34 protein-coding genes and 1 tRNA gene (1 of these 35 cut by a window edge) are annotated in these 49,098 nt (G+C 73.1%); 23 read left to right on the forward strand and 12 right to left on the reverse strand.

The features are described from left to right. The 3 genes from ACVWWH_RS07290 to ACVWWH_RS07300 all read left to right on the forward strand — a co-directional run. Positions 1–1,520 carry the 3' portion of an MMPL family transporter gene (locus ACVWWH_RS07290; RefSeq protein WP_457316110.1) on the forward strand. Its footprint begins 1,096 nt before the window's first position, so 1,520 of the gene's 2,616 nt are visible here — the last part of the coding sequence; its start codon lies off the left edge, out of view; its stop codon occupies positions 1,518–1,520. 101 nt (positions 1,521–1,621) lie between these two features. Continuing rightward, positions 1,622–2,317, forward strand: coding sequence for a Maf family protein (locus ACVWWH_RS07295; RefSeq protein WP_066497056.1), 696 nt, complete (start codon positions 1,622–1,624; stop codon positions 2,315–2,317). A gap of 111 nt (positions 2,318–2,428) precedes the next feature. Beyond that, on the forward strand, positions 2,429–4,216 hold the full coding sequence (locus ACVWWH_RS07300; RefSeq protein WP_457316111.1) for an acetyl/propionyl/methylcrotonyl-CoA carboxylase subunit alpha: 1,788 nt from the start codon (positions 2,429–2,431) through the stop codon (positions 4,214–4,216). A 121-nt stretch (positions 4,217–4,337) separates the two neighbouring features. Here ACVWWH_RS07300 and ACVWWH_RS07305 read toward each other — a convergent pair whose 3' ends face one another. Then, positions 4,338–5,744, reverse strand: a complete 1,407-nt coding sequence (locus ACVWWH_RS07305) for an MFS transporter (protein WP_066497052.1) — start codon at positions 5,742–5,744, stop codon at positions 4,338–4,340. Between the two features lie 291 nt (positions 5,745–6,035). On the opposite strand from ACVWWH_RS07305, the gene ACVWWH_RS07310 reads away from it, so the two are divergent. Genes ACVWWH_RS07310 through ACVWWH_RS07320 form a run of 3 tightly spaced genes read left to right on the forward strand, consistent with a single transcriptional unit; the run spans position 6,036 to position 11,403 of the window. Further along, positions 6,036–7,493 carry an MFS transporter gene (locus tag ACVWWH_RS07310; protein ID WP_447421614.1) on the forward strand — a complete coding sequence of 486 codons (1,458 nt, stop codon included), beginning with the start codon at positions 6,036–6,038 and terminating at the stop codon, positions 7,491–7,493. Then, entirely contained in the window at positions 7,490–9,841 is a 2,352-nt protein-coding gene (locus ACVWWH_RS07315; RefSeq protein WP_457316112.1) for a molybdopterin oxidoreductase family protein, read from the forward strand. Before ACVWWH_RS07310 ends, ACVWWH_RS07315 begins: the two co-directional genes overlap by 4 nt. Further along, positions 9,838–11,403: an FAD-dependent oxidoreductase gene (locus tag ACVWWH_RS07320; RefSeq protein ID WP_457316113.1), complete on the forward strand. Its 1,566-nt coding sequence runs from the start codon at positions 9,838–9,840 to the stop codon at positions 11,401–11,403. The genes ACVWWH_RS07315 and ACVWWH_RS07320 overlap by 4 nt, the downstream gene beginning before the upstream one ends. Here ACVWWH_RS07320 and ACVWWH_RS07325 read toward each other — a convergent pair. The 5 genes from ACVWWH_RS07325 to ACVWWH_RS07345 all read right to left on the reverse strand — a co-directional run bounded on the left by ACVWWH_RS07325 (position 11,369) and on the right by ACVWWH_RS07345 (position 16,686). Continuing rightward, positions 11,369–12,673, reverse strand: coding sequence for a benzoate/H(+) symporter BenE family transporter (locus ACVWWH_RS07325; protein ID WP_457316114.1), 1,305 nt, complete (start codon positions 12,671–12,673; stop codon positions 11,369–11,371). The genes ACVWWH_RS07320 and ACVWWH_RS07325 overlap by 35 nt on opposite strands. Before the next feature lie 132 nt (positions 12,674–12,805). Further along, complete coding sequence (locus ACVWWH_RS07330) at positions 12,806–13,306, reverse strand: hemerythrin domain-containing protein (protein WP_066497047.1); 501 nt, start codon at positions 13,304–13,306, stop codon at positions 12,806–12,808. A 116-nt stretch (positions 13,307–13,422) separates the two neighbouring features. Next, the gene (gene selB / locus ACVWWH_RS07335) at positions 13,423–15,219 is read right to left on the reverse strand and encodes a selenocysteine-specific translation elongation factor (protein WP_066497046.1); all 1,797 of its coding nucleotides are present in this window, start codon (positions 15,217–15,219) and stop codon (positions 13,423–13,425) included. A gap of 3 nt (positions 15,220–15,222) precedes the next feature. Next, positions 15,223–16,554, reverse strand: coding sequence for an L-seryl-tRNA(Sec) selenium transferase (selA, locus tag ACVWWH_RS07340; RefSeq protein ID WP_066497044.1), 1,332 nt, complete (start codon positions 16,552–16,554; stop codon positions 15,223–15,225). A 37-nt stretch (positions 16,555–16,591) separates the two neighbouring features. Beyond that, a tRNA-Sec gene (locus tag ACVWWH_RS07345) sits at positions 16,592–16,686 on the reverse strand. A gap of 68 nt (positions 16,687–16,754) precedes the next feature. Here ACVWWH_RS07345 and selD point away from each other — a divergent pair. Continuing rightward, positions 16,755–17,753 (forward strand): selenide, water dikinase SelD, encoded by a 999-nt coding sequence (gene selD, locus ACVWWH_RS07350; protein WP_457316134.1) that lies wholly within the window; start codon positions 16,755–16,757, stop codon positions 17,751–17,753. A gap of 28 nt (positions 17,754–17,781) precedes the next feature. Here the strand turns inward: selD and nrfD are convergent, their stop codons facing one another. From nrfD to ACVWWH_RS07370, 4 genes are all read right to left on the reverse strand, one after another. Continuing rightward, a complete protein-coding gene (gene nrfD / locus ACVWWH_RS07355; protein WP_457316115.1) occupies positions 17,782–18,873 on the reverse strand; it encodes an NrfD/PsrC family molybdoenzyme membrane anchor subunit in 1,092 nt (363 codons plus the stop codon). Beyond that, a complete protein-coding gene (locus ACVWWH_RS07360; protein ID WP_066497039.1) occupies positions 18,870–19,868 on the reverse strand; it encodes a 4Fe-4S dicluster domain-containing protein in 999 nt (332 codons plus the stop codon). The genes nrfD and ACVWWH_RS07360 overlap by 4 nt, the downstream gene beginning before the upstream one ends. Further along, entirely contained in the window at positions 19,869–23,177 is a 3,309-nt protein-coding gene (gene fdh, locus ACVWWH_RS07365) for a formate dehydrogenase (RefSeq protein WP_457316116.1), read from the reverse strand. Positions 23,178–23,270: 93 nt separating this feature from the next. Then, positions 23,271–24,695: an NAD(P)H-quinone dehydrogenase gene (locus ACVWWH_RS07370; RefSeq protein WP_457316117.1), complete on the reverse strand. Its 1,425-nt coding sequence runs from the start codon at positions 24,693–24,695 to the stop codon at positions 23,271–23,273. Positions 24,696–24,781: 86 nt separating this feature from the next. Here ACVWWH_RS07370 and ACVWWH_RS07375 point away from each other — a divergent pair, with 86 nt between their 5' ends. Next, the gene (locus ACVWWH_RS07375; RefSeq protein ID WP_066497035.1) at positions 24,782–25,597 is read left to right on the forward strand and encodes a purine-nucleoside phosphorylase; all 816 of its coding nucleotides are present in this window, start codon (positions 24,782–24,784) and stop codon (positions 25,595–25,597) included. An 11-nt stretch (positions 25,598–25,608) separates the two neighbouring features. After that, the gene (locus tag ACVWWH_RS07380; protein ID WP_066497033.1) at positions 25,609–27,468 is read left to right on the forward strand and encodes a phospho-sugar mutase; all 1,860 of its coding nucleotides are present in this window, start codon (positions 25,609–25,611) and stop codon (positions 27,466–27,468) included. A gap of 30 nt (positions 27,469–27,498) precedes the next feature. Here the strand turns inward: ACVWWH_RS07380 and nirD are convergent, their stop codons facing one another. Continuing rightward, positions 27,499–27,888 (reverse strand): nitrite reductase small subunit NirD, encoded by a 390-nt coding sequence (gene nirD, locus ACVWWH_RS07385; RefSeq protein WP_066497032.1) that lies wholly within the window; start codon positions 27,886–27,888, stop codon positions 27,499–27,501. A gap of 211 nt (positions 27,889–28,099) precedes the next feature. Between nirD and nirB the strand changes: the two genes are divergently transcribed. From nirB to ACVWWH_RS07415, 6 genes are all read left to right on the forward strand, one after another. Next, positions 28,100–30,790, forward strand: coding sequence for a nitrite reductase large subunit NirB (gene nirB, locus ACVWWH_RS07390; RefSeq protein WP_457316135.1), 2,691 nt, complete (start codon positions 28,100–28,102; stop codon positions 30,788–30,790). A gap of 1 nt (position 30,791) precedes the next feature. Beyond that, the gene (cobA, locus tag ACVWWH_RS07395; RefSeq protein ID WP_457316118.1) at positions 30,792–31,880 is read left to right on the forward strand and encodes a uroporphyrinogen-III C-methyltransferase; all 1,089 of its coding nucleotides are present in this window, start codon (positions 30,792–30,794) and stop codon (positions 31,878–31,880) included. Beyond that, complete coding sequence (locus ACVWWH_RS07400; RefSeq protein ID WP_066497029.1) at positions 31,877–33,067, forward strand: uroporphyrinogen-III synthase; 1,191 nt, start codon at positions 31,877–31,879, stop codon at positions 33,065–33,067. Before cobA ends, ACVWWH_RS07400 begins: the two co-directional genes overlap by 4 nt. 112 nt (positions 33,068–33,179) lie before the next feature. Further along, entirely contained in the window at positions 33,180–33,878 is a 699-nt protein-coding gene (deoC, locus tag ACVWWH_RS07405) for a deoxyribose-phosphate aldolase (RefSeq protein ID WP_457316119.1), read from the forward strand. Positions 33,879–33,898: 20 nt separating this feature from the next. Beyond that, positions 33,899–34,132 (forward strand): hypothetical protein, encoded by a 234-nt coding sequence (locus ACVWWH_RS07410; protein WP_066497014.1) that lies wholly within the window; start codon positions 33,899–33,901, stop codon positions 34,130–34,132. Positions 34,133–34,347: 215 nt separating this feature from the next. Next, a complete protein-coding gene (locus tag ACVWWH_RS07415) occupies positions 34,348–35,289 on the forward strand; it encodes an endonuclease domain-containing protein (RefSeq protein WP_457316120.1) in 942 nt (313 codons plus the stop codon). Positions 35,290–35,380: 91 nt separating this feature from the next. On the opposite strand, the gene mfd is transcribed toward ACVWWH_RS07415, so the two are convergent. Further along, a complete protein-coding gene (gene mfd, locus ACVWWH_RS07420) occupies positions 35,381–39,103 on the reverse strand; it encodes a transcription-repair coupling factor (protein ID WP_457316121.1) in 3,723 nt (1,240 codons plus the stop codon). 146 nt (positions 39,104–39,249) lie between these two features. Between mfd and ACVWWH_RS07425 the strand changes: the two genes are divergently transcribed. From ACVWWH_RS07425 to ACVWWH_RS07460, 8 genes are all read left to right on the forward strand, one after another. Then, a complete protein-coding gene (locus ACVWWH_RS07425) occupies positions 39,250–39,735 on the forward strand; it encodes a VanZ family protein (RefSeq protein WP_457316122.1) in 486 nt (161 codons plus the stop codon). Between the two features lie 85 nt (positions 39,736–39,820). Continuing rightward, positions 39,821–40,324: a DUF2505 domain-containing protein gene (locus ACVWWH_RS07430; RefSeq protein WP_066497008.1), complete on the forward strand. Its 504-nt coding sequence runs from the start codon at positions 39,821–39,823 to the stop codon at positions 40,322–40,324. Then, the gene (locus tag ACVWWH_RS07435; protein WP_066497007.1) at positions 40,324–40,545 is read left to right on the forward strand and encodes an SCO4848 family membrane protein; all 222 of its coding nucleotides are present in this window, start codon (positions 40,324–40,326) and stop codon (positions 40,543–40,545) included. Before ACVWWH_RS07430 ends, ACVWWH_RS07435 begins: the two co-directional genes overlap by 1 nt. Positions 40,546–40,757: 212 nt before the next feature. Then, positions 40,758–42,092, forward strand: coding sequence for a Na+/H+ antiporter NhaA (nhaA, locus tag ACVWWH_RS07440; protein WP_457316123.1), 1,335 nt, complete (start codon positions 40,758–40,760; stop codon positions 42,090–42,092). Between the two features lie 221 nt (positions 42,093–42,313). Then, complete coding sequence (locus ACVWWH_RS07445; RefSeq protein WP_066497004.1) at positions 42,314–42,916, forward strand: acyltransferase; 603 nt, start codon at positions 42,314–42,316, stop codon at positions 42,914–42,916. Beyond that, positions 42,913–45,564 (forward strand): WecB/TagA/CpsF family glycosyltransferase, encoded by a 2,652-nt coding sequence (locus ACVWWH_RS07450; protein ID WP_457316124.1) that lies wholly within the window; start codon positions 42,913–42,915, stop codon positions 45,562–45,564. The genes ACVWWH_RS07445 and ACVWWH_RS07450 overlap by 4 nt, the downstream gene beginning before the upstream one ends. Positions 45,565–45,671: 107 nt before the next feature. Then, positions 45,672–45,986 (forward strand): VanZ family protein, encoded by a 315-nt coding sequence (locus ACVWWH_RS07455; protein WP_457316125.1) that lies wholly within the window; start codon positions 45,672–45,674, stop codon positions 45,984–45,986. Between the two features lie 33 nt (positions 45,987–46,019). Beyond that, on the forward strand, positions 46,020–49,098 hold a 3,079-nt coding region (locus ACVWWH_RS07460), incomplete at its 3' end, for a N,N-dimethylformamidase beta subunit family domain-containing protein (protein WP_457316126.1).

The raw sequence follows: 49,098 nt of genomic DNA on the forward strand, positions 1-49,098 counted from the left end.
GCATCGACTACTCGCTCTTCATCGTCAACCGGCACCGCACCCAGCTGCTCGGCGGCATGGACCCGCGCGAGTCCGTGGCGCTCTCGATCGGCACGTCCGGCAACGCCGTCGTGTTCGCCGGCCTCACCGTGGTGATCGCGCTCGCGGCGCTCGTGGTGCCCGGCCTGCCGTTCCTCGCGGTCATGGGCCTCGCCGCCGCCGCGACCGTGGCCGTGGCCGTGCTGGTCGCGGTCACCCTGCTGCCCGCGGTGCTCGGATTCGCGGGCCGGCGGATCATCTCCCGGCGGCGCTGGGCCAAGGCCCTCGCGGAGAACGCGAAGGCGGGCCACGCCGAGGAGGAGGCGCGGACGGACCTCGAGAAGGCGAACCGCGGCTGGGGCGCCTGGGTCACCCGGCACCCGTGGGTCTCGGTGCTGGGCGCTGTCGTGCTGCTCGCGGTCCTCGCGGTCCCCGCGGCGCAGCTGCGGCTCGCCCTCCCAGACGGCGGCTCGGAGCCGGTGGACTCGACCGCGTTCAAGGCCTACGACGCCACGGGGAAGTACTTCGGCGGGGGCATGACCGGGCCCATCATCGTGGTCGGCGACCTCCCGCCCGGCCTCGACGCGAGCGCCGTCCAGGCCAAGGAGTACGACGTCGCCGACCAGCTCCGCTCGGTCCCCGGCGTGGTCGCGGCCGTGCCCGGCACGGTCAGCCCGGACCGCCGGATCGCGGTCTTCCAGGTGATCCCGAAGGAGGGGCCGGCGAGCGCGAGCACCGTCCAGGTGGTCCACGACCTGCGCGCCAAGGGCGCCGACATCCAGGCGAGCACGGGCGTGACGATCGGCCTCACGGGGCAGACGGCGGCCAACGTGGACGTCTCCTCCAAGCTCGCCGACGCCCTGCCGCCGTACCTGACGATCGTCGTGGGGCTGTCCTTCATCCTGCTCCTGCTCGTGTTCCGCTCGCTCCTCGTGCCGCTGCTGGCCACCGGCGGGTTCCTGCTCTCGCTCGGCGCCGCGTTCGGCGCGGTCGTCGCCGTGTACCAGTGGGGCTGGCTCGGCCCGGTCTTCGACGTCACCCACCCGGGGGCGGTCCTGAGCTTCATGCCCATCCTGCTCATCGGCATCCTGTTCGGCCTCGCGATGGACTACCAGGTCTTCATCACCTCCGGCATCCGCGAGTCCTACGCCCACGGCGTCGAGGCGCACCTGGCCGTCCGGACCGGCTTCCACCACGCCGCACGGGTGATCACCGCCGCCGCAATCATCATGGTCAGCGTGTTCGCGGGCTTCATCTTCAGCCACCTGACGATGGTCCGGCCGCTCGGCTTCGGGCTCGCGCTCGGCGTGCTGCTGGACGCGTTCGTGGTCCGCATGACCCTCGTGCCCGCCGTCATGCGCCTCCTCGGCACCGCGGCCTGGTGGCTGCCGCGCTGGCTCGCGCGGATCCTGCCGGACCTGGACATCGAGGGCGCCAAGCTCGAGCGCGTGGCGGCACCGGAGCGCAGCGACGAGGGCGAGCCCGAACCCGTGGCCCGCTGACCGCACCCGGCCGCGGCGGCCCCTGCACGCGTCCCGTGCCGGGGCCGTCCTGCGTTCCCGGACGCCCGGGCGGCCCGCGCGGCAGGGATAGGCTGTGCGTCGTGACCGTCCACACAGCTCCACCGGCCCCGCCCACGCTCATCCTCGCGTCCAAGTCCCCCGCCCGGACCAAGCTCCTCGAGGAGGCCGGCGTCCCGCACCGGATCCTCGTCTCCGACGTGGACGAGGTCGCCGTGGCCGCGGGGCACCCCGAGGCAACCCCTGCTGACACCGCGCTGCTCCTGGCGCGCGCCAAGGCCGAGGCCGTCGCCGCCCTGCCCGCGGCCGCGGGCACCCTCGTGCTCGGCTGCGACTCGGTCTTCGAGCTCGACGGCCAGGCCCTCGGCAAGCCCTACACCGCCGAGGTGGCCCGCGAGCGGCTCGCGGCCATGAGCGGCCGCGCGGGCGTCCTGCACACCGGCCACTGGCTCATCGACTGCCGCACCGAGCACACGCCCGCCCGCGGCGACTCCGGGGCGCACGACGGCGGCGCGTGGCCCGGGCGCGGCGAGCTCGCCTCGGCGGGCGTGGAGTTCGCCGAGATGCGCCCCGAGGAGATCGAGGCCTACGTGGCGACGGGCGAGCCGCTCCACTGCGCCGGCTCGTTCACGATCGACGGTCTCGGCGGCGCGTTCCTGTCCCGGGTGGACGGCGACCCGCACGCCGTGGTGGGCCTGTCCGTCTCGACCCTGCGCGCCCTCCTGGCCAGCGCGGGGGTGCGCCTCACGGATTGGTGGGCGGCCGCCGTCGACCGCTGACTTTGTAGGTCCCCTACAAAGGATCGGCCCGCTACGCACGGAATCCGCCACCAATATGGGCGATTCCACCAAGTCGGCGCTAGGCTTCCCGCAGTACAGAACGGAGATGCCTTGTCCCTCAGCGCTGCCACCAAGCCCATCACGAAGGTGCTCGTCGCCAACCGCGGCGAGATCGCCGTCCGCGTCATCCGCGCGGCCCGCGACGAGGGCATCGCCTCGGTCGCCGTCTACGCCGACCCCGACCGGGACGCCCTGCACGTGCGCCTCGCGGACGAGGCCTTCGCGCTGGGCGGCACCACCGCGGCCGAGTCCTACCTCGTGATGGACAAGATCCTCGACGCCGCCCGCGCTTCCGGGGCCGACGCCGTCCACCCCGGCTACGGCTTCCTGTCGGAGAACGCCCACTTCGCCCAGCGCGTCATCGACGCGGGCCTGACGTGGATCGGTCCCTCCCCCGATGCCATCGCCGCGCTCGGCGACAAGGTGCGCGCGCGCCACATCGCCGAGAAGGTCGGCGCCCCGCTGGTCCCCGGCACGGCGGACCCGGTCGAATCAGCGGACGAGGTCCTCGCGTTCGCCCGGGAGTTCGGCCTGCCCGTCGCCATCAAGGCCGCCTACGGCGGCGGCGGCCGCGGCATCAAGGTGGCGCGCACGCTCGAGGAGATCCCCGAGCTGTTCGAGTCCGCCGTGCGCGAGGCGACCGCGGCGTTCGGCCGCGGCGAGTGCTTCATCGAGCGCTTCCTGGACGCCCCGCGCCACGTCGAGACGCAGTGCCTCGCAGACTCGACGGGTCACGTGGTCGTCGTCTCGACCCGCGACTGCTCGCTGCAGCGCCGCAACCAGAAGCTCGTGGAGGAGGCGCCGGCGCCGTTCCTGAGCGAGGAGCAGACCAAGCGCCTGTACGAGTCCTCGAAGGCCATCCTCAAGGAGGCCGGCTACCTCGGCGCGGGGACGTGCGAGTTCCTCGTGGGCCAGGACGGGACCATCAGCTTCCTCGAGGTCAACACCCGCCTCCAGGTCGAGCACTGCGTGTCCGAGGAGGTCACGGGCCTGGACCTCGTGCGCGAGCAGTTCCGGCTCGCCCGCGGCGAGGAACTCGGCTACGACGACCCCGAGGTCCGCGGCCACTCGTTCGAGTTCCGCATCAACGGCGAGGACCCGGGCCGCGGCTTCATGCCCGCCCCCGGGACCGTCGAGACGCTGCGCTACCCGACGGGCCCGGGCGTGCGCGTCGACTCGGGCATCGAGGCCGGCGAGGTCATCTCCGGCAACTTCGACTCCATGCTCGCCAAGCTCATCGTCTCCGGCTCCAGCCGCGCCCAGGCGCTCCAGCGGGCGCGCCGGGCCCTCGACGAGCTGGTCATCACCGGCATGCCCACGGTCGTGCCGTTCCACGCCGCCGTGGTGCGCGATCCCGCGTTCGCGCCCGAGGAGGGCCCGTTCTCCATCCACACCCGCTGGATCGAGACGGAGTTCGACAACACCATCCCGCCGTACGCCGGTGGTCCGGCTGCCGCTGACGGCGCGGACGACGACGGGGCGCGGCAGAGCGTCGTCGTCGAGGTGGGCGGCAAGCGGCTCGAGGTGACGATCCCGGGCTCGCTGTCCCTCGGCACCGGGCGGGCGGCCAAGCCCAAGAAGAAGGCCCGCACGGCGCGCGGCTCCGCGGCCACCGCGGCCGGCGGCGACGCGCTCACCGCCCCGATGCAGGGCACGATCGTCAAGGTGGCCGTCGCGGACGGCGACGTGGTCGCGGAAGGCGATCTCGTCGTCGTGCTCGAGGCCATGAAGATGGAGCAGCCGCTCACCGCGCACAAGGCCGGCACCGTCCGCGGGCTCACCGCGGAGCCGGGGCAGACGGTCGGCGCGGGCGCGGTCATCGCCACGATCGAGGACTGACCCCGCGTCGCGAGAGACATGACCCCGCGTCGCCCAAGAGGTGACCCCGCGCTGGAATTCCAACGCGGGGTCACCTTTCCTGGACGCGGGGTCACGTCTTTCGGGACCCGGGGTCAGGTCTCTAGGCCGAGACGTTGTCCTCGAACTCGGCGTCGCGGGTCTCCTTGGTCAGCAGGAGCGCCACGAACGTCAGGACGGCGGCGAGTGCCAGGTACACGCCGACCCACACCGTGCTGCCCTTGCCGAACTGCCACAGGGCGATCGCGACGAACGAGGCCGGCGCCGCACCGAGGACCGAGGAGAGGTTGTACGCGATCGCGGAACCCGTGTAGCGGACGTTGGCGGGGAAGAGCTCGGGCAGGATCGCGGCCATCGGCCCGAACGTCGCGCCCATGAGGGTGAAGCCCACGATCAGCCCGACCATCGCGGCGCCGGTGCCGGGCCCGAACATGAGGCCCCAGGCCAGGCCGAAGGCGAAGATGAGGCCGGTGACCCAGAGCAGGAACCGGCGGCGGCCATACTTCTCCGCGAGCGGCCCGGAGACCACGGTGAAGATGCCGAAGAACACGACGCCGATGATGAGCATCCACAGGAACAGGCCGCGGTCGATCCCGAGGCCGGGGACGAACGCGGACGCGTCGAACGGCTTGCCGGCCTTCTGGGCGGCGGCGCGGGCCACCTCGACCTTGTCCGTCGCCGTGCCGTAGGTGAGCGTGAAGCTCGTGGTCAGGTAGAAGAGCACGTACGTCGCCAGCATGATGAACGTGCCGGCGATGACCGCGCGCCAGTGGTGGCGGAACGTCGCCGCGAGCGGGACCTTGGCGACCTTCTCCTCCTCGAGAACCTTCTTGAACGAGGTGCTCTCGACCAGCTTGAGGCGCACGTAGAGGCCGATCGCGACCATGATGATGCTGAACAGGAAGGGGATGCGCCAGCCGAAGTCCTCGAACTGCTTCGCGGTGAGGAAGCTGTTCATGACCACGTACATGACGTTGGCGATGATGAAGCCGATCGGGGCGCCGAGCTGCGGGAAGGTGCCCCACACGGCGCGCTTGTTCGCGGGGGCGTTCTCGGTGGCCAGGAGCGCCGCCCCGGACCATTCGCCGCCGAGGGCGAGCCCCTGGAGGAAGCGGAACACCACGAGCAGCAGCGGGGCGAGCACCACCCAGCCGGGCGTCGTCGCCGGCGGGAGGAGGCCGATGAGGAAGGTCGCGAGGCCCATCGTGACCAGCGATGCGACGAGGGTGCCCTTGCGCCCGAGCTTGTCGCCGAAGTGGCCGAACACGATCGAGCCGACCGGGCGCGCGACGAATGCGACGCCGAAGATCGCGAACGAGGACAGGATGGCGTTGATGTCGGTGGCGTTCGGGAAGAAGAGCTTCGGGAACACGAGCACGGACGCCGTCGCGTACGCGTAGAAGTCGAAGAACTCGATGGTCGTGCCGATGAGGCTCGAGAAGATGACTCGGCCCTTCGTGTTGGCCGACTGTGCGGCCGAGGGCTCCGTCACCGCAGATGTGGTGGACATGGCATCGCTTTCACATGCTGGACCGAGGATTGACTTCCGGTCCTGGGATTGAGTACAAGCCATCCTATGCCCGCGCCGTCCACCCAACGGACAAGCGGTCCACATCGCGAGACGGAACCGAGTCCGCGTTCCCGGATACCTTCTGGCCCCTTCCGGAACTCACGGCGGCGCCGCGACCGGTGAGAGGGAGATGTCACGGCGTGTTAACGGCCCTGGATGCTGGCCGAAACGCCGCGTTCCTAGCGTGGAAGGCGATCCAGAGAAGCCCACTCCCCCGTCTCAGGAGGACCCATGAGCACCGAATCGACCACCACGCCCGCCCCGGCGCCGGGAGTCCAGAGCCCGGCACCCCAGAGCCTCCGGCTCGATGTCCGCCGCGGGCGCTGGATCGAGCACTGGAACCCCGAGGACACGGCCCAGTGGGAGTCGGAGGGGCGGGCGGTGGCCCGCAGGAACCTGCGCTGGTCCATCCTCGCCGAGTTCCTCGGCTTCGTCGTCTGGCAGCTGTGGTCCATCGTGGTGGTCTCGCTGCCCGCGGCCGGATTCCGCTTCGACACCTCCCAGACGTTCTGGCTCATCTCGATGCCGAGCCTGGTCGGCGCCACGCTCCGCATCCCCTACACGTTCACGGTGTCCCGCTTCGGCGGACGCAACTGGACGGTCGTCTCCGCGCTCCTGCTCCTCATCCCCACGCTCGGCCTCGCGGCGTGCGTGTCCAACCCCGCGACACCCTTCTGGCTCATGCTCACGGTGGCGGGGCTGGCCGGGGTCGGCGGGGGCAACTTCGCGAGTTCGATGGCGAACATCACCTTCTTCTTCCCGGCTCGGGAGAAGGGCTGGGCGCTGGGTCTGAATGCGGCCGGCGGCAACCTCGGTGCCGCGGTCGCCCAGCTCGCCGTCCCGCTGGCGGTGAGCCTGGCCGCCTTCGTGGCCAGCGGAGCCGCCGCCACGGGCAAGGCCGGCTCGACGCTCGCCGTCGCGGGGCTCATGTGGGTTCCGCTCGTCCTCGTCGCCGCGTTCGGGGCGCTGGGGCGGATGGACAACCTCGCCAATGCCAAGGGTGACCTCGCGGGCTCGCTCGCCGCGTTGAAGGAGCCGCACCTGTGGGTCGTGGCCCTCCTCTACATCGGCACCTTCGGCTCGTTCATCGGCTTCAGCGGCGTCTTCCCGAAGCTCATCCACGACATCTTCCCCGCGTACTCGGTCTTCACCGTGAGCGCCGCGGGCGTGCCGGCCGCGCTCTCCCTCGCGTTCCTGGGCCCCCTCGTCGGCTCCCTGTCCCGCCCCTACGGCGGCAGGCTCGCGGACCGCTTCGGCGGGGCGCGGATCACCGTCGCCTCGTTCGCGGTGATGGCGGCGGCCACGATTGCCCTCGTCGCGACGCTCCCGCTGGCGAGCTTCTGGCTCTTCCTCGCCCTGTTCCTCGTGCTGTTCGCTGCTAGCGGCATCGGCAACGGGTCCACCTACCGCATGATCCCGGTGATCTTCGCCAGGGCGAGCCGGGCCGCCCGAGGCGGCGCGCCGGCGTCGCACACCGCCCGCCTCGCCTCCGCCGCCCTCGGCCTCATCTCCGCGGTCGGCGCCTACGGCGGCTTCGTGATCCCCCAGCTGCTGGGCGCCTCAAGCGCCGCCACGGGATCCTACGTCCCGGCCTTCCTGGGGTTCGTCGCGGCCTACGCGCTCATGCTCGCCGTGTGCTGGGCCTGCTACCTCCGCCGCGGGTCCCTCGTGGCCCAGGCGGGCGCATGAGCCAGGCCACCGCGGGACCGGCCGTCCCGACCCACTGCCCCTACTGCGCGCTGCAGTGCGCGATGAGCCTCAGCACCCCCGGCGCGGCGTCCGCCGTCCCAGAGGTCGCCGGCCGCGACTTCCCCACGAACCGGGGAGGGCTGTGCCGGAAGGGGTGGACCTCCGCAGAGCTCCTGGCCCACCCGGGCCGGCTCACCGGGCCGCTGATGCGGGCGGACGACGGCGGGCTCCGCCCCGTGAGCTGGGACGCCGCCCTCGAACGGGTGGCGGCGGAGGTGCGGCGCGCGCAGGCCCGGCACGGGAAGGACGCCGTGGGCGTCTTCGGCGGGGGCGGGCTGACCAACGAGAAGGCCTACCTGCTGGGGAAGTTCGCCCGGATCGCCCTCGGAACCTCACGGATCGACTACAACGGCCGGTTCTGCATGTCCTCGGCCGCGGCGGCCGGCAACCGGGCCTTCGGGCTCGACCGGGGGCTGCCCTTCCCGGTGGCGGACCTCGCCGGGGCGGACACGGTGCTCCTGCTCGGCTCGAACGTGGCCGAGACCATGCCCCCGTTCGTGGCCCACCTCGCCGGGGCCCGGGCGGCGGGCGGCCTGATCGTCGTCGACCCGCGCCGCTCCGCCACCGCGGCGCTCACGGACGACGGCGCGGGCCTGCACCTCCAGCCCGCCCCGCACACCGACCTGGTGCTCCTCCTGGGCCTCGCCCACGTGGTCCTCGCCGAGGGGCTCGCGGCGCGCGACTACCTGGCAGAGCGCGTGGCCGCCGCGGCCCCCGGCGAGGGGCCCGAGGCGCTCGCCCGCTCCGTCGCGCCGTGGTGGCCCGAGCGGGTGCAGGCGGCCACGGGGGTCCCGGCCACCCTGCTCCGCGAGACGGCCCGGCGCCTCGCCCACTCCGCGCGGACCGGCTCGTGCTACATCCTCACGGGCCGGGGCGTCGAGCAGCACGCCGACGGCACCGACACGGCGACGGCCGCGATCAACCTCGCGCTCCTGCTCGGCCTGCCCGGCTCCCCGCGCGGCGGCTACGGCACGCTCACGGGCCAGGGGAACGGCCAGGGCGGCCGCGAACACGGCCAGAAGTCCGACCAGCTCCCGGGCTACCGCAAGATCACCGACCCCGCCGCCCGCGCGCACCTGGCCCGGGTCTGGGGCGTGCCCGAGGCGAGCATCCCCGGGCCCGGGCTGCCCGCCGTCGAACTCCTGGCCTCCCTCGGCAAGCCGGCCTCTGAGGACCCGGTCGGACAGAAGAACGCCGGCGGCGTCCGCTGCCTGTTCGTGCACGGGGCGAACCTCGTGGTCTCCGCCCCCGATGCGACGGCCGTGCGGGCCGCGCTGCGGTCGCTGGACTTCCTCGTGGTCTGCGACTTCTTCCTCTCCGAGACCGCCCGCGAGGCCGACCTCGTGCTCCCCGTGCTCCAGTGGGCCGAGGAGGAGGGCACCATGACCAACCTCGAGGGCCGGGTGCTCCGGCGGCGCCGCGCCGCCGAGCCGCCTGCCGGGGCCCGCAGCGAGCTGTGGATCATGCACCGGCTCGCGGCCCTGCTCGGCGCGCCGTCTGCCTTCCCCGAGGACCCGCGCGCGGTTTTCGAGGAGCTCCGCGCCGCCTCGGCCGGCGGCCCGGCGGACTACTCGGGCATCACCTACGAGCGGCTGGACGCCGGAGAGGCGCTGCACTGGCCGTGCCCGGCAGCGCCCGAGGGCGCGGCGCCCGAAAGCGCAGCGCCCGAGGGCGCGGGGTCGCCGGGAACGCCGCGGCTCTTCCTCGAACGCTTCGCCCACCCGGACGGCCGGGCGAGGATCGTGCCCGTGCGGCCCCGGACGCCCGCGGGCGCCGAGGCGGGCGCCGCCGCCCCGCGGGATCCATCGCTGTTCCAGCTCGCGACCGGCAGGCTGCTCGAGCACTACCAGTCCGGGGCGCAGACCCGGCGGGTCGCCTCGCTCGCGGCCGCCCGCCCCGAGGCGAGCCTGGACATCCACCCCGCCTCGGCCGCCCGCCTCGGGATTGCCGACGGCGCGTGGGTCACCGTCCGCCGCGCCGGTCCCACCGCGTCTGGCCCCCGGACGGGCGCCCCGGAGGTGCGCTGCCGAGCACGGCTGACCTCCGAGGTGCGGCCGGACACCGTGTTCGTCCCGTTCCACTTCCCGGGCACCGCAACGGCGAACCGCGTGACCGAGCAGCGCACCGACCCGATCTCTGGGATGCCCGAGTTCAAGACCACGAGCGTGCTCGTGGCGCCCCTGCCGCGGGACGCGCCCCAGCCCGGAACCACGGTCACGGCCGCGCCGCCCGCGCCCACCCCGGTCCCTGTCCCCGTCCCCGTGCCCCCGAGGGAGGCCTCGCGATGACTGCCCCGGCCCAGTGCCCGGCGGGCTCCGCGCCCGCCCGGCCCCGCATCGTCGTCGTCGGCTTCGGCCCCGTCGCCGCGCGCTTCGTCGACGAGCTCCGGCCCGCCGTGGCGGCCGGGGCGCTCGAGCTCACCGTGGTCGGCGAGGAGGAGCTCCCCGCCTACAACCGGGTGCTCATCGCGGACCTCGGCGTGGGCCGGACGGCTCTGGGGGCCATGGCCCTCGCCGACCCGGAGGAGCTCGCCCGGGACGGCGTGCGCGTGCTGACCGGCACCCGGGTGGCCCGGGTGGACCGGTCCCGGCGGGCGGTCCGTCTCGCCGACGGCACCGGGCTCGCCTACGACCGGCTGGTCCTGGCCACCGGCGCCCGCGCCGTGGTGCCCAACCTCACGGGGCTCAACCCGGACCCGCTGCATCCCGTCCTCCCCCCGGGCGTCACGGCGCTCCGCGACGTGCACGACGCCGCGCGGCTGGCCTCCGCGGTCGAGGGACGCCGCAGGATCGTGGTCCTCGGCGGGGGCGTGCTCGGCCTCGAGGCGGCACTCGCGGCGAGCGAGGAGGGCGCCACCGTCACCGTGGTCCACCACGGGGACCGGCCGCTCGGCCGCACGATCGACGCCGCCGGCGGGGCCACACTCGCCGCGGCCCTGCGCCGCCAGGGCGTCCGGGTCGCCGGCAACGCACGCTCGACCGGCCTCGAGACCGGCCCCGAGGGGGCCTTCCGTGCCCTGCTGCTCGACGACGGCTCGGCCATCGACGGCGACCTCCTGGTCCTCGCGTGCGGGGCCCGCCCCAGGACGGAGCTCGCAGAGGGCGCGGGCCTCGCGGTCGGCGCCGGGGTCCTCGTGGACGAGGGACTGCGGGCCCTGCACACCGAGCATGTCTTCGCGATCGGCGACTGCGCCCAGCCCGGCGAGAAGGCCCCGAGCGGACTCCTCGCCCCGGGGTGGCGCCACGCAGACTGGCTCGCCGCCCGCTTCCGCAGCGAGCTCCTGGGCGAGCCCGCGCCCGCGCCCCTGGGCCCGGAGCGGGCCCCGGTCATCCTGCTCAAGGCCCGCGGCGTGAACCTCGCACTCGCCGGGGCCGTGGCTGCAGACCCGTGGGATGCCTTCTCGCTCGAGAACGCCGCGGGCGAGTCCGGGCCCCCGCCGCTGCAGGTCTCCCTGTGGTCGGACCCGGAGCACGGGGCCTACGTGAAGATGGCCACCCGCGCCGGGGTGCTCGTCGGCTTCGTGGCCCTCGGCATGCCCCGGGCGGCGGCGGAGCTCACACTGCTGTTCGAGTCAGGCGCGGAGCTGCCCGCCGACCGGTCCGTCATCCTGCGCCTGGACGGCCCGGAGGCCGCCCTCGCCGGAGGCCCCTCGGCGGCAGGGACCGGCCCTGAGGCCACGCTGTGCCGGTGCGCCGGAGTGAGCCGCGGGGAGGTGCAGGAGGCGGTCGGCAACGGGTGCTCGACCGTCGAGGACATCTCGCGGAAGACGAGGGCCGGGACCGGCTGCGGCGGCTGCCGCGATGGGCTGCGCGAGCTCATCGAGGCGCACTTCGCGGCCGCTGCCGCCTGAACATCCCCAGCGCGGCGTACGCCACGGTGCCTGCCACGAGGCCCCAGAACGGGGCGACGATCCCGAGTGCGCTCACCCCGGACGCCGTGACGGCCAGCGTGACCATGGCGGCCTCGGCCGCGTGCGGCGTCGCCCTGCCCCCGCCGCCGTGCCGCCCGAGGGCATCGACGATCGCGCCCTGGGTCGCGGCGAGGAGCGCGACCCCCGCCAGGGACGTCAGGAGCGCACCGGGGACCGCGGCGACAAGGGCCACTGCCGTGGTGCTGAAGAGGCCGAACAGGATGTAGAAGGCGCCGCACGAGACACCTGCGATGTAGCGGCGCGCCGGGTCCTCGTGGGCCTCGCGGCCCGCGCAGATCCCCGCGGTGATGGCTGCAAGGTTGATCCCGTGGGCGCCGAAGGGAGCCGAGAGCAGCCAGGCGAGCGATGCGCCTCCGATCATGGTCCTGTGCCCGGCGTCGTACCCGAGCTGGCGCATCATCGCCAGGCCCGGGGCGTTCTGTCCCGCCATCGTCACGACGAGCAGCGGCACGGAGATGCCGACGACCGCCGGGAGGCCGAAGGTCGGCGTCGTCCATACGGGGCCGGAGAAGTCCCAGGTGAGGCTCGGCATCCGCACTGCGCCCGTCGCCGCGGCGAGCAGGGCTCCCGCGGCGAGCGCGGCGAGCACCGCGTAGCGGGGAAGGTACCTGCGGCCGAGCAGGAAGGCGAGGACGAGACCGCCGCCCACGACGGGCGCCTCCACGACAGCGCTGCTCGCCTTGAGCACGAAGGGGAGCAGGACACCGGCCAGCACAGCGGCCACGACCGGCTGCGGCACGGCCTCCATGATCTTCCCGAACCATCCGGGCGCCCCGAGCACGAGCGCCGCGGCGGCTGCGACGACGTACGCCCCGAGCGCGTCGGAGTACGGGTAGCGGCCCAGGGCGGTGAGCAGCAGCGCTGCGCCGGGCACGGACCACGCGACCACCACGGGCTGCCGGGTGGCCACGCTCAGCACGATGCGCGTGACTCCGCTGGCGATCGCGATCGAGCCCACCCACGATGCCGTCAGCTCCGCGCTCAGATGTGCGGCCGTGGCCGCCTGGAGGACCACGACCATCGGGCCCGCGTAGGAGACCGCGACCGCGATGAAGCCTGCCATGACGGCGGAGAAGGACGCCACGGGCGGCCTTCGCGGGCCGGCATTCCCCTCCGCCTCTGCAGCGCGGCAGCCGGCTGGTGCCGTGGTCGATTCCCCCGCGGTCGATTCCTCCGCTGTCGTGGCCATCGTCGCTCCTCGTACCCTGCCCATCTCCTGTGACGGCGGACACGGTACAGCAACGCGTGCCTCCGAGTGCACACGCTCCGCATCTGAATGGACTCAGCCCGGTCCACGGGCCGGCGCCCGGCTCACCGCGGGCTACTCCCCGACCAGTGCCTCGAGGCCTGCGACCGCCTCGGCGAGGGACAGGGCCGGGTTCGCGGCGATGAAGGGGAAGAGGAGCTCGTTCTCCTTCCTCAGGTGCAGGGCGAACGCCCGGGCAATCGCGGTGCCCAGGGCCGCCGCCCGGGCCCCCTCCGCCTCGCGGAGCTCCTCGACGAGGCCGATGATCGTCTGGTGGTCCAGGAGCATCCCTTCCACGAGGAGGTGCGCCTCCGCCGTCTGGCGGGCCTGCCCGTAGAGCGGGCCCTCCTCGGCCACGGCGTGCGGGATGAGCTCGTCCTCGCACCACCCGACGAGGTTGGCCTTCTCGTCGTAGGCTGCGCCGGCGTCGCCCGCGGCGACGGCCGCGACGAGCGCGTCGGCGAGCGCGCTGCCGCGCCGGAGCATCTGCCCGTGGTGCTCCTCGATGGCGCTGAGCGCCTCGCGGTCGTCTGAAAAGGCCCGGTGCTGATGGGCAGGGGCGTTGTCGTGTGCCATGCGGCCATGGTCCGCCGCGGCCCGCGCCGGCTCAAGGGCCGAAGGACTCCGGGACCTCGCCGGCCCTTTCGACGGAGGGGCAGCTGGGACCGCGGCCCGGACCCGGGTCCTCCGGGTCAGCGGACCACCGTGCGGTGACCGGCATCCAGGCGCCGGGTCCAGCCGCGCGCATCGAGGTGCTCGAGGAGCGGAATCGCGGTCCGGCGCGTGGTGCCGAGCGCCTGGCGTGCCTGGCTCGTGGTGAAGGGCTGTTCCAGCCGCGCCAGGGTGCGCATCGCCATGGCGGGAGCCGTGGGCAGGAGGACCACCCCGTCGCGCAGCCGCAGCACGCGGCCGGCACGCTCGGCGGCAGCAAGCTCCCGGACGCCGAGGCCCAGCGCGGCCAGCTCGTCCGCTTCAGGTGCGCTGAACGCCTGGGCCGCCAGTCGGCGCTCCAGCTCGGCGATGGCCGCTTCGGCTGCGCCGAGGTTGCGGTCGCTCCCGGGCAGCCGGAGGTGCCCGCCGTCCTGCTCCAGGCCCGCCCCGTGGACGACCGGCGGGAGCAGCCTCTCATCGGGCAGCGCGAGCAGGTCGCGGGCCGCGCCCATGGACAGGCCCGGCGCCAGGGGATCCCGATCCTGCAGCGCCTCGACCGCGGTGCGGAGCCGCTGCTGCCACGCGTGGAGCACGGGAGCATGCACCCACCAGCCGCCGAGGACCTCCACGCCCGAGGGCGCCTCGGCGTCGTCGTCGGCCAGCAGCCCGAGCCGACGGAGATGCTGTGCCTCCACCGCTCCGCGGGCCGCCACTTCGCCCAGCACATCCCCTGCCGGATCCATGCCCGCGAGCCGCTGCGCCCACTGGGCGCCGTCACCGCGCCGCCGCAGGGCCGGGGGGTCGGCGTCGAGGACCCGGGCGCCGCCCAGCACCGAGCGGCTCCCCGGATCACGCAGCACCAGGCGGTCCCCCAGCACGAGCGGCAGGCGCCTGTCGAGGACGAGCCGGGCGTGGTCGGGGCCGAAGGGACGCAGCCGCGCCGGCACGGAGGCGGTGCCGACGTGCACCATGAGCTGCTCCGGCACGTCGGTGTAGGCCACGCCCGTGCTCCGCTGGATGCCCAGCACCCCGGTGGTGGGCCACGCGTCCGGCGTCACGAGTGCGTCCCCTCGGCGGATGTCCGCGGCAGCGATGTCGCGCAGATTCAGCGCCACCCGGCTGACTGGCCCTACCGAGGTGCATGAGGTGTCGCGGCTCTGGAGGCCGCGCACGGCGACGGCCCGCGGACCGGCGTGCCCGAGCAGCTGGAGCCGGTCGCCCTGGGCCAGCGTTCCCGCACCCAGTGTTCCGGTCACCACGGTGCCCGAACCGGTGATGGTGAAGGACCGGTCCACCCACAGCCGGACCCGGCCGGACGTGCTCGGTGCCGGGACGCCGGCCAGCACGCCATCGAGGGCGGTCCGGAGTTCGGCCAGGCCGGCGCCCTCGACGGCGGACACCGTCACCGCGGGGGCGTCCCGCAGGCCGGTCCCGGCCAGCTCCGTCCGGGCCCGTGCGAGCACGTCGCCGATCCGCTGGTCGGACGCGCGGTCCGCCCGGCTGAGGACCAGGATCCCGTGCTCGATGCCCAGCGCGGCGACGGCGTCCCGGTGATCGTCGGACTGCGCCTGCCAGCCCTCGTCGGCGGCGACGACGAAGCAGACCACGGGCGCCGGCCCGATCCCGGCCAGCATGTTGCCGAGGAAGCGTTCATGCCCGGGGACGTCCACGAAGGCGACATCCAGCCCGGACGGCAGGGCGGTCCAGGCGTAGCCGAGGTCAATGGTCAGCCCACGGCGGCGTTCTTCCTCCCAGCGGTCCGGCTCCATGCCGGTCAGGGCGCGCACCAAGGTGCTCTTGCCGGAGTCGACGTGTCCGGCCGTGGCGACGACGTGCACGTCTCAGCCCGCCGCGCCTGCGTCCGCGGCGCCGAGGGCTGCCAGGGCCTTCCGCACCGCCTCGAGGATCCGATCGTCGTCGCCCTCGGGGACGCACCGCAGGTCGAGCAGGCAGGAGCCGCTGTGGACGCGCGGCAGCACGGCGGGGTCGCCGGTGCGCAGGAGGCCCGCGAGTCCCTCAGGAAGCCGGAGCGCCCAGCCGGGCAGTGCGAAGCCGGGGGCGCCGCCGCCCCCGACCCGGCCGGCGTGCGCCACGACAGGCACTCCGAGGGCTGCGGCGAGCCTCTCGGTGCGGCGCTGCAGCGTTCCGATGTCGGCGTGCAGCGCCTGGACGACCGGGGGCGCCCCGCCAGCGACGGTCGCCTCCAGGGCGGCGAGGGAGAGCTTGTCGGCGCGGACGGCCCGGGCGAGGGGGTGGCGGGACAGCCGCTCGATGATGTCCCTGCGGCCCAGGAGCAGCCCCGCCTGGGGGCCGCCGAGCAGCTTGTCGCCGCTGGCGATGACGACGTCGGCCCCGCTGGCCAGCGCGGTGGCCGCGTCGGGCTCATGCGGCAGGTGCGGGTCGGGGGCCAGCAGCCCGCTGCCCAGGTCGGCCACGAGCGGTATCCCGTCCGCGGCCGTCAACGACTTCAGCTCTTCGAGGCCGACGGCGGAGGTGAATCCCTCGACCCGGAAGTTGCTCGGGTGGACCTTGAGGACACAGCCCGTGGCGGGTCCGAGGGCGTCGGCGTAGTCGCGCAGGTGCGTCCGGTTGGTCGTGCCCACCTCGTGGAGCACGGCGCCGGTCGACTCGATCAGGTCCGGGAGCCGGAAGCCTGCGCCGATCTCCACCAGCTCGCCCCGGCTCACCACCACTTCCCGGCCGGCGGCGAGGGCCGTGGTGGCAAGGACCAGCGCCGCGGCGCCGTTGTTGACCACCAGGGCGTCCTCGGCGGCGGGACAGGCGGCGAGCAGGGCAGCCCGGGCGCCGGCGCCGCGCCGCGAGCGCCGGCCGTCGGCGAGGTTCAGCTCGACATCGACGTAGCCGCTGGCTGCGACGAGGGCGTCGACGGCAGCGGCGGACAGGGGGGCCCGGCCGAGGTTGGTGTGGACGATGACGCCCGTCGCGTTCAGGACCGGCCGCAGGGTGGTCGCGCTGCGGGCGGCGACGGCTGCGAGCACGGCTGGTTCCACCTGTCCCGGGGCGATGTCGCCGCGCCGCGCCTTCTCCTGGGCGTCGCGGACGAGGTCGCGGACCACCGGCTCGCTGAGCCGGCTGCGGGCCTCGCGGACGGCCGGCAGCGCCAGCAGGTCGTTCGTGCGGGGTATCAGGCGCCGGGGATCGACGTGGTCCACAGCCCCTCCTCGTGACGCGGCATCGGCTGCCGCTGGTTGGCGGTGGCGGACGGGAATCGAACCCGCCAGGCCGAGATGCTCGGCCTCACCGGTTTTGAAGACCGGGGGGCCCACCAGGACCCGGACGCCACCGCACCCCAATGTAGCAGGCGCCCCGGGGGTAGGCTGGCCGGGTGAATGAGGCCCCCACGTCCCTGCCGCTGCTCGACGGCGGCGCGGCCGGCACGCCCCGGCTGACCGGCTACGCCCACGGTGGCGGCTGCGCCTGCAAGATCCCGCCCGGAGAGCTCGAAGACGTGGTCCGCAGCCTCGTCGGCCAGCCGGGTGCGGACGTGCTGGTCGGCCTGGACAGCGGCGACGACGCCGCGGCCGTCCTGGTGCGCGATGACCTCGCCGTGCTCTCGACCGCCGACTTCTTCACCCCGGTCGTCGACGACGCCTTCGACTGGGGCCGCATCGCGGCGGCCAACGCCCTCTCCGACATCTACGCGATGGGAGGGCGGCCGATCATGGCGGTCAACCTCGTGGGCTGGCCCCGCGGCGTCCTGCCGGCAGAGCTGATGGCCGAGGTCCTCCGCGGTGGTCTGAGCGTCGCCGCGGAGGCAGGCTGCCCGGTGATCGGCGGCCATTCCATCGATGATCCGGAGCCGAAGTACGGCATGGCGGTCACCGGTGTCGCTCCCCCGGACCGGCTGCTGCGCAATGACGCCGCCGAGCCGGGGCTGCCGATCACGCTGACCAAGCCGATCGGCGTCGGCCTTCTCAACAACCGGCACAAGCAGACCGGCGAGGTGTTCGCCGAAGCGGTGGCGACGATGGCGAGCCTCAACCGCGACGCGGCCCGGGACGCGGTCGCGGCCGGCGTCCGGGCTGCCACGGATGTGACGGGCTTCGGTCTGCTGGGGCACCTGTACAAGATGTGCCGCGCCTCCACCGTGGGCGCGGTGATCGACCTGGACGCGGTGCCGCTCATCGAGGGGGCGCGTCAGGCGCTGCGGGACGGATTCGTCTCGGGCGGGACCCGGCGAAACCTCGACTGGGTGCGGCCGCAGATCCGGACCGCCTCCCGGATCACCGAGGACGACCTGCTCCTGCTGGCCGACGCACAGACGTCCGGTGGGCTGCTGGTGGTGGGCGAAGTGCCCGGGCACCCGGTGATCGGGCACACCACCGTGGGCGCAGGCATCGAGATCCGCTAGGCCTCGGCCCGGGCCTCAGCCGGCCGTGTCAGCCCGCGGTGGTGATCGAATCGTCGGTGATCCCGGCCGCGCGGCGGGCTGCAAGCCGCTTCTTCTGCGGTTCGATCGTGTAGCGCGGATCCCGGGCCGAGGACAGGCCGGCTTCGAACAGCCCGAACCGGGTCAGGGCCGAGGCTGCCAGCAGCGCCAGCCCGGAGGCGGCCGCCACGGCGCGGCTGCGTCCGGCCGCCAGTGCACCCAGTCCGCCGGCGACCGCCAGCCGTTCGCTCCACTTCAGCATGGCGCCGGCCTTGCCCTCGTGCAGGGGCTCGGCGGCGACCGGGTCCATCCGGTGCTCCATCACCCGCGTCGCCACCACGTCGCCGATGACGCCGAGCACCCCGAGCGTCCGGGCGGGAGAGGCCTCGTTGACCGGGGTCGTGATCATAGCGAGGCCGGCGGAGGCGAGCGTCGCCGAACTGACGAAGACGAAGGGCAGCTCCTCGTGCGCGGCATTCCACGTGGGGGTGGCAGTGTCGCCGAGCAGGACCGCGGTGTACGCCGCCAGGGGTCCGCCGAAGAGCGCTGCCTCGAAGCCGGCCAGCCCCTCGACGCCCTGCAGCACGGGCCGCAGCGGCCCGAGCGGCAGCCGCGCACCGCTCATGCGGTCGATCTCCGCGACCGCCGCGACCGCGGTGCCGGCGCTGAACGCGCTGAGGATCCACGAGCCGACGCTCATCGGCGACGTCACCTTGAAGGTCCGCAGCATGTGCAGGAAGCGCTCCGGCCGGCCCAGGTCCTTCACGAGGGCGACGGCACCGACGCTGACGGCCGCCAGGGCGCCCAGCCGGGCATTCCTGCGCAGCGTGGGCCGGCCGGTCAGCTGGCCGCCGAGGCCGAGCAGCGCGGACCCCCCTGCGACGCCGCCGAGGAACAGGTAGGCAGCCACGTCGTCGCCCCACGGCGCCGGCTTGACCACCGGACGGCCGTAGTACGAGGTGAACTCGGGCTCCGGAACCATGGGCATCTCCCTGGATCCGTCGCCGCCGCCGTCTCGGCGGCCGCCGCGTCGCCTGCCGTCAGGGCGACGGCGCCGGGCGGGCTCGGTGGGGCGGAAGCTGTCGAAATCCGAGTGGGTCACGCCCGTCCTCTCCAGAAGGCCAACGCGGCTGCGGCCACCATCCCTGCTACGGCCATCCCGGCCCTCCGGTACATCTGCGGCAGATCGGCCGTGGGCACCCTCGGGTCCGGCGGGAGCCCGTAGACCTCCGGCTCGTCGAGCAGCAGGAACACCGATCCGGTCCCGCCGACCCCGTCGAGCTCGTTCGCGCCGTAGAGCCTCGCTTCGGTCAGCCCCTGTGCATGCAGGGCGGCCACACGTTCCTTGGCCGTCTCCACCATGTCGTCGTGGTCGCCGAACTTGATGGACGTCGTCGGACAGGCCTTGGCACAGGCCGGGGTCTCGTCGGCCACCAGCCGGTCGTAGCACAGCGTGCACTTCTGGGCGACGCCCACGTTGGGGACAGCAGGATGCTCCGCGTGCTGCTCCCGCTCGGCGGCGACCGCGACGGTGCCGTCGCGGCGGCGTTCGATCACGCCGAAGGGGCACCCGGCCACGCACGTCCCGCAGCCGTTGCAGACGTCGTCCTGCACCACGACGGTGCCGAACTCGGTCCGGAAGAGCGCCCCGGTCGGGCAGACGTCGAGGCACCCAGCGTGCGTGCAGTGCTTGCAGACGTCGGAGGACATCAGCCACCGGAAGTCTGCCGTGTCCGGCGGCGCCGTGTCCGCCTCGGACAGGTCCGGTGCGGCATCCGCGGGCGGCCCGATGCGGGGCATGCCCAGGTTCACGAGCGCGCGCCCGGATTCCCGGGCCTCGACGATGCGGTCCTGGCCCTGCTCGATGAAGGCGACATGCCGCCAGGTGCTCGCTCCCAGCGCGCCCGTGTTGTCGTAGGAGGACCCCAGCAGCTCCAGGTCGCCGTCCTGGGGGTTGTGGTTCCACTCCTTGCAGGCGACCTCACAGGCCTTGCACCCGATGCAGATCGAGGTGTCGGTGAAGAACCCCTTGCGCGGATGGGTGTGCTCCCAGTGGGCATCGGCGGTGGGATCGGTCGGTCCGGACAGCTGGCCCATCTAGTCCTCCCTCGTCTGGTCGATGCCTTCGCGCGCCGGATCGGTGACCGCCTGGTTGCCGGTCTCGACGGTCGTGCCGGCCCGCGCCTGGTACTCGGCGACCAGGGCGAGCAGGTCGGCCCCCCGGGGCCGGCGGCCCGGCCGGATGTCGCATGAGGCCACCTTGGACTCCTGGATCTGGACGTTGGGGTCCAGGGTGACACCCAGGAGGTCGTTCGCCGCGTCGCCGCTGACGACCGCGTTCGTCCCGACGCCCCAGTGGTAGGGCAGCCCGATCTGGTGGACGGTGTGGCCGCCCACGGCCAGCGGAGTCATCCGCTCCGTGACGATCACCTTCGCTTCGATGGCAGACCGAGGCGAGATGATCGTGGCCCACCCATAGGGCTCGAGTCCGCGCTCGGCAGCCAGCTCCGGGGAGACCTCGCAGAACATCTCCGGCTGCAGCTCCGAGAGGTACGGCAGCCAGCGGCTCATCCCTCCGGCGGTGTGGTGCTCGGTGAGCCGGTACGTGGTGAAGACGTAGGGATAGACCTCCACCCCGCTCGTCCCGGCGCTCGGCGCGCTGAGGTTGTCCGGGCGCGGGAACCTGAGCCGCGCCGGGTTCTGCTGCTGCGGGTACAGCGCGTTGGCCACCGGAGATTCCTGGGCCTCGTAGTGGGTCGGCAGGGGCCCGTCCACGAGGCCGGTGGGTGCGAACAGCCAGCCCTTGCCGTCGGACTGCATGATGAACGGGTCGTCTCCGCTGAGGGCGGCAGGACCGCCGAGCGCGGGGTCGGGAGTGCTGCCCGGCGCCCGGTCGAGGGGGAAGTCCGGCACGTCGTCGCCGACCCACCGTCCCTGCTCCTGGTCCCACCAGATGTACTTCTTGCGCTCGCTCCACGGCCTGCCGGCGGGGTCGGCGGAGGCCCGGTTGTAGAGGATCCGGCGGTTGGCCGGCCACGCCCAGCCCCAGTCCGGTGCGGCAGGTCCCTGCTCGCGGCCCGGCGTGCGATTCGCGGCATGGTTGGTGCCGCCGGCGTACACGCCGGTGTAGATCCAGCAGCCCGCTGCGGTGGAACCGTCGGCGCGCAGCTCGGTGTACGCCGAGAGCGGGCTGCCGGCGTCCGGGCCAGCCAGGTGGCGGCCGTTGATCTCGGCGAGCACGGCCTCCGGATCGGGATCGCCGTGCTCGTCCGTGGGGTAGTCCCACGTGAGGTCGAGCAGCGGGCGGTCGCGCTCGTCGTCCGAGCCGGCCAGCTTCTCGCGGATCCGCTGGCCCAGCTCGAAGAAGAACTGCAGCTCGCTCTGGCATTCACCGGGCGGGGAGACCGCCTGGTGCCGCCACTGGAGCAGCCGCTGGGTCTGGGTGAACGAGCCCGCCTTCTCCACATGGGTCGCCGCGGGCAGGAAGAACACCTCGGTCTCGATGTCCTCGGTGCGCAGTTCCCCAGACTCAATCTCCGGGCCGTCCTTCCACCACGTGGCCGACTCGATGAGGTTCAGGTCGCGGACGACGAGCCACTTCAGGTGCGACATGCCCAGCCGCTGCATGCGCCCGTGGGCCGAGCCCACGGCCGGGTTCTGTCCGAGGAGGAAGTAGCCCTCCACCTCGTCGTCGAGCATGCCCATCACGGTCTCGTAGGTGCCGTGCGCTCCGGTCAGTCTCGGGAGGTAGTCGTAGGCCCAGTCGTTCTCCGCCGTCGCGGCGTCGCCCCACCACGCCTTCAGCAGGCTCACGGTGTAGGCATCGGCGTCCGCCCAATAGCCCTTCTGCTGCTTCGACGCGATCGCCCCCAGATACTCGCTGAGAGTGTCGTGGCGTCCCGCGCTCGGCATCGGCAGGTACCCGGGGAGCAGGTTGAAGAGGGTCGGGATGTCCGTGGAGCCCTGGATGCTGGCGTGGCCGCGCAGCGCCATGATCCCGCCGCCCGGGCGGCCCACATTGCCGAGCAGGAGCTGCAGGATCGCGGCGGTCCGGATGAACTGTGCTCCCAGGGAGTGCTGGGTCCACCCGACGGCGTAGGCGAAGCAGGTGGTCCTCTCGCGCCCCGAGTTCTCGGTGATGGTGCGGGCCAGGTACTCGAAGTCGGCGACGTCGATGCCGCACATGTCGCGGACCATCTCCGGGGTGTAACGGGAGTAGTGCCGCTTGACGATCTGGAAGACGGTCCTCGGATCCTGCAGTGTGTCGTCGCGCCGCACCTGGGCATGCTCCAGGGCCGGCCCGCCGCTGCCGAACGAGTGGCCGGCGGCACGGGCCGCGGCGTCCGCGCCGTGCTCGGAGCTGGCTCCGGGCTCGGCGATCGAGCCCCCCTCGTCCTCTGCGTATCCCCACGACGACTTGTCGTACGCCCCGGTCTCCGGATCGAAGCCCGAGAAGAGGCCGCCGAGGTCCTCGGCGTCGCGGTAGTCCTCGTGGACCAGCGTCGCCGCGTTGGTGTACGCGCTCACGTACTCCTTGAACCAGAGGTCGTTGCTGATGACGTAGTTGATGAGCGCACCCAGGAGGACGACGTCAGAGCCGGCACGGATCGGGATGTGCCTGTCCGCGACGGCCGACGTGCGGGTGAAGCGGGGGTCGACGTGGATGACCTTCGCTCCGCGGGCCTTCGCCTCCGCAACCCACTGGAATCCCACCGGATGGCACTCGGCCATGTTGGAACCCTGGATGATGATGCAGTCGGCGTTGGCCATGTCCTGCAGTGACTGCGTCGCGCCACCGCGTCCAAACGAGGCTCCCAGACTGGGAACCGTGGCGGAGTGTCAAATGCGCGCCTGGTTCTCGGTCTGCACCGCCCCGGCAGCCGTGAACAGCTTCTTGATCAGGTAGTTCTCTTCGTTGTCCAGCGTCGCGCCGCCGAGCGAGGCGATGCCCATGGTGCGGCGCAGCAGCCGGCCTTCGCTGTCTTCCTGCTGCCACGTCCTGCGGCGCGTCTCGATGAACCGGTCCGCGATCATGTCGACGGCGGTGGCCAGGTCCAGGTGCTTCCACTCCGCAGAGCGCGGGGCGCGGTACAGCACCCGGGTCTGCCGGCCCGGGGAGTTGACCAACTGTTCGCTGGCCGAGCCCTTGGGGCACAGGCGGCCGCGCGAGATGGGCGAGTCCGGGTCGCCCTCGATCTGCACGACCCTCTCGTCCTTGACGTAGACGCGCTGCCCGCAGCCCACCGCGCAGTAGGGGCACACGCTCTGCACGACGCGGTCGGCCGTGGCCGTCCGGGGGGCGATCGCCTTGGTCCGGGGCGAGGTGACCGAGGGCCCACGGCCGAGCAGATCGCCGGTGCGCATCTGCCGGACGACGGGCCATTCAAGGAAGCTCCGCGGTGCCATGGTTGCGAGCATAGCCCACATGAGGGCGCCCGCGGCAGGACCCCCCGCTCCCCCGGTGCGGCGGCGCGCGGCGCGCCGGGGGCGGCCGGCCGGCTACATGTGCACGTGCAGGCGCCGCGCGGCCTCCGAGAGCGAGCCGGACAGGGACGGATAGACGGCGTAGGTGTTCGCGACGTCGTCCACGTGGAGCTTCTGCTCGACCGCCATCGCGAGGCCGAAGATGAGCTCGGAGGCGTTCGAGCCCATCACGACGGCGCCGATCACAGTCCCGGATCCCTTGCGGGAGATGATCTTGACGAACCCGTCGGTCGTGTTGCGCATCTTGGCGCGGGCGTTGCTCTTCAGGCGCAGCGTCACGATGTCCCCGGCGATCCTGCCGGTCGCGACGTCCGCCTCGGAGGCGCCCACGGAGGCGATCTCGGGCGAGGTGAAGATGTTCGAGGCCACGTGGTTGAGGTTCAGGGGCGTCACCTGGTCGCCGAGGATGTGGGCGACCGCGATGCGGCCCTGCATCGCCGCGACGGAGGCGAGCGCGAGGACGCCCGTGCAGTCGCCCGCCGCGTAGATGCTGGTCGCGGAGGTGCGGGAGACGCCGTCGACCTTGATGTGCCCGCTCTCGCTGACGGCGACGCCGGCCTGCTCGAGCCCGATCCCGTCCGTGTTGGGGATGGAGCCGACGCAGAGGAGGCAGTGCGAGCCGGTCACCTTCGTGCCGTCGCCGAGGGTGACGACGACGCCGTCCTCCGTGCGCTCGACCGCCTCGGCCCGCGAGCGCGAGAGCACCCGCACCCCGCGCCGGGTGAAGACCTTCTCGAGCAGCTCGGCGGCGTCGGTGTCGGAGCCGGGGAGGACCCGGTCGCGGGACGAGATGAGCGTGACCTTGCACCCGAGGCCGTTGTAGGCGGAGGCGAACTCGGCGCCCGTCACGCCCGAGCCGACCACGATGAGGTCCTCCGGGAGCTCCTCGAGGCTGTAGATCTGGGCCCAGTTGAGGATCCGCTCGCCGTCCGGGCGGGCCGTGGGCAGCTCGCGGGGGTGGGCGCCCACGGCGAGGATCACGGCGTCGGCCTCGATCCGCTCGGTCCCGTCCACGGTGACCGCCTCGATCACGCTGCCGTCCACGAGCCGGCCGGAGCCCAGGACGATCCTGACGCCCTGCGCCTCGAGCCCGGCGCGGATGTCCTCCGACTGCTGGCGGGCGAGGCCAAGGAGCCGGTCGTTGACGATGCGCAGGTCCGCGCGGAGGTCGGAGCGCTTGAGCGAGTCCCCGCTGCCGGAGGCCAGGCGCAGCCCGAGCGCCGCCGAGGCCTCCTCGACCCGGGTCATGAGGTCGGACGTCGCGATGAGGGTCTTGGAGGGCACCACGTCGGTGAGCACCGCGGAGCCGCCGAGCCCGGCGCGCTCCACGATCGTGACCCGGGCGCCGAGCGACGCGGCGACCGACGCCGCCTCGTAGCCGCCGGGTCCGCCGCCGAGGATTGCAATGTGGGGGGCCGCGAAGTCAGGGTTCATCGTCACGGACATCCATTGTGCCCTGCGCGGGGGCATGGGGGCCATTGCGTGCCGAGCATGCCCCGCGCGGGTGCGGTTGGTAGGTTCTACCTGTGACGACAACGGCAACTGCCACCGGGCCCTTCGAGCTGGCCCGGGCCGCGGCAGACCATATTGCGCGCGCCACGGGCGTGGCGCAGCACGACCTCGCGCTCGTCCTCGGCTCCGGCTGGGCCGGCGCGGCGGACCTCATCGGGGAGACGACCGCGACCCTCCCCGCGCCCGAGGTCCCCGGCTTCTCGGCCCCCGCGGTGGAGGGCCATGTGGGCACCATCCGCTCCGTGCTGACCGCGGACGGCAAGCGGGCCCTCGTGCTCGGCGCGCGCACCCACTACTACGAGGGCAAGGGCGTGCGCGCGGTGGTGCACGGCGTCCGCACCGCGGCAGCCGCGGGCTGCAGGGTCCTCACGCTCACGAACGGCTGCGGCGGCCTGAACCCCGACTGGGCGCCCGGCACTCCGGTGCTGATCAGCGACCACATCAACCTCACCGCCGCGTCCCCGCTCGAGGGCGCGACCTTCGTGGACCTGACCGACCTCTACTCGGCGCGGCTGCGCGCGGTGGCCCGGTCCGTGGACCCGAGCCTCGCCGAGGGCGTGTACGCCCAGTTCCCCGGACCCCACTACGAGACGCCGGCCGAGGTGCAGTACGCGAAGCGGATCGGCGCGGACCTTATCGGCATGTCCACCGCGCTCGAGGCGATCGCCGCACGGCACGCAGGCCTGGAGGTCTTCGGCATCTCGCTCGTGACCAACCTCGCCGCCGGCATCAGTCCGGAGCCCCTCAGCCACGAGGAGGTCCTCGAGGCCGGGCGGGCCGCCGGCCCGCGCATCTCGCGCCTCCTCGCCGACGTCCTCGCCGCGATCTGAAGGGCCTTCCCATGAGCACCACACCTGCCGGCGCCCCCGGGCTCGACGAGCTCGTCTCCCGCGCCGAGGCCTGGGCCGCGGCCGATCCGGACCCGGCCACCGCGGCCCAGCTGCGCGAGACCCTCGCGCGGGCTGCCGAGCCCGAGGGCTCCCCCGCACGCGAGGCCGCGCGGCAGGAGCTCGCGGACGCGTTCGCCGGGACCCTGCAGTTCGGCACGGCCGGCCTGCGCGCGGCGCTGGGGCCGGGTCCGAACCGCATGAACCGCGTCACGGTGCGGCGCGCCGCGGCGGGGGTGGCCGCGTTCCTCCTCGGCAAGGTCGCCGCCGCCCGGCCGGGGGCCGCGGACGGGACCCGGCCGCGCGCCGTCGTGGGCTACGACGCCCGCACCAACTCGGACGTGTTCGCGGAGGAGACGGCCGCGGTCTTCACCGCGGCGGGCGTCGAGGCGTACCTGATGCCCTCGGCGCTGCCCACCCCGGTCCTCGCCTATGCCCTGCAGGCGCTCGGCTGCGACGCGGGCGTCATGGTCACGGCCAGCCACAATCCGCCCCAGGACAACGGCTACAAGGTCTACCTCGGCGGCCGCGCCGTGGACGAGGGCGGGCGCGGGGCGCAGATCGTCGCCCCCGTCGATGCGGAGATCTCCGCGCTCATCGACGCCGCCGGCCCGGTCGGCGCCATCGTCCTCGCCGAGTCCGGCTGGACCACGCTGCCGGCGAGCGTCGCCGCGGACTACCGGGACGCCGTCGTGCGCCTCGCCGATCCCGGGCTCTTCCCGGCGCGCGAGCTCAAGGTCGTCCTGACGCCGCTGCACGGCGTGGGCGGCGAGACGGCCGCCGGCGTGCTGCGCGCGGCCGGCTTCGACGACGTCTCGCTCGTGCGCGAGCAGGCCGAGCCGGACCCGGCCTTCCCCACCGTGGCCTTCCCGAACCCGGAGGAGGCCGGCGCGCTCGACCTCGCGCTCGAGGCCGCCCAGGCGGCCGGCGCGGACCTCGTGATCGCCAATGACCCGGACGCCGACCGCTGCGCCGTCGCGGCCGAGGACCCCGCCTCGGGCGAGTGGCGCATGCTCCGCGGCGACGAGGTCGGGGCGCTGCTCGGCTCCCACATGGTCCGCCGCCTCGGCCGCGGGCAGGGCCTCACGGACGACGCCGCCCCGGCGGCCGCCGCCGACGCCTCCCCTGCCGCCTCCCCCGCCGCCCCGCCCGCGGCCGATGCCGAGCCGGGCGGGCCGGTGTTCGCGAACTCGATCGTGTCCTCGCGGCTGCTGTCCCGCATCGCCGCCTCGGCCGGGATCGCCCACCGCGAGACGCTCACCGGGTTCAAGTGGATCTCCCGGGTCCCCGGGCTCGTGTACGGCTACGAGGAAGCGCTCGGCTACTGCGTCGCGCCGGAGCTCGTCAAGGACAAGGACGGGATCTCCGCCGCGCTCCTGGTCGCCGAGATGGCCGCGGAGGCGAAGGCCCAGGGCCAGACCCTCTTCGACCGGCTCGACGCGCTGCACGTGCTGCACGGGGTCCACCTCACGGACCAGCTCAGCGTCCGGGTGGCCGACCTGGGCCTCCTCGAGGCGATGATGACCCGCCTGCGGCAGGACCCGCCGGCCTCCTTCGCGGACTCCCCGGTCGAGACGGCCGTGGACCTCTCGGAGGGGTCGGAGCAGCTGCCGCCCACCGAGGGGCTGCTGTGGGCCACGCGGGACTCGACCCGCGTGATCATCCGGCCGAGCGGGACCGAGCCGAAGCTCAAGTGCTATGTCGAGGTGATCCGCCCGGTGGACAGCTCTGCCGAGCTCGCCGAGGCCCGCCAGGCCGCGCGGGCGGCGATGGACGCAGCGCTCGACGATGTGCGCGAGGCGCTCGGGCTCTAGCCGGGGCTCCCCGCGGCGGGTGCGCCCCGGTCAGGCCGCGACCTGCACCCTGCCGTCGACCACTCGGGCGCGGAAGGTGGCGAGGGGGATGCCCGGGGCATCGAGCCGCTCGCCGGTGGCCAGGTCGTAGACCTCCTTGTGGAGCGGGGACGCGACGGTGGGGCGCTCGCCCCGGGAGCCCACGATGCCGCGGGCCATCACGTACGCCTCGCTCACGGGGTCCCGCTGCTCGACCGCGTAGACCTCGCCGGTCGCCAGGCGGAACAGCGCGACCTGGCGCCCCGCCACGAGCGCGGCCTCTCCCCAGTTCGGCTCGAGGTCGGCCAGGGTGCAGACGCTGTGCCAGACGCCGTCGGAAGGAACGGGGCCGGCGTGGTCCCGGAGGGTGTCCGTGCGGGGTGCTTCAGCTGTGATCGTCATGGCTCCACGCTACGGAGCGGGGGGTTTCGCCCGGGTTGAGCCTGCGTGACGGCCACGTAAAACCGGCCTCACCTGTCGCGAAACATGCCCGTGACAGTGAAGTCAACGGTCCGTTACATCCGGGCAACTGGGCCGAAATCGCCCCCTCCTAGGGTGGAGGAAACACGCCGGGGCGCCCGGCATCCTCCTACGGAAGGCACCCACCGTGAGCATGAGCCCGCTCGAGACCCCCACCGCCGGCACCGGTCCGCGCCGCGTGGCCGTGATCGGCGGCGGCCCCGCCGCCCACCGCTTCGTCGAGGCGATGGCCGCCCGTGGCCTCGACTCCTCCGGCGGCTTCCGGATCACCGTCGTCACCGAGGAGGCCCACCTCCCCTATGACCGCGTGGCGCTCTCCAAGGCGCTCACCGAGGAGCCGGGCAGCGTCGACCTCACGCTGGGCACACCGTCCCTGTGGGACACGCCCGGGGTCACGCTCCGCACCGGCGCCCGGGCCGTGCGCCTCGACGCCGCGTCCCGCACCGTGCTCCTGGAGGGCCAGGACGGCACGGAGGAGCTGCCCTACGACGAGCTCGTGCTCGCGACAGGCTCGAACGCCGCCCGCCTCCCGATCCCGGGCGCCGAGCACACGCACGTCTACCGCACGCTCGAGGACGTCTGGTTCCTCCGCACCGAGATCGGCCGCCTCGGCCAGGTGCTCGGCCGCCAGCCGCGGGTCGCCGTGATCGGCGGCGGGCTGCTCGGCATCGAGGCAGCCGCGGGGGCGCAGTCGCTCGGTGCGGAGTCCCTCATCATCGACGGCTCGCCGTGGCCCATGAACCGGCAGCTCGACGAGGGCGCCGGCCAGGCGCTCACCCGGCTGATCGCCGCGAAGGGCTTCACGCTGCACGGCGGGGTGTTTCCGTCCGAGGTGCACACGGACGACGCCGGGTCGGTCACCGGCGTGCTCATGGCGGACGGGCGCGTGGTGCCCGCGGACCTCGTGGTCGTCGCGATCGGCGTCCGGCCCCGTGACGAGCTCATCCGGGCGGCCGTAGACGCCGCGGGCGAGTCCGGCGCCGCGGCGACGTTCGAGATCGGGCCGCGGGGTGGCGTCGTGATCGACGACAGGTGCGCGACGGGCGCGCCGAACGTGTGGGCGATCGGCGAGGTGGCGAGCTTCGGCGGCATGTGCCTGGGGCTCGTGGCGCCCGCGAACACGATGGCGGAGATCGTCGCGGACCGCCTCCACGGCGGCGAGGCGACCTTCCCCGGCTTCGACACGGCCACCAAGCTCAAGCTCTCCGGCGTTGACGTGGCGAGCTTCGGCGACGCGTTCGCGGCCGAGCCGGGCGCACTCGAGATCGTCTACGCCGACCCGGCCCGCGGCGTCTACCAGAAGATCGTCACGACCGACGACGCGCGCACGCTCCTCGGCGGCATCTTCGTCGGCGACGCTTCCCCCTACCTGAGCCTGCGCCCGCTCCTGGGCCGCGAGCTCCCCGCCGAGCCCGGCGCCTTCCTGTCCGCTGCAGGCGGCGGCGAGGCACCCGAGACCGAGCTCCCGGACGACGCGATCCTGTGCTCGTGCAACAACGTCGCGGCCGGGACGCTGCGCGATGCCGTCAACGCCTGCGGGGCCTGCGAGGGGCAGGACCCGGTGCAGGACGTGGCCGGGCTCAAGGCCTGCACGCGCGCCGGGACGCAGTGCGGCTCGTGCGTGCCGATGATCAAGAAGCTCCTCGAGGCCGAGCTCGCCAAGTCCGGCGTGACCGTGAGCAAGGCCCTGTGCGAGCACATCCCGCTCTCCCGCCAGGAGCTCTTCGACCACATCCGGGTCGCCCAGCTGACCTCGTTCGAGGAGATCATGTCCCGGTACGGCACGGGCGCCGGCTGCGACATCTGCAAGCCGACGATCGCCTCGATCCTCGCCTCCCAGCACTCGGCCTACGTTCTCGACGCCGGCCGCGGCACCCTCCAGGACACCAACGACCGCGCCCTGGCCAACATGCAGAAGGACGGCACGTACTCGGTGGTCCCGCGCATCCCCGGCGGCGAGATCACCCCCGAGAAGCTCGCCGTCATCGCGTCCGTCGCGCAGAAGTACAACCTCTACACCAAGATCACCGGCGGGCAGCGGATCGACATGTTCGGGGCCCGGCTCGAGCAGCTTCCGGACATCTGGGCCGAGCTCATCGCCGCGGGCATGGAGTCCGGGCAGGCGTACGGCAAGAGCCTGCGGACCGTGAAGAGCTGCGTCGGGTCGACCTGGTGCCGCTACGGCCAGCAGGACTCCGTGGGCATGGCGATCCAGCTCGAGCTGCGCTACCGGGGCCTGCGCAGCCCGCACAAGCTCAAGCTCGGCGTCTCCGGCTGTGCCCGCGAGTGCGCCGAGGCCCGCGGCAAGGACGTGGGCGTCATCGCGACCGCGGACGGCTGGAACCTGTACGTGGGCGGCAACGGCGGCGCGACCCCGGCCCACGCCCAGCTCCTGGCCAAGGACCTGGACGATGAGACCCTCATCAGGTACATCGACCGCTACTTCATGTACTACATCCGCACCGCCGACCGCCTGCAGCGCACCGCGCGCTGGCAGGAGGAGCTCGACGGCGGCCTCGAGCACGTGCGGCAGGTCGTCGTCGAGGACTCGCTCGGGATCGCCGCCGAGCTCGAGGCGGCGATGGCCAGCCACGTGGAGCACTACGAGGACGAGTGGGCCGCGACCCTGAAGGACCCCGAGCGCCTGCGCCGCTTCCGCTCCTTCGTCAACGCCCCCGACGCCGCCGACGACTCGATTGTGCACGTCCCCGAGCGGGACCAGGTCCGGCCCGCCACCGCCGCCGAGCGGGTCTCCCTCGGAGCCACCATCCCCGTCCGTACCCCCGCCGCGGCCGCTGCCGCGCCCACCGCCCAGGAGGCCTGACATGCAGATCACCGTCTCACTCGAGGGCCTTCCCGTCGTCGTGCTCGGCGACGCCGACGGGTCCCGCCAGGCCCTCGCGCGCTACCGGGCCGCGGGCGCGCGCCTGACGTTCTTCTCATCCGCCGAGGCCTACATGGCGGCCGCCGCCGTGCCCGCCAGGCCCGCGCTCGTGGCCGTGGTGGGGCGCCCGGACGCGCACGACGCCGCGTGGGCGCCCGTGCTGGACCACTACCGCAGGCTCGGGGTCCCGCTCGTCGCCGAGCCCCCGGCGGGGCGCCGCGGCCACGTGACCCTCGTGGGCGGCGGCCCGGGGTCCCGCGGCCTGCTCACGGTCGAGGCCGTCGAGGCGCTGCGCGATGCCGACATCGTCCTCTTCGACCGCCTCGCCCCGTGGCGCGAGCTGCCCGCGCTCACCACGGCCAGGCTCGTCGACGTCGGCAAGCTGCCAGGGCACCACAAGGTGCCGCAGGAGGAGATCAACCGGCTGCTCGTCGACTACGCGACGTACGGCCTCACCGGGCGTCCCGCCAACGTGGTGCGGCTCAAGGGCGGGGACCCGTTCGTGTTCGGCCGCGGCGCCGAGGAGGCCGCCGCCTGCGCGGCCGCGGGCGTCCCGGTCCGTGTGGTCTCCGGGATCTCGAGCTCGATCGCGGTCCCCGCGGCCGCAGGGATCCCCGTGACGCACCGCAACGTGAGCCACTCCTTCACGGTCATCTCGGGGCACGCCCCGCTGACCGACGCCGAGCACCGCCACCTCGCCGGGCTCGCAGCGGAGGGAGGGACCGTCGTCGTCCTCATGGGCATCGCCACGCTCCCCCACCTCGCCGCCGGGCTGCGGCGGGCGGGACTGGGCCTGGCGACGCCGCTCGCCGTGGTCGAGCGCGGCCACCAGGCGGGCCAGCGCACCACCGTGACCGACCTCGGCAGCGCCGAGGCCGCCACCGCCGGCTGCGGCAACCCCGCCGTGATCGTCATCGGCGACGTGGTCCGCGCCGCCGGCCACGGCGCTGCCGGGGGCGGGGCGTACGCCGACGAGCTGCGCGGACTCGTCGGCGCCCTCGCGGAGCAGCCGGCCGGGAGCGCCGCATGAGCGCCGCCGCGGTAGGACCTGACCGGGGGGCGGCGCCGGAGAATGCCGGCTCGGCACCAGCGGACGGAGGGGCCATTGGGGGGCTCCTCCGGGGCTTCCGGGTGGGCGTCACCTCGCACCGCCGCTCCCAGGACCTGATCGAGGCGCTCGAGCGGCGCGGCGCCGAGGTCCTGCACGCCCCGGTGCTCACGATCGCGCCGGTCGACCAGGACCAGGGACTGCTCGAGGACACCCGCCGCACCATCGCCGCGCAGCCCGACCTGGCGGTCATCACCACGGCCTACGGCATGCGGCGCTGGCTCGAGGTGGCCGACGCCGCGGGGCTGGGAGACGCGCTGCAGGACTCCCTCTCCGGCGCCTCGCTCTACGTCCGCGGCCCCAAGGCCCGCGGCGCGGTCCGCGCGGCCGGGCTGGCCGACGTCGGCATCGCCAACGACGAGACCACCTCCACGCTCGTGGACCTCGTGCTGCGCGACGCGGGCGGCCGGCTCGACGGGCGGCGCGTTGCCGTCCAGCTGCACGGCTACACCGACCGGGGCCAGCTCGACCGGCTCCGCGAGGCCGGGGCGGAACTCGTCACCGTCACGCCCTACCGCTGGGTGCGTCCCGAGGGCGACGACCGGACGGAGGCGCTCATCACCGCCGTGTGCGAGGGTGCCCTCGACGTCCTGACCTTCACGAGCGCCCCGGCCGTGGATGCCCTGTTCAGCACCGCCCACGAGCTCGGCGTCTACCGCGAGCTCATCGGGTCGCTGCGCCGGCGGGTGGCGACCGCCGCCGTCGGCCCCGTCACGGCCGCGCCGCTCGAGGCCGCCGGCCTCAGCCCCTGGATCCCGGAGCGGTACCGCATGGGGGCGCTGGTCAAGCTCGTCACGGACAACCTCGAACGGCGCGCAGTGCGCAGCGTCGAGACCGCGGCGGGGACCGTCGCGCTGCGGGGCCGGGCGGTCACCGTCGCCGGGTCGGAGCTGTTCCTCGCCCCCGCGGCGATGCTCCTCTTCCGGACGCTGCTCGATGCCGGAGGCGCGGTGGTGCCGCGCGAGACCCTCGCCCGGCTCGTCTCCCCGTCCGCCTCCAACCACGCCCTGGACATGGCGGTCAACCGGCTGCGCGGGGCGCTTCCGGATCCCCAGCTTGTGCAGACCGTGGTCAAGCGCGGGTACCGGCTGCGGGTGGCCTCCGGCTGAGGCAGCATCCCAGACGGCCGCTGGCACGCCGCCCGCCGCGGGCGGTGTGCCAGCGGCCGTCTGCCCGCGCCGATGTGCCAGTATGGGATGACCCAAGCGAAAGGACGCCGACGTGTCTTCCGAGCCCGCACTGACTCCCGCGGACCTTGCCGGCTACATCGACCACACCCTGCTCAAGCCGGAGGCCAGCGAGGCGGACATCCTCACCCTGTGCAGCGAGGCCGTGAAGTACGGATTCAAGTCGGTGTGCGTGAACCCGCTCTGGGTCAAGGCGGCGACGCGGGCGCTGCGCGGCTCGGGCGTGCTCACGTGCGCCGTGGCCGGCTTCCCGCTCGGGGCGACCCCCACCGACGTGAAGGTCTTCGAGGCGCGCGGCGCCACGCTGGACGGCGCGGACGAGGTCGACATGGTCATCAACATCGCTGCCGCGCGGGCGAACGACCGCGGCACCCTCGTCGACGACATCCAGGCGGTCGCCGAGGCCGTGCACGGCAGCTCCTCGATCCTCAAGGTCATCATCGAGACCTCGCTCCTGACCGATGCGCAGAAGGTCCTCGCGTGCGAGGCCGCCGTCGAGGCCGGGGCGGACTTCGTGAAGACCTCCACGGGCTTCAACGGGGGCGGAGCCACCGTCGAGGACATCGCGCTCATGCGCGCCACGGTGGGCCCGGACCTCGGCGTCAAGGCGTCCGGCGGGGTGCGGACCGCGGACGACGCCCGGGCTATGATTGCAGCAGGCGCCACCCGGATCGGAGCCAGCTCCGGGGTGGCCATCGTCACCGGCGGCACCAGCGGCGCCGGCGGCTACTAGACGCAGCGCACAGGAGAGACATGTCTGACGACGACCAGTACAACCGCCCGCTCGAGCCGAACCCGCTCGGCGGCAGCATCATCCTCTTCGTGATCTTCATGGTCCTCTTCCTCCTGGGCCTGTACCTCGTGCAGTTCCTCGACTTCACGAACGTCTGGCCCATGGCGGCCCTCATCTTCCTGTTCGCTGCGGCGTTCGGGATCCCGATGACGTTCATGGCCAAGAACACCACGGGCGAGCAGCACCGCCGCTGACCCCGCCCCCGCCTACCCCCCGGTTTCGGGTACGCATCTCGTCGCCCTATCGGCATTTCGGGTACGCATCTCGTCGCCCTATATCCGTTCCGGGTACACGCTCTGCCCGCCTGCCGCTCCGAGGAGCACCGCAGGCGGGCAGCTGTCTGTACCCGAAACGAAAGGCCTGTGGATAACTCAGGAGGCATCGCCGTCGTCCGTGGCTCAATGGTGAGGTGACGAACAGCACAGGCTCCGCTGACCGGCTCCCCACGGCCTCCTTCACCCTGCTCGACGGGCTCGAGTCGGAGCTCGGGCCGGGCAGGGTGCGCGGCGGCGGCATCATCATCCCGAGCCGCGGCATCCGCAGGCCGCTCGACGCCCGCGAGGACCTTCTGAGCCGGGCGGCCCCCTACACGCGGCTGCACGAGTCCACCTCCGTCAGCCACCTGACGGCTTCCCTCCTCCACGGCATCCCCCTGCCCGCGTGGGCCCAGGACACGTCCCAGATCGATCTCGCCCGGTCCGGCGGCCCGGAGGAGCGGCTCGGCCAGCCCCGGCGCTTCGAGGTGCGCGGGCACCGCGTCCGCCTCGGTGCCGACGACGTGATGATGCTCGGCGGCACGAGGGTCACCACGGCTGAGCGGACCTGGCTCGACCTGTGCGGGGTCCGTCAGCTGACCATGGACGACGTCATCGTTGCCGGCGAGCACCTGGTCTCGGAACACCAGCGCGGGATCCATCCGCGCACAGCGATCGTCACGCTCGCCCAATTGCGCGCCTATGTTGGCGGCAAGCGCCGGGTCCCCGGCCTCGGGAGGGCGCGGATCGCCCTCGAGCTCATGGCCGTGGGAGCCGATTCGCCGCAGGAGACGCGGATCCGGCTCATGCTCGAGCGCGCGGGCCTGCCGCCTTTCAAACCCAACTGCGTCGTCGTGGACCCCTGGGGCAAGGTCCTGTGGGTCGATCTGGGCAACGCCCGCTACCGCGTGGCCATCGAGTACGACGGCGAGCACCACCTTGACCCCGAGCAGCAGCTATGGGACCGCAGCCGCAACCGGAGGACCGTGGCGGCCGGCTGGGCGCAGGTGATCCTCACCCGGGAGGACCTCGTCAGAGGCGAGGCGCACATCGTCAGCCGCGTCGTCGCCGCCCTGACGTCACAGGGCTGGCGCTGACGGCGGCTCGGCGGCTCGTACCCGAAACCGCGAGAACCCGACGAGATGCGTACCCGAAACGGGGGGTCTGCGGGGCCGGGTGGGCGGGTCCTCAGGGGGTGGTCGAGGGGGCCGGGGCGAAGATGGCCTCCACCACCTGGTCCGCCCAGGCGAGGATCTCCCCGTCGGCGAGGTCGGCACCGCCGATGGGGGCGGTCTTGGGCTTGGGGATGAGCACGGCGTTGAGCGCCGGCTTGTACTGGGCCCCCTTGTACATCCGGGTCAGGCGCATCTGCTTGGACTCGGGCAGGTCGGCGGGCGCGAAGCGCACCATGTTCCCCTGGAGCGCCACGTCGGTCAGGCCCGCCGCGCGGGCCCGCACCCGGAACCGTGCCACGGCCGCGAGGTTCTGCACCGGGGCGGGCGGCTCGCCGTACCGGTCCGTGAGCTCCTCCATGACCTCGTTGATGCCGGCGTCGTCCGTCGCGGCAGCGAGCTTGCGGTAGGCCTCCAGGCGGAGCCGCTCCCCCGGCACGTAGTCGTGCGGGAGGTGCGCGTTCACCGGGAGCTCGATCTTCATCTCGGCGGCCTTCTCCTCGCCCTCCCCGCGGAAGTCCGCGACGGCCTCGCCGACGAGCCGGATGTAGAGGTCGAACCCCACGCCCTGGATGTGCCCGGACTGCTCGCCGCCGAGGAGGTTGCCGGCGCCGCGGATCTCGAGGTCCTTCATGGCCAGCTGCATGCCGGCGCCCAGCTCGTTGTGCGCCGCGACCGCCTTGAGCCGCTCGAGGGCGACCTCGCCGAGGGGCTTCTCCGCCGGGTACAGGAAGTACGCGTACGCGCGCTCGCGCCCGCGGCCCACCCGGCCGCGCAGCTGGTGCAGCTGGGAGAGGCCATAGGAGTCGGCGCGGTCGATGATGAGCGTGTTCGCGTTGGAGATGTCGAGGCCGGTTTCGATGATGGTGGTGCACACGAGCACGTCGAAGCGCTTCTCCCAGAAGTCCACGATGATCTTCTCGAGCCGGGACTCGGACATCTGTCCATGGGCCACCTCGACGCGCGCCTCGGGCACGAGCTCGCGGATCGCGGCGGCCGTCTTGTCGATCGAGGAGACGCGGTTGTGCACGAAGAACACCTGGCCCTCGCGCATGAGCTCGCGGCGGATGGCGGCGGAGACCTGCTTGTCCGTGTACGGGCCCACGTAGGTCAGGACGGGGTGGCGCTCCTCGGGCGGCGTGGCGAGCGTGGAGGTCTCGCGGATGCCGGTGAGGGACATCTCGAGCGTGCGCGGGATGGGCGTCGCGGACATCGCGAGGACGTCCACGTTGGTGCGCATCTTCTTGAGCTCCTCCTTGTGCTCGACGCCGAAGCGCTGCTCCTCGTCGATGATCACCAGGCCCAGGTCCTTGAACTGGACCTCCTTGGACAGGAGCCGGTGCGTGCCGATGACCACGTCGACCGAGCCGTTCTTGAGCCCCTCGAGCGTCTCCTTGGACTCCGTGCCGGTCTGGAAGCGCGAGAGCGCCCGCACGCGGACCGGGAAGCCCGAGAACCGCTCCGAGAACGTCTCGTAGTGCTGCTGGGCGAGCAGGGTGGTCGGCACGAGCACGGCCACCTGCTTGCCGTCCTGGACCGCCTTGAACGCGGCCCGGACGGCGATCTCGGTCTTGCCGTAGCCGACGTCGCCGGAGACCAGGCGGTCCATGGGGACCTCGCGCTCCATGTCCGCCTTGACCTCGTTGATCGTGGTGAGCTGGTCCGGCGTCTCGACGTAGGGGAACGCCTCCTCGAGCTCGCGCTGCCAGGGGGTGTCGGGCCCGAACGCGTGCCCCTTGGACGCCATGCGGGCCGAGTAGAGCCGGATGAGCTCCCCGGCGATCTCCTTGACCGCCTTCTTGGCCTTGGACTTGGTCGAGGCCCAGTCGGCCCCGCCCATCTTCGACAGCGACGGCGTGTCCCCGCCCACGTACCGGGTCACCTGGTCCAGCTGGTCGGTGGGCACGAAGAGCCGGTCCCCCGGCGCGCCGCGCTTGGCCGGCGCGTACTCGAGGACCATGTACTCGCGCGTCGGCGCGGCACCGGCCGCGCCCTGCCCCGCGCTGTGTCCGCCTCCGGCTATCTTGCGCTGCACGAGCTCGACGAACTTCCCGATCCCGTGCTGCTCGTGCACCACGAAGTCCCCCGCGGTGAGCGAGAGGGGGTCGACGGCGTTGCGCCGCCGGGAGGGCATCTTGCGCATGTCGCGGGTCCCCGCCGCGCTCGCCCGCCCGAGCAGGTCCGCCTCGGTGAGGAGCCCGAGCTTGAGCCCGTCGAGCACGAAGCCCTTGCCGGCCGGTGCCTTGGTGATCTCGATGATGCCGGGGTCGGGGGCGCGGTCGAGCCCGTCGATGCGGCTGCACGGGATGTTCGCGTCGTGGAACAGCTCGGCCAGGCGCTGGGCGGGCCCGGGGCCGTCCGTCGCGACGACGATCCGCCACTCGTCCCGCACCCTGCCCCCGATGAACTCCATCATCTCGGCCACGTCGCCCTGGTACCCGCGGGGCTCGCGGGCGGCGATGGTGACCACGTCGATGTCCAGGACCGTCCCCTGGTCCACGCCGAGGGACGTGAGCGACCACCACGTGACGCCGCGCTCCTGGGCGTCGGAGCGGACCTCGCCCAGCGTGGCGAAGCTCGCGTCCTCGAGCCGGCCGGCGTGCTCGCCCGAGTCCTCCCCCGCCTCGGCGAGGGCGACGTCGAGCGGTGCGGCGCCGCCGTCGGACGCGGTGGCCCACGCGGCGGCGAGGAACTCCTCGTTGGTCGCGGCGAGGTCGTGGGCGCGGGCGCGCACCTTCTCCGGCTCCATGACGAGCGCGGCCGACCCGGCCGGGAGCTCCCCGATGAACGGGACCATGCGGTCCACGAGGAGCGGGGCGAGGGACTCCATGCCCTCGACCGCGATCCCGCCGGCGATCTTCTCGAGCATGTCCGCCGCGGCGGGCAGCCGCCCCTTGAGCCTGGCGGCGCGGCCCATCACCGCGGGGGTGATGAGCAGCTCGCGGCAGGGCGGGGCGAACAGCGCGGTGGGGTGGTGGACGGTGGGCCCGCTGAGGGAGCGCTGGTCGGCGACGGCGAACCAGCGCATCTGCTCGACCTCGTCGCCGAAGAACTCGACGCGGACGGGGTGGTCCTCGGTGGGCGGGAAGACGTCGATGATGCCGCCGCGCACGGCGAACTCGCCGCGGTGGCTGACCATGTCGACGCGTGCATACGCGGCGTCGGCGAGCGCTCGGACCACGTCGTCGAACGGCGCGTCCTGCCCGACGGCGAGGGAGACCGGCTCGAGGTCCCCGAGGCCAGCCACGAGCGGCTGCAGCACCGCGCGCACGGGCGCGACCACGACCCTGAGCTCTCCGGTGGCCCGGCCGCCGCCGTCGGCCGGCGCGGCCGCGGGGTGCGCGAGGCGGCGCAGGACGGCCAACCGCCGCCCCACGGTGTCCGAGCGCGGCGAGAGCCGCTCGTGCGGGAGGGTCTCCCAGCTCGGGAAGAGCGCGACGGACTCGGCCGGGACGTAGGCGCCCAGCGCCGAGACGAGGTCCTCAGCCTCGCGCTCGGTCGCGGTCACGGCGAGCACGACGGCGCCCGGTTCCGGCAGCGCCTCGACCACCTCGGCGACGAGCACCGGCCGGAGCCCGGTGGGCGCGACCACCTGGAGGTCCTGGCTGCGGCGGGCCGCCGGCTTGGAGGCGTACTCGCGGAGCCGGGCCACGCTCGCGTCCTCCCCGACGGCACGGCGCAGGCCCTCGAGGATGGGGGCGCCCTCGCGGCTCGCCGGGCGCAGCACGTCAACAGACACTTCTGGCTCCTCACTCGCGCGCTCCGTCAGCGGGCCGCGCGCCACGACAGCACAACAGCCCCGACACTCTGCGAGGCCGGGGGCTGTCCCAGCTTAGCCAATGCGCCGCGCGCGGGCGGGCCGCGTTCGCCCGTAGCATGGGAGGGATGGTCCAGCGCGCGCCCCGAACCCCCTCACTCCGGCCCGGGGTGCGGCGTGCCCTGGCGGCCGCGGCGGTGCTGTACCTGGCCGGGGTGGCCCTCGTGGTCCTGTGGCCCTCGCCCGTGGACCGGCCGGAGGCGGGCACGATCCAGGCCGTCTTCCTGTGGCTGCACGCGCAGGGGCTCCCCCGCTGGCTCGGCTACGCCCAGCTCGAGTGGACGTCCAACGTCGCGTTCTTCGTCCCGTTCGGCTTCCTGGCCGTGCTCCTGGGCGCCCGGCCGTGGGCCGCGGTGCTCGCCGGGGTCGCGGCGTCGGCGGCGGCCGAGACCGCGCAGGCGCTGTTCCTGCCCGAGCGGACGGCGTCCCTGATGGACATCCTCGCCAACAGCCTGGGCGCGCTCGTGGGGGCTGCGGTCGCGGTGCTCGTGCAGCGCCGACAGCCCGCATCCGCGCCGCAGCCCGCGTCCGGGCGCCGCCCCACGGCACCCTAGGATGGTCTTCGGCGCGCGCCCCCGCGTGCCTGTGCCGGGACCGCATTCGTTCCGCCAAACCCCAGCCTCCTACGGAAGGACCCCTGTGGCACTGTCAGCCAGCCAGACCCTCAACTTCCCCGTCGACCGCGTTGCGGCGGTGTTCGCGGACGAGGCGTTCCAGCGCCATGTGAGCGAGCTCGTCGGCGGCCGCCTCGAGTCGTTCGCGGTCGACGGCGACGTCGCCGGCGCCTTCACGGCCACGGTCGTACGCCAGCTGCCCACGCAGCGCCTGCCCGAGATCGCCCGCAAGGTCGTCGGCGAGTACGTCAACGTCACCCAGACCGAGGTCTGGGGCGCGCCCGAGGCCGACGGCTCCCGCCAGGCCGACATCAAGGTCAAGGTTGCCGGCGCGCCGGTGGACGTCGCGGCCGTTCAGCGCCTCGCGGCCGACGGCGGCGCGACCCGCATCGAGCTCAACGGCACCGTGAGCTCCTCGGTGCCCCTCCTGGGCGGCAAGATCGCCTCCGCCGCCGAGCCGATGGTCGGCAAGGCGCTCAACCTCCAGGCGACGCAGGCCGAGGCCTGGCTGGCCGGCGAGATCAACTGATGCAGCTGCCGGTCGCCCTCTCCTGGGTGCTCATCGTGGCCGGCGTGTGGAACCTCGTGGTGTGGCCGCAGTTCCTCCGCCGGATCATGAAGGATCCGCGGGCCAAGGATGAGCAGGGCCGGGCCACCCGGTTCATGACCGTCCACCTGCTGCTCGTGTCCATCTCGGTGACGCTCGGCGTGGCGGTTGCCGTGATCGGGATCAGGACGCTCTTCTCCTGAGCCTCCTGGCCGTTCCGGGGCGGGGGACGCCCGGGACGGCGGGGCACAGAGCGCACGACGGCGCCCCGGCCGCCCGCTGCTGCGGGTGGCCGGGGCGCCGTTCTGCTTCCCGGACCCCGGTCCCCCTAGAATGGATGAAGGTGTGCCGGGAAGTCTGGTCGGCGTGAGACAGTCCTCCCCGCGAGGAGACCCCCGACCGATGGGATGAATCCGTGCCGCAGCCCGCCCCGCGCCGTCGTCCGCTGGCCTCCACCCTCAGCCGCGGAACCTACCCCGAGTACCGCCGCATCGCCGAGATCCTCCGCAAGGAGACGGTGGGCGGCGCGCTGCTGCTCCTCGCGACCGTGGCGGCGCTCGTGTGGGCCAACTCCCCCGCCGGGCCGGCCTACACCGCCGTGCGCGACGCGCGGCTCGGCTACGCACCGTGGCACCTCGAGCTCAGCGTCGGTTCGTGGGCGGCCGACGGCCTGCTCGCCCTGTTCTTCTTCGTCGCCGGGCTCGAGCTCAAGCGCGAGTTCGTGGCCGGCGACCTGCGCCGGCCCTCCGCGGCACTCGTGCCCGTGGTCGCGGCATTCGGCGGGGTCGCGGTGCCGGCGCTCGTCTACGTGGGCGTCAACCTCGCCGCCGGCTCCGACGGGCTGAAGGGCTGGGCGATCCCGACGGCGACCGACATCGCCTTCGCCCTCGCGGTCCTGGCCGTGATCAGCACCCACCTGCCCGCGGCGCTGCGCACCTTCCTGCTGACCCTGGCCGTGGTGGACGACCTGCTCGCGATCGCCATCATCGCCTTCTTCTACTCCTCCGACCTGGCGCCCGCCTACCTGCTGCTCGCCCTCGTGCCGCTCGCCGCGTTCGGAGTCCTCGTCCAGCTCCGCGTCCGCGCCTGGTACCTGCTCGTCCCGCTCGCGCTCGCGACGTGGGCCCTCGTGCACGCCTCCGGCATCCATGCGACGGTCGCCGGCGTGCTCCTGGCCTTCACCGTGCCCGTGCTGCGCAGCGCGAAGAACGGCGGCCCCGAGGCGGGCCCGGGCCTCGCGGAGATCTTCGAGCACCGGCTCCGGCCCCTCTCGGCCGGGGTGGCGGTGCCCGTCTTCGCCTTCTTCTCCGCGGGCGTGGCCATCGGCGGGTGGGACGGCCTCGTCTCCGCGCTGCAGGATCCGGTGGCGCTCGGCATCGCCGCGGCCCTCGTGGCGGGCAAGGCCGCCGGGGTGTTCTCCGCCACCTGGCTCGTGGCCAAGAGCCAGCACGCCGATCTCGACTCGGACCTCGCGTGGATCGACCTCGCGGGCCTGGCGCTGCTCACGGGGGTGGGCTTCACCGTCTCCCTGCTCATCTCCGAGCTCTCCTTCGGCCCCGCCTCCCCGCACGGCGAGCACGCCAAGGCCGCGATCCTCGCCGGGTCGGTGACGGCGGCGCTGCTCGCCGCCGTCGTGCTCCGTGCCCGCAACCGGCACTACCGGGGCGTGGAGGCCGCCGAGTCGGTCGCGACCGGCGACGCGGACGGCGACGGCATCCCGGACGCGTTCGAGCGGGGCACCGCGGGCTGACCCGTCCCGGTACGCAGACGCAGAAGGCGCTGTACTCGGTACTACTTGCCCGGCGCCCCGGAGCATACGCGCACGGCGGACGCCCGCCGTGCTGCACCACCTGATTCCGGGCCGGCCGATCCTCGATTCCCCTCCCCTCGCTTGTCCCCCTGTTCCCCGCCTGACGACCGTGGTGCCACCTGCACATACGGAACGCATCACGCGTGGGGACGGAGGCCTGCATGGATCGGATCGACGCAACGGCGGTGGTCGAGGACGGCGCGCAGATCGGGTCCGCGACCACCCTCTGGCAGTACGCGCACGTGCGGGCCGGCGCCCGGATCGGCAGCGAGTGCACCGTGGGCCGGGGGGTGTACGTGGGCCCCGGCGCCGTGGTCGGCGACCGCTGCAAACTGCAGAACTACGCGCTCGTGTACGAGCCCGCGGTGCTCGAGGACGGCGCCTTCGTGGGCCCCGGCGCAGTCCTCACGAATGACCTGAACCCGCGGGCCGTCAACCCGGACGGCACGCCCAAGTCGGCCGCCGACTGGGACGCGGTGGGCGTCTGGGTGGGCCGGGGCGCCGCCATCGGCGCCAGGGCGGTGTGCGTGGCGCCGGTGCGGATCGGGGCGTGGGCCACGGTGGCGGCCGGCGCCGTCGTGGTGCGGGACGTGCCGGACTACGCGTTGGTGGCCGGCGTTCCGGCCCGCCGGATCGGCTGGGTGGGCGAGGCGGGCCACCGCCTGAAGGAGGATACGGCCGAGGCCGGGACCGCGTGGGTGTGCCCCGCGACCGGCACCCGGTACACCGAGGACGCCGGGCGGCTGCGGAGGGCCGAGGCGTGAGCGCGCCGGCCAGGGTGCAGCTCGGCGGCACCGCCGTGACTCTCCTCGACGCAGCGGAGGCCGTCGAGGCCATCCTCGGCGGCTGCCGCGGGCGCACCGCGCCCCTCGGCGTCGTCTCGGCGAACCTCGACCACGTCTTCCACTTCGGCGCGGGCGGCCGCTGGCAGCACGCGCTCGAGGCCGCCGACGACGTCGAGTGGCTCACGCTGCTCGACGGGGCGCCGCTCGCCGCCGAGGCCGAGAGGATCACCGGCAGGGCCTGGCCGCGGCTCGCCGGCAGCGACCTGATCGGCCCGCTCCTGGACCGCGCCGCGGCAGACGGGCTGCGCGTCGGCTTCCTCGGCGGCAGCCCCGCGGCACAGGAACTGCTCGCCGCCCGGCTGGCCGAGCGGCGGCCGGGCCTCGAGGTGGCCGGCTTCTGGAGTCCCAGCCGGGAGGAGCTCGGGGACCCGGACTCGGCACGCGCCACGGCCCTCGCGGTCGCCGCGGCCCGCACCGACGTGCTCGTCGTGGGCCTGGGCAAGCCGCGGCAGGAGCTGTGGATCGCCGAGCATGGCGCGCACACCGGGGCGCGGGCGCTGCTCGCGTTCGGCGCCGTGGTCGACTTCCTGGCCGAGCGCATCCAGCGGGCCCCAGCCTGGGTGGCCGAGCACGGCTTCGAATGGGCGTGGAGGCTCGCCCTCGAGCCGGCCCGCCTCTCCGAGCGGTACCTGGTGCAGGGGCCCGAGGCCTACCTGCGCCTGCGCCGGCACAGTGCCGCGGGAGGCATCGCGCTGTCCGCCGCGGCGCGGCGGGAGGCCGCCCGGGCCTCGGCGCGTGCCGCCCACCCTGCCGGCCGGGGGCTGCCCCGGGACGGCGGCGGTGCCCGGCCAGGTGCCGAGGGCGCGTTCGTGCGCGACGGCGAGGGCGCCGAGGTCGCGGTCGTCGTCGTGACCTACAACAACGCCGACAGGGTGGACGCGCTCGTCGCCTCGCTGCGGCGGGAGGCCCGGGCGGTGCGGCTCCGCGTCGTCGTCGCCGACAACTCCCCCGACCGCGCCACGCTCGACGCGCTCGCCCGGCACCCCGACGTCCGCGCCTTCCCCACCGGCGGGAACCTCGGCTACGCGGGCGGGATCAATGCCGCCGTGGCCGCGGCCGGGCACGCCGAGGCGTACCTCGTCCTCAATCCCGACACCGAGGTCTCCCCCGGGGCCGTCGCCGCGCTCCTGGCGAGGCTGCGCGCGAGCGGGGCGGGCGCCGTCGTGCCCCTCCTCGTGGACGACGACGGCGCGCCGCACCCCTCGCTGCGGCGGGAGCCCACCGCGGCGCGGATCTGGGGCGACGCCCTCTTCGGGGCGCACTTCGCCGGCCGCCCGCAGTGGTGCGCCGAGACCGACTACGAGTCCGAGAGCTACGCCCACGCGCACACCGTGGACTGGGCCACCGGCGCGGCGATGCTCGTCTCGGCCCGTGCCGCGGCAGAGACCGGCCCCTGGGACGAGCGCTACTTCATGTACTCCGAGGAGACCGACTACTGCCACGCCCTCCGCGCGCGCGGCTTCGAGGTCTGGTTCGAGCCGGCGGCCCGGGTGCGGCACTCCGGTGCCGGGTCCGGGACCTCGGGCCCCCTCGCAGCCCTCCTGGCCGTCAACCGCATCCGCTACATGCGCAAGCACCACCCCGGCGCCCCCGCGGCACTCGCCTCCGCCGCCGTCGTCGCCCGGGAGGCGCTGCGCTCGTACGACGGCGGCCACCGCCGCACGCTGGCGGCGCTCCTCCGCCCGCGCCGCTGGGGCGCCCTCGTGCCGCTGGCCGGTCCCGCCGTCGTGCCCGGCCAGCCCCCCGTCCCCGCCGAGCACCCCCGAGGAAGCATCGTGATCCCCGCCCACAACGAGGAGGCGGTGATCGGCCGGACGCTCGAGAGGCTCCGGCCGGCGCTCGCGAGCGCGCGCGTCGAAGTGATCGTGGCGTGCAACGCCTGCACCGACGCGACCGCGGAGGTGGCGCGGGCCTTCCACGGGGTGCGCGTGCTCGAGCTGCCGGAGCCGGGCAAGGGCCGGGCGCTCAACGCCGCGGATGCCGTGGCCACGCAGTGGCCCCGTGTCTATCTGGACGCCGACATCGAGCTCCCGCCGGCGGCGCTGGCCAGCGTGCTGGCCGAGCTGGGACGGGGCCGGTACCTGGCCGGGCGGCCGGGCTTCCGCTATGACGACACGGGGTGCGATCCGCTCGTCGCGGCCTACTACCGGGCCCGCGTGCGGGTCCCGTCGAACCGTGCTGCGCTGTGGGGCGCCGGCTGCTATGCCCTCAGCGAGGCCGGCCACCGCCGGCTCGGCCGCTTCCCCGAGGACGCCGCGGACGACTACTACGTCGATGCCCTGTTCCCCCCCGAAGCGAAGGTCATCCTCGACTGCGAGCCCGTCACTGTACGCCCCCCGCAGACGGCGGGCTCGCTCATGTCCACCCTGCACCGCGTCTACCGTGCCCCCGCCCTCGCCGGCGGGGGCACGCCGGGACGCACCATCCGCGGACTCCTCGCCTCCGTGCGCGGGCCGCTCTCCGCGGCCGACGCCGCCGTGTACGCGACGTTCGCGCTCGTGGGGCGCAGGATCGGCCCGGTCGCGGGCCCGGCGCCCTGGGAGCGCGACGAGAGCAGCCGGCGATGAGGCGGCGTGTGGTGCTCTGGGTACTCGCGATGTACTGCGCCCTGCTCGCCGTGCTGGTGTTCAGCCCTGTGGGACCCAGCCTGCGTGGAGTGTCTCTGCCCGCTGGCGTGAGGGCAGGTGAGGTCGAGGCCGCGGCGAACGTGCTGGTGTTCGTCCCGCTCGGCTTCCTGGGGGCGCAGCTCCTGCCCAGCGGGCGCCGTTGGCTTGCCATCGTGCTCTCCTGCCTGCTCTCGACGGGGATCGAGGTCGTCCAGGCAGCCTTCATCTCTACCCGCCTCGGAACGCCACGGGATGTCCTTACCAACACATCCGGAGCCCTCGCGGGCTACCTGCTCTTCACCGCTTCGCGGTGGATCCAAGTCCACCTGGCTCAGCCTGCCGCGCCCCGCGGTGGGTCGGCCTCAGAACGCTCGTCCCTCTAGTAGCAGCGCACCATGTCCCACCGAGGAGTCCACGTGGCACCGTCAGCAGCCCTCAGATTGCTCCACCGATTCCCGCGTACCGGGCTCCGCCGAGCCACTGCGGCACTCGCCTCCGGCCTCCTCGTCGCGGGCACGCTCGCGGCCATTCCCCTCGTAGCTGGTGCGCCGCCGGCCGAGGCTGCCACCAATCCCTGCTCACCGGTGGTGAGTGCGGTCGCCTGTGAGAACACTCTCGCGGGCGATCCGCAGAGCGACTGGATGATCTCGGGCGCGGGTGACTCCACGATCCAGGGCTTTGCGACGCAGATGAGCGTCAACGCCGGCCAGACGGTCAACTTCGACATCAACACCAACGCCAAGTCGTACCACTTCGACATCCTGCGGCTCGGGTACTACCAAGGCAATGGAGCGCGCAAGATCGCCTCCGGCCTCAAACCAAGCGCGTCGCTGCCCCAGAACCAGCCGGCCTGCCAGACGTTCTCAGACACTGGATTGATCGACTGCGGCAACTGGGCCCTCTCGGCTTCCTGGACGGTGCCCTCGACGGCCGTCTCAGGCGTCTACATCGCCCACCTTGTCCGCGACGACACCGGCGGAAGCAGCTGGATCACCTTCGTGGTGCGCAACGACTCGTCGACGTCAGCGATCCTCTTCCAGACCTCGGACGAGACCTGGCAGGCGTACAACAGCTACGGCGGCAACAGCCTGTACTCGTGCACCGTCGCGTGCCCGCCGGGGAACCCGCAGGGCTACAAAGGCGCCTTCAAGGTGTCCTACAACAGGCCCTTCCATACAGCCCTCGACGACAACGGAACCGACTGGATCACGTACGCGGAAATGCCCATGATTCGCTTCATGGAAGCCAACGGCTACGACATGACGTATCAGGCCGGCTTGGACACAGCGACGAACGGCTCATCGCTCCTCAACCACAAGACCTTCGTCACATCCGGGCATGACGAATACGTCTCGTACGACCAGCGGGCCAATATCGAGGCTGCCCGCGACAAGGGCGTCAATATCGCGATGTTCACCGGAAACGAGATCTTCTGGCGGACACGCTGGGAACCCAGCCAGGCCGGCCCGACGACGTCGGGACGCACCTTGGTCTGCTACAAGGACACCCACTTCAACCAGCCAACCGATCCCGTCACATGGACCGGCACGTACGCTGATCCGCGCTTCGGCACCTCAGGCGGCGCCGGGAACCCCCAGAACGCGCTGAGCGGTCAGTTCTTCAACGTCAACCGGGGAACAACCGACATCACGGTGCCAGCGCAGTACGCCAAACTCAGGCTATGGCGCAACACGGCCGTCGCGAACCTCACGGGCAGCCAGTCCGTCACGCTGGGCTCCGGGCTCGGCACGCTCGGGTACGAATGGGACCTCGACGCCGACAACGGCTTCAGACCCGCTGGACTCTTCGACCTTTCATCGACCACGTACACCAACTCCCAGGTCTTCACCGACTACGGCACGAATACCCAGGACGGCCAAACGGCAACGCACCATCTGACTGAGTACCGAGCCCCAAGCGGTGCTCTCGTATTCGGGGCCGGCACCGTCCAATGGTCTTGGGGCCTTGACAACTCCTGGACGGGTGGAAATACCGACACGAACATGAAGCAGGCGACCATCAACCTGTTCGCCGATATGGGCGTTCAGCCGGTCACGATCATGTCCGGCCTGGTCGCAGCGACGGCTTCGACGGATACGACTGCCCCGACGTCGGCCATCACCTCACCAACGGCAGGGACGACCGTCGCTGACGGCAGCGTTATGACGATCAAGGGCACTGCCTCAGACTCCGGAGGGGGCGTTGTTGCTGGCGTGGAGGTCTCGACTGATGGCGGCACTACCTGGCACCCGGCATCAGGTACCACGAGTTGGACCTACTCCTGGATTGCCCACACCAACCCATCCACCACCATCAGGACCCGGGCAGTCGATGACAATGGAAATCTAGAGTCCTCAGGGTCTGGCGTTTCGGTCTCCGTGAACTGCCCTTGTTCGCTCTTCGGCACCAACACGAAACCCGCGGCGGCCGACAGCGGCGACCCGAATGCTGTCGAAGTCGGGGCGCAGTTCTATTCCGACGTTGCCGGCACGGTTACCGGCGTCCGCTTCTACAAGGCCGGCACGAACACCGGCACCCACATCGGCAACCTGTGGACGGCATCCGGAACGAAGCTCGCCAGCGTGACCTTCTCCGGTGAGAGCACCTCCGGGTGGCAGTCAGCGACCTTCTCCCAACCGGTATCGATCACCGCAGGAACCAAGTACGTCATTTCGTACTACGCTCCGAAGGGTCACTACACACAGACCAGCGGCTATTTCTACAACAACCCCTCCCCGCCACCGGCAGGCAGCGATTCGGTTGACGCCGCGCCCCTTCATTTCACTCGGAGCCTCCCGAGCTCGCCCAATGGCTTCTACGCGTACAGCTCGAGTTCGACGTTCCCGAACCAGATCTACGACGCCGAGTACTACTGGGTAGACCCTGTCTTCTCCCCTGCGGCCAATCAGGCCCCAGCCGTGACCAGCACGTCGCCGTCCTCGGGTGCGACAGGAGTTGGGGTCACCGTTGCCCCGAGCGCGACCTTCAACCAGGCGGTCACCCCGTCCTCGGTGACATTCACGCTCAAGGACTCGAGCAACAACACCATCGCTGGCACCAGCGCGTTCAACAGCGCCAACACCGTGGCGACGTTCACGCCGTCCTCGGCCCTTGCCTACAGCACCACCTACACCGCCACGGTGAGCGGGGCAACGAACTCGACCGGCCAGACCATGGCGAGTCCCTACTCCTGGAGCTTCACCACTGGAGCTCCGCCGCCAGCGCCTGCTGTCTCGTCGACGTCGCCTGCCTCCAACGCAACCGGCGTAGCGGTCACCGTGGCCCCGAGCGCGACCTTCAACCAGGCGGTCACCCCGTCCTCGGTGACATTCACGCTCAAGGACTCGGGCAACAACACCATCGCCGGCACCAGCGCGTTCAACAGCGCCAACACCGTGGCGACGTTCACGCCGTCCTCGGCCCTTGCCTACAGCACCACCTACACCGCCACGGTGAGCGGGGCAACGAACTCGACCGGCCAGACCATGGCGAGTC

The sequence above is a fragment of the Sinomonas sp. RB5 genome (assembly GCF_054063535.1).

Excerpts from the sequence above, each read along its gene's own strand:
- cobA (WP_457316118.1), top strand. The coding sequence starts at position 30,792 with ATGCAGATCACCGTCTCACTCGAGGGCCTTCCCGTCGTCGTGCTCGGC.
- ACVWWH_RS07410 (WP_066497014.1), top strand. The coding sequence starts at position 33,899 with ATGTCTGACGACGACCAGTACAACCGCCCGCTCGAGCCGAACCCGCTC.
- ACVWWH_RS07315 (WP_457316112.1), top strand. The coding sequence starts at position 7,490 with ATGAGCCAGGCCACCGCGGGACCGGCCGTCCCGACCCACTGCCCCTAC.
- ACVWWH_RS07320 (WP_457316113.1), top strand. The coding sequence starts at position 9,838 with ATGACTGCCCCGGCCCAGTGCCCGGCGGGCTCCGCGCCCGCCCGGCCC.
- ACVWWH_RS07310 (WP_447421614.1), top strand. The coding sequence starts at position 6,036 with ATGAGCACCGAATCGACCACCACGCCCGCCCCGGCGCCGGGAGTCCAG.
- ACVWWH_RS07305 (WP_066497052.1), bottom strand. The coding sequence starts at position 5,744 with ATGTCCACCACATCTGCGGTGACGGAGCCCTCGGCCGCACAGTCGGCC.
- nirB (WP_457316135.1), top strand. The coding sequence starts at position 28,100 with ATGAGCCCGCTCGAGACCCCCACCGCCGGCACCGGTCCGCGCCGCGTG.
- ACVWWH_RS07425 (WP_457316122.1), top strand. The coding sequence starts at position 39,250 with ATGGTCCAGCGCGCGCCCCGAACCCCCTCACTCCGGCCCGGGGTGCGG.
- ACVWWH_RS07330 (WP_066497047.1), bottom strand. The coding sequence starts at position 13,306 with ATGGCACACGACAACGCCCCTGCCCATCAGCACCGGGCCTTTTCAGAC.
- ACVWWH_RS07360 (WP_066497039.1), bottom strand. The coding sequence starts at position 19,868 with ATGGGCCAGCTGTCCGGACCGACCGATCCCACCGCCGATGCCCACTGG.
- ACVWWH_RS07380 (WP_066497033.1), top strand. The coding sequence starts at position 25,609 with ATGAGCACCACACCTGCCGGCGCCCCCGGGCTCGACGAGCTCGTCTCC.
- ACVWWH_RS07325 (WP_457316114.1), bottom strand. The coding sequence starts at position 12,673 with ATGGCCACGACAGCGGAGGAATCGACCGCGGGGGAATCGACCACGGCA.
- ACVWWH_RS07400 (WP_066497029.1), top strand. The coding sequence starts at position 31,877 with ATGAGCGCCGCCGCGGTAGGACCTGACCGGGGGGCGGCGCCGGAGAAT.
- nirD (WP_066497032.1), bottom strand. The coding sequence starts at position 27,888 with ATGACGATCACAGCTGAAGCACCCCGCACGGACACCCTCCGGGACCAC.
- ACVWWH_RS07435 (WP_066497007.1), top strand. The coding sequence starts at position 40,324 with ATGCAGCTGCCGGTCGCCCTCTCCTGGGTGCTCATCGTGGCCGGCGTG.
- ACVWWH_RS07445 (WP_066497004.1), top strand. The coding sequence starts at position 42,314 with ATGGATCGGATCGACGCAACGGCGGTGGTCGAGGACGGCGCGCAGATC.